Genomic DNA, 54697 nt, shown 5'->3' with positions numbered 1-54697 from the left:
ATGTATCAGGGCCTGTCGCGCGGTGATCTGCGGCAGATGGTGGACGATCTGCACAGCCTGATGATCGGGGTCGAGCCGGACCTTACGATCCTGATCGATATGGACCCGGCCCATGGGTTGAAACGCGCGCTCTCGCGCCAGACCGCCGAAGAGCGGTTCGAGGATTTTGGCGTCGAGTTGCAGGCCCAGATGCGCGCCGGTTTCCTTGATCTCGCCACGGAATTCAGCGACCGTTTCGTCGTGCTCGACGGTGGCCGCGAGATCGCGCCTGTCGCAGCCGATGTGGCGCAGACCGTGGCGGCCCGTTTGGGCTGATCTTCGCGCCCTGCCCGCTTCCCTTGGCGGTGAAACATGCTAGACCGATGCCATGACAGATGACGCCCCCCAGCCCGACCGTGTAGACGGCGCCCGCCACCCGCGCGACACGCCGAAATTGATCGGCCAAAGCGCGGCGGAGGCGGCGTTTCTGGACGCTTTCAACAGTGGCAAATTGCACCATGCCTGGATGCTGACCGGCCCGCGCGGGGTGGGCAAGGCGACATTGGCATGGCGGATCGCGCGGTTTCTCTTGGCCACGTCGGACCCCGATGATGGCGGCATGTTCGACATGCCCAGGGCCGAGACGCTCGACATCGACCCCGAACACCCGGTCGCGCGGCGGGTGGCGGCGGGGGCCGAGGCCGGGTTGAAATCCGTGACCCGCACGCTGAACCCCGACACCAAGAAGATGCGCAAGCAGATCGTGGTCGATGACATCCGCGCGTTGAACGGGTTTTTCCAGATGTCCTCTGCCGATGGGGGGCGCCGTGTGGTCATCATCGATGACGCGGATGAGATGAACCCCAATGCCGCCAATGCGCTGTTGAAGATGCTCGAAGAGCCGCCCGAACGCGCCATTCTGCTGCTCTTGAGCCACCAGCCGTCCAGCCTCTTGCCCACCATCCGCTCGCGCTGCCGCACCCTGCGGCTTGGCACGCTCGACGCCGCGCAAATGGCCGAGGCGCTGGCCGGGTCCGGGGTTGAGGTCGACGCCGATCCCGCCGCGCTGGCAGAGCTTTCGGGCGGGTCGGTCGGCGGGGCGCTGCGCCTGTCGCTGATGGGCGGGGTCCGCACCTATGCCGATCTGGTGGGGCTGCTGTCCTCGCTGCCGCAGATGGACCGGGGCCGCGCCATCAAACTGGCCGAAGCTGCCGCACAGCGCGGCGGCGAGGCCAAGCTCGACCTGCTTTTCACCCTGCTCGATCTGCTGCTGGTGCGTCTGGCCTGCACCGGCGCCACCGGCGCGCCGCCGGTGCAAGCCGCCTGCCCCGATGAGATCGCCGTGCTGCAACGTCTGTCCCCCAGCCCCGCGCAGGGGCGCGCTTGGGCCGATGCGGCGCAGCAGATATCCGACCGCGCCCGGCACGGGCTGGCGGTGAACCTTGACCCTGCCGCGCTGGTCCTAGATACCCTGCGGCAGATAGGCCAGACGGCGCCAAGATAGCCGAAAGGACAGTATGACCGACACGCCCCATATCACCGACAGCCATTGCCACCTCGACTTCGAGAGCCTGCGCGAAGACCTGCCCGGCGTCATCTCTCGCGCGGCTGAAGCGGGCGTCACGCGGATGGTAACGATCTGCACCCGGCTCAGGAACGAGCCCGCCGTGCGCGCCATTGCCGAGGCGCATGACCCGGTCTTCTATGCCGCCGGCACCCACCCGATGTCCGCCGCGGAAGAGCCGATGGCCTCGGTCGACGCATTGCTCGCCCTGACCCGCCACCCCAAGATGGTCGGCATTGGCGAGACCGGGCTTGATTACCACTACACCGCCGAGAGTGCGGCGGTGCAAAAGACCTCGCTGCGCATCCATATCGCGGCGGCGCGGGAAAGCGGCCTGCCGCTGATCATCCATGCCCGCGACGCCGATGAGGACATGGCCCGCATCCTGCGCGAAGAACATGCACAGGGCGCTTATGCCTGCGTCATGCATTGCTTCTCCTCCTCCGCCGATCTGGCCCGCGCCGCAGTTGATCTGGGCTTCTACCTGTCGATGTCGGGCATCACCGCCTTCCCCAAATCGCAGGCGCTGCGCGACATTTTCGCCGCCGCCCCGCTCGACCGTATTCTGGTGGAGACCGACGCCCCCTATCTCGCCCCGCCGCCGCATCGCGGCAAGCCGAATGAGCCCGCCTTTACCGCCCATACCGCCCGCCGCGCGGCAGAGACCTTTGGCCTCGACTACGCCGATTTCGCCGCCCGCACAGAGGCCAATTTCGAGCGGCTCTTTAGCAAAGCCGCCGGTTGGCAGGGCAAGAGCTAATGGCCGAGCTGCGCGTCACCATATTGGGCAGCGGCTCTTCGGGTGGCGTGCCCCGGCTGGGCGGCCATTGGGGCGCCTGCGACCCCAAGGAGCCGAAAAACAACCGGCGGCGCTGCTCGATCCTGGTGGAACGGGTGACCGAACAGGGCAGCACCACCGTTCTGATCGACACCTCCCCCGACATGCGCTGCCAATTGCTGGACGCGGGCGTCGGGCGGCTCGATGCGGTGATCTATACCCATTCCCACGCCGATCATGTGCATGGGTTGGATGATCTGCGGATGATCGTCATCAACATGCGCGCCCGGCTGCCGGTCTGGGCCGACGCCGCCACCCGCGATGCGCTGCTGGAGCGCTTCGGCTATGCTTTCGTGCAGCCCGAATGGTCGAGCTACCCGCCGATTTTGGACCTGCATGAGATCAATGGCGATGTGCAGATCGACGGACCCGGCGGCAGGCTCTGCTTTACGCCCTTCACCGTGGCCCATGGCAATATCGACGCGCTTGGCTTTCGCTTTGATGACGTGGTCTATCTGCCTGATGTCTCGGCCATTCCGGATCACAGCTGGCCGATGATGGAGGGGCTGCGCTGTTGGATCGTCGACGCGCTGCGCCGCGACCCGCATCCGACTCACAGCCATCTTGCGCAGACTTTGGACTGGATCAAACGGGCGCAGCCTGAGACCGCCGTGCTGACCAATATGCACAACGACCTTGATTACCGCACCCTCGCCGCCGAGGTGCCCGACCATATTCAACCCGCTTACGATGGGCTTACCCTGCATTTCCCGCTCTCCGACCCCCAATAGGCAGAGGGTGGCTTTTGCCCTGAGACGCCGCCCAAAGGCCCATTCCCCGTGCAAACCCTTTTAGATGTCATCCTGCCGGTTTTCCTTGTCATCGGCTTTGGCTATGTCGCGGCCTGGCGGGGGCTTTTTCCGGTCTCTGGCATCGATGGGGTGACGAAGTTCACCCAGAATTTCGCGATCCCCTGTCTGCTGTTCCAGGCCATTGCCAATATCGACCTTTCCAGCAGCTATGACCCCCGCCTGCTGATCAGCTTCTACGCCGGCGCAGGCCTTTGTTTCGCGCTTGGCATTCTTGGCGCGCGGCTGTTGTTTCGCCGCGATTGGGAAGACAGCGTCGCCATCGGCTTTTGCTGTCTGTTCTCCAACTCGATCCTGCTGGGCCTGCCGATCACCGAACGCGCCTATGGCAGTGACGCGCTGGCGGGGAACTTTGCCATCGTGTCTTTCCACGCGCCCTTTTGCTACGGGCTGGGGATCACGGTGATGGAGTTTGTGCGCAACCGCGGGCAATCGGGCCTGACGCTGCTGCGCAACATCAGCCGCGCGATGTTTCGCAATGCCATGGTGCTGGCGATCCTGGGCGGTTTTGCGGTGAACCTCAGCGGTCTGGCCCTTCCCGCTGCGGTGGAGGATGCGCTGTCGCTGATCGCCCGCGCCGCCCTGCCCGCGGCCCTTTTCGCGCTTGGCGGGGTGCTGCTGCAATATAGGCCCGAAGGCGATATGAAGGCGATCTTGATGGTGAGCGCCATCGCGCTGCTGCTGCATCCCGCGCTGGTCTGGGCCTTTGGCACCGCATTGGACCTGCGGCAGGATGCCTTCCGCTCGGGCGTGCTGACCGCGGCGATGGCGCCGGGGTTCAATACCTATATCTTTGCCAATATGTATGGCCGCGCCAAACGGGTGGCCGCAAGCTCGGTCTTGGTTGCGACAGGCAGTTCGATCCTGACCGTCTGGCTGTGGCTGGCCGTGCTGGGCTAGGGCAGCCCGGCGCGTCAGGGCAGCTTTGGCGCAAGGAATGTGCCGTCGAAACCGCGGCTGAAATCTGCTATCATTGCTCATGAAATGCTGAAACTTGCGGCGACCACCAAGAAAAGGATTGGTGCGCAGATGACCGCTCCACCGCCCCCGGGTGAAGATCACGCGCAGAAGGACATAGAGGACGCCCCCGGCTCCGGCGCGGCTTGGGGGTGGGTCTTTATCCTGTCTCCCTTGCCCTGGATTCTGCTGATCTGGTGGCTGCTTCGACCCGCCGCCGAGGTGGACAGACCGGAGGTTGAGCAGACCCAGCCCCCGCCGCCTGAGCAGGCTCTGGAAGAGGAATGACGCCGAACAACTATGCGGTGAATAAAGGTGGTGCGGGTGAAGGGACTCGAACCCCCACGCCTAAGGCGCCAGAACCTAAATCTGGTGCGTCTACCAATTCCGCCACACCCGCACTGTGCCTTGCAAGACACTGGGGCTGATTAGCAAAAGCCGCAGCCAGATGCGAGAGCAAAAAACACAGGACATTAACGTAATCTTCGCCTATGGTTTTCATACCTGAGGCAGGTACAACAGAAAGAGACGCCCATGAAACCGAATACGGTCGGGCGCGTTGGCGGCAAAGACCGCCATGCGGGCCAGTTTTCCCACTATGCCGCGCTTGATACCGGGCTGGTTCAAGGCGCCATTATATTGACGCTCGATGGCGAAATGCCGGTCGAATTTCTGTCTGTCGGGGACAGGCTCATCACCCGCGACAGTGGCATCGCCAAAATCCGCCATTTGCAACGCAGCACCCGCAGGGTGCGGCGCATCGCGCTGGCGGCGGGATCTTTGGGCCATACAAGGCCGGAACGCGACGCCACGTTGGCGGGCGACCAGATGCTGCTGCTGCGCGACTGGCGTGCGCGAGCGCTGTTTCATTCCGAACGGGCGCTGGTTGCGGCGCGCACATTGGTGGATGGCGAATTCATCACCGATCTGGGCGAGGTGGAGACCACATTGGTGCAGATTTTCTGCGATGGGCCGCATATTATCTACGCCGATGGGCTGGAACTGGGCACCGCCGACGCCGCCCGTGCCCGGGGCGACGTGCTGCACGCCGCCTAGATCCCAAGCTGCCGCAGAACCTGCGGCAGCAGCTCCGGCAGATCCTCGGCGATCAATCCCGGCCCATGCGCCCGCGCGGCCTCGGCGTGTAGATAGGTGGCAAGGGCCGCGGCCTCCGGGGGGGGGGCGATCCCCCGTGCCAAAAGACCGGTGATAAAGCCCGAAAGCACATCCCCTGCCCCGGCTGTCGCAAGCCAAGGGGTCGCCCGATCTTCGGTCGCGCGGTGGCGCAGGGTTCTGCCATCCGGGGCGGCGATGACGGTTTCCGGCCCTTTCAACAACAGCACGCAGTTCAAGCGCGCCGCCGCACGCTCTGCCGCTTCGGCCTTGGCATCTGCCCGGTCGTCCTTGGCCATTTCCGCCAGATCAGGCGCCAGCCGTGCGAACTCCCCGCCATGCGGGGTCAGGACCGCGCCGGGGTGCAATTTTGCCCGCAGCGCGTCGTCCTTTGCCAAGATCGTGATCGCATCGGCGTCCAGCACCAGCCGCGGCGCGGCCAAGGCGGCGGCGACCATGCTGTAGGCCCGATCCCCCAGCCCCAGGCCCGGCCCGAGGCAGAGCGCCGATATGCGGCGGTCCTTGAGCGCTTCGGTCAAAGCCGCCCCGTCGGGCACGCGCTGCAGCATCACGGCGGTGACCTGCATGGCGACCTCCAACTGCGCGGCGGGCGGCACGCCGAGGGTCACGGCCCCGGCGCCGATCCTCAGCGCCCCGCGCGCGGCCATGCGCGCAGCCCCGCTGCGCCCCGCACCGCCGCTGAGAACCAGCGCATGACCGTGATCGTATTTATGCCCCGGCCCCTTGCGCAGGGGCCTCAGGTCGAGGGTTTGCCGGGTGATCTCTGTGATATCCATAAGCCAGACCTAGTGATCCCGGCTGAAAGGTACAGGCTGATCCTTCCCAAGAGCCCCAAGTTTCACATCTGCCTCATTTTTACGCAGCCTGCGCAAAATATATACAAGCCTTGGAAAACTGAAACCTTGCCCCATCTTCCCACCTGCCCCGCGCTGGACGCCACCGCGGGTAAATGAGATGTCTAATCCAACGCCTAACCGCGCGCGTAATGTCAGGGGATGACCATGAAGAAGATCGAAGCCATCATTAAGCCTTTCAAACTGGACGAGGTCAAAGAGGCGCTTCAAGATGTGGGCGTGCAGGGCCTGAGCGTGATCGAGGTCAAAGGCTTTGGCCGCCAGAAAGGCCATACCGAACTTTACCGGGGCGCTGAATATGTTGTCGATTTCCTGCCCAAGGTGAAGGTCGAGGTGGTGCTCGACGATGATCAGGTCGATGCGGCCATCGAAGCCATCGTGGATGCCGCCAAGACCGAGAAGATTGGCGACGGTAAGATTTTCGTTTCCCCCGTTGAACAAACGATCCGCATCCGGACCGGTGAATCCGGCTCCGACGCGCTGTAACATCGGGCCAAGCGGCCTGATCAAAGACAAGACCCAAAAAGGACTAAAACGATGAACAATCAGGAATTCCTGAGCAAAGTTAAGGATGAAGGCATCGAATATGTCGACATCCGTTTCACCGACACCCGCGGCGCGCTGCAGCATGTCACCATCGTCGCCGATCTGGTGGACGAGGACTTCCTCGAAGAAGGGTTCATGTTCGACGGCTCCTCGATCGCCGGTTGGAAGAGCATCGAAGCCTCTGACATGAAGCTGATGCCCGACGTCAGCACCGCCTATATCGACCCCTTCTATGCCGAGACCACGATCTGCGTGCATTGCTCGATCGTCGAGCCCGACACCAATGAGCCCTATGAGCGCGACCCCCGTGGCACCGCGGAGAAGGCCGAAGCCTATCTGAAGTCAAGCGGCATCGGCGATCAGGCTTTCTTTGGCCCTGAGGCCGAGTTCTTTCTCTTTGACGATGTGAAATTCTGCAACAAAGTCAACAAAGTGTCCTACGAAGTTGATGCGTCTGACGGGTCCTGGAACACCGACACCGACTATGAGATGGGCAATATGGGTCACCGCCCGGGCCTCAAGGGCGGCTATTTCCCGGTCAACCCGGTGGATGAGGCGCAAGACCTGCGCGCCGAGATGCTCTCGACCATGAAACGCCTTGGCATGAAGGTGGACAAACACCACCATGAGGTCGGCTCCTGTCAGCACGAGCTGGGCCTGATCTTCTCCAGCCTGACCGCGCAGGCTGATGAGCAGCAGAAGTACAAATACGTCGTGCACAACGTCGCCCATGCCTATGGCAAGACCGCGACCTTCATGCCCAAGCCGATCTATGGCGACAACGGCTCTGGCATGCATGTCAATATGTCGATCTGGAAAGACAACAAGCCGCTTTTCGCGGGCGACAAATATGCGGACCTGAGCCAGGAGGCGCTGTGGTTCATCGGCGGCATCCTGAAGCACGCCAAATCGTTGAACGCCTTCACCAACCCCACGACCAACAGCTACAAGCGGCTGGTGCCGGGGTTTGAAGCGCCGGTTCTGCGGGCCTATTCCGCGCGCAACCGGTCGGGCTGTGTGCGTATCCCATGGACCGAAAGCCCCAAGGCCAAGCGTGTCGAGGCCCGTTTCCCCGATCCGGCGGCGAACCCCTATCTGGCGTTCTCGGCGCTGCTGATGGCCGGCCTTGACGGGATCAAGAACAAGATCGATCCGGGCGAGGCGATGGATAAGAACCTCTATGACCTGCCCGCCGAAGAGCTGGAAAGCATCCCCACCGTGGCCGGCTCGCTGCGCGAGGCGCTGGAAGAACTCTCGGGCGATATGGACTATCTCCTGGCCGGTGATGTCTTCACCCGCGATCAGGTCGAAGGCTATATCGCGCTGAAGATGGACGAGGTTGTCAAATACGAGACCACGCCGCATCCGGTCGAGTTCGGGATGTATTACAGCTGCTAAGCAGGCGCCCGTTTCGGGCTTCGCGATTGCTTCAACGAAAGGGCGTGGCTTGGGCCGCGCCCTTTTGCATTATTGTGGCGGCGCGGCGTGAAACTACGGAACAGGCGGCCCCGGTCAGCGTTTGCTCTGCGGGAGTACCGCAGATGGATCAAAATACAGGCGCGCTGACCGAGGTTATCGACGAGCTGAGAGACGCCTCCGAAAATCAGGACCGGGTCAAGGTTGGCCAGTTAATCGACGCGCTGGACGAACGCGGCTACGGCCCCGCGCTGGCGGTCCTGCCGCTGACCGAGCTGACCCCGGTGGGCGGAGTTCCGGGCTACCCGACCCTGCTGGCCCTGACCGTGGCCACCATCGTGATCCGGCTGTTGCTGGGCTATGAGCATTTCTGGTTGCCCGATTGGCTGCGGCGGCGCAAGCTCAAGTCCGACCATGTGATCAAGGCGGTGGAATGGTTAAAGCCGGTCTCGCATTGGGTTGACGGCAAGCTGCATAAGCGTTTGGCCCCGATTGCCGGGCGAATGGGCCAGCGGATCGCCTGTGTGGTGATCCTCGGCATCCTGCTGCTCGTGCCGCCGCTGGAATTTGTCCCCTTTGCCACCTCCGCCCCGATGATCGCCGTGTCGATCTTCGGGCTCGGGCTGCTTTACCGCGATGGGCTGCTGATGCTGCTGGGTTTTGCCGGCGCCGGGGTTGCGGTCTGGTTTGGCCTGTCGATGTATCTCGGTTCAGGGACGGGGTAGCGCGCCGGGCTGGCGCTCTGTTTTTCGCCCGATCATCCGGGGGTCACGGCGCTGCCATCAATTGGCCACATCGGGCCTGCAATCTCACCTCTGAACACACCCTTTTACCGCTCGGACCACCGCCCATGCCAAAATCGACCACCACATTCCATGACCGGGTCAAGCGGATCGAAAAGCGCGCCGCAAAGGCCGGGCGCAGGCGCCGCCGCGGCGCCCCGCCTCGGCTCGGCAACCTTTTGGTCTTGGCTGCTATGGGCATGTTGGTGGGTGGTGCGGCATTTGCCTGGGACGGCAATACATTGGCCGATGAATGGGCGCTGCCGGGGCTGGAATGGGCTTTGGCGCTGCTGCCCTAACCCCCCGGCGCGCGAGATTTCTGCGCCTTCCTGATAACTTCGTTTGAACCTTTGCCGAAGCGGGCTAACCTGTTCGCGGTACAGTAATGCAGAGGGTCAAAACCATGCTCAAAACAGTCTTTACCACCACCGCGGCCATCTGCGCCTTTGCAGCCGGTCCCGCGCTTGCCGCGCAATGTGGCAATACGGCCAATGGCTTCGATCAATGGAAGAGCGCTTTCGCGCAGGAAGCCCGCGCCGCAGGTGTTGGTCAACGGGGATTGAACGCGCTGGCAAACGCCCGCTATGCGAATGGGACGATCGCGGCCGACCGCAATCAGAAATCGTTTAAATACTCCTTGTCGAAATTCATGCAGGTGCGCGGGGCCGACACGATTGTCGCCCAGGGCCGCAAGCGCAAGGCCCGCAACCCCGGCTTCTATCAGTCGCTGGAACAGCGCTATGGCGTGCCGGCGGGGATCTTACTGGCGATCCATGGGATGGAGACCGGCTTTGGCGGTTTCATGGGCGACAGCTCTGTCGTGTCGGCCATCACCACCCTGGCCTATGACTGCCGGCGCTCCGACTTTTTCGTGCCCCATGCCATCGGCGCGCTGAAGCTGGTGGACCGGGGCGCCATCACCCCCAATACCAAGGGCGCGAAACATGGCGAGCTGGGCCATACCCAGTTCCTGCCGGGCAACGCGCTGCGCTACGGTGTGGATGGCAATGGTGATGGCCGCGTCGATTTCTACAGCGAAGCCGATGCGCTTGCTTCCACCGCCAATTTCCTGCGTCAGAAAGGCTGGCAACCCGGCGCGGGCTACCAGGAAGGCCAGCCCAATTTCCGCGTGATCCAGCAGTGGAACGCGGCCGGTGTCTATCAGAAAGCCATCGCGATCATGGCCTCGCGCATCGACGGCTAAATCGCGCGCGCGCGCCGGCAACCCGGCGCGCGCCTTCCTCTGGGCCGCGGCCCAATACGGCGGGTAGGGGCCAGAGAGGACCACCCTCCACCAACATCCCGCTGCGGCAGGCCACGCCGGCAAAACCTCCCCAAATACGCGTCTAAGCCCCCCTGCCCCGCGCCGCGCTGCCTTGGGGCGATATTCCCGGCTTTCCCTTCAAAAGAAACGGGTTCTCAGCCGGGGGCCATGCGCCAAGCTCGCTTGTTTGAAGGTTTATTTCCACTTTCGTCACCGCCTGCGGAACCGCCTGCACGGTCAATCGTTGGGTCGTAGAGAAAGCAATACCAATTCTGAACGGAGGGACCCATGCACGGAATTTTCTACCTCATCGGCCTGATCGTGGTCGTTCTCGCGATCCTGAGTCTCGTCTTTTGAAAAAGGAGGTTAACATGCCTGACAACACCACAACACCAAATGCGCAGAGCGGCTCGACGAAAGAGCAAGCAGGCGCCGCCAAGGACAAGGCCGCCGCAGCTGCAAGCAGTGCCGCTGAGACCGCAAAGACCCAAGCGCGCGACGTGGCCGATACCGTGTCCAATGAAGCGACAAACTATGCCTATCAGGCCCGGGATACGGCGGCTGATGAGGTAAAGGGCGTGGCTTCTGCATTGCGCACCGCCGCGGATGAGCTGCGCAGTGGCTCCCCGCAGGAACGCAGCTTTAGCCAATTGGCCGATGGTCTTGCCGATGTATCCGACTCGATGCGCGACAAGGATCTGGGCGAAATGGTCGATGACCTGAACGGCTTTGCCAAGCGCAATCCGATGGTCTTCCTCGGTGGGGCGGCCCTGCTGGGCTTCGTGGCCACCCGGTTTGCCAAAGCGTCGAGCGACAGCCCACGTGGCGGCTATGCCGGTGGCGGGACAGGCGTCGAATATGACGACGATGACCGGATGGACCGCCCGATGACCGGCACCGGCCCGCGCCCCGCGTCCAACGCGCCGAGCACCGCGCCAAGCCGCGCCACTGCCACCCCTGCTTCCCCTAGTGTCGTAACGGGAGAAAAATCATGAGCACCGAACATCCCGAAACCCAAAAATCCGCAGGGAGCCTGCTGAGCGAAGCACTCTCCCATGTGAGTTCGCTGATGCGCAAGGAGGTCGATCTGGCCCGCGCAGAGGTGAACGAAAATCTCAAACACGCTGGTGTTGCCATCGGCATGATCGTCGGCGCCGTGGTGGTTGCCTTGACCGCGCTGAACGTGCTGAGCGCCGCGCTGGTTGCCGCCCTGACCGAAGCGGGCATCCCCGCCGGTTGGTCCGCCGTGATCGTCGGCGTGCTGCTCGCGATCGTCGCCTATGTGATGATGAACAAAGGCACCAGCGACCTGAAACTCAGCAGCCTTGCGCCAAGCCGCACTGCAAAGAACGTCAAGCGCGACGCGCAGACCATGAAGGAGGTATACGATGACAAATGACTCCAGAAATCCGGAAGACCGAAACCCCGAAGAGATCGAACGCGAGATCGAGCGTGAGCGCGCGGGGCTTGCCGATACATTGGATGACCTGCAAGACCGTTTCTCCGTCGAAGGCATCGCGCGTCAGTTCTCGGACCAGTTCCGCGAGCATGGCGGCGAATGGGGCCGCTCGCTTTCCGACGCGGCCAAGCGCAACCCTGTCGCTCTGGCGCTGACCGGGGCCGGTCTGGCTTGGTTGATGTTCGGCAGCGGCAACACCCGCAGCAGCCGGGGCTATGAGGGTCTGGACCGTGACCGCGCGCATCCCACGCCGGTGCCGGTGACCAATACCGACCACCGCCCCGCCCTGCGCGACAGCCGCCGCTCCAATGCGCCAAGCAGCGCCTATGCGTCAAGCTATGGCTCCGAGCGCAGCGCGCAGGACCGTCTGCCCGCTTGGGCCCGCGATGTGCATCACGATGATGATGACGACAGCCGGGGCATGGGCGACCGTGCCCGCTCCGCCGCGAGCGGCGTCAAGGGCGCTGCGGGTTCGGCCGCAGGCAGTGTCAAAGGGGCCGCAGGCTCTGCTGCCGACCGCGCCCGCTCTGCGGGGTCTTCCGTGGCAAGCGGTGCCCGTCATACGCGGGACCGGATGTCGCGCGGGGCCAGCTCTGCGGTTGACAGCATGCGCCATACCGCCAGCGGCGCGGCGGGCAGCGTGCGGGAGGGCGCCAATGCGGCGACCGAACGCGCCCATGCGCTGCGCCAGCGTCTGTCAGAAGGCACCGAAAGCATGAGCGCCGAAGCACGTGAGCGGATCGTCATGGCCCGCGCCCGTGCCGTGGACGCTTGGAACGCCTCGGGCCGCTATGCCAGCCAGGGCCGCGACCGTGCGGTGGATATGTTCGAAGAGCATCCGCTGGTGGCAGGCGCGCTGGCGCTGGCCGTCGGGGCCGCCATCGGTGCCGCCCTACCCCGCAGCCGGACCGAAGATGCCTATCTCGGTGAGCACAGCGATGCGCTCTTCCATGAGGCCGAACGCATCTACGCCGAAGAGCGCGAGAAAATCGGCAAGGTTGCACAGGCCGCCAAGGAGGAAGCTGGCAAGGTCTTGCAAGAGACCAAGGAACAGGCCGACGCCGCCTCTGACGAGGAAACCGCGGCAGATGCAGCGGTGAAAAAGGCCAAGGAAAGCGGCCAGCGCGTTGCCGATGCGGCGAAAAGCGAGGCCGACAAGCAAAAAGTAGGCGACGTCAAAAGCTGACGTCCTTCCGGCCCGCCCCGACCTTGGGGCGGGCCGATCAATTTGAACCGATTGCTGAATTCAGAGGTTAGATTATGGCGCGTGGACGGGGTGCGGAAACGCCGACGGAAATACCGGCAAAGGGTTGGAAAGACATCCTTTTGCGGGTCAAGGACGAAATCGCCAAAGATCACGTCTCATTGGTCGCCGCCGGGGTGGCCTTTTACGCGCTTCTGGCGATCTTTCCCGCCGTCACCGCCCTGATGGCTCTGGCCGGTCTGGTCATGGAGCCCGAACAGGTCACCGCACAGCTTGACGCGCTCACCGATATGATCCCGGAAGAGGCCGCGACCATCATTCTCGATCAGGCTGTGGCGGTAACAGGTTCTGAACAAACCGGGCTTGGCTGGGCCTTTATCATCGGTCTGGCACTGGCGCTTTATTCCGCCTCCAAAGGGGTCGGCAGCCTCATGGAAGGGCTGAACGTCGCCTATGACGAAGATGAAACCCGCGGCTTTGTCAAAAGAATGGCCTGGACCCTAGGGCTGACCATCATGCTGATCGGCGTCTTGCTTCTGGGCATGGGGGCCACATTGGCGATCCCTGCCATTGTCGGCTTTTTCGCATTGCCCGGGGGGATCGAAACGCTGCTGTCCTACGGCAGCTGGGTCTTGCTGGCGGTGCTGACCATTCTGGCGCTTGCGGTATTGTACCGCTACGGGCCCGCGCGCGACAATGCGGAGTGGAAGTGGCTGACCCCCGGCTCCGTCATTGCCTGTATCATGTGGATCGTCGCCTCGGTCGGGTTCTCGATCTATGTCAGCAACTTTGGCAGCTATAACGAGAGCTTCGGCAGCATGGCGGGCGCGATCATCCTGCTGATGTGGCTCTGGATCTCGGCCTTTATCGTCTTGCTGGGGGCCGAGCTGAATTCCGAGATGGAAGCCCAGACCCGCGATGACACCACCGTCGGCCCGGACGAGCCGATGGGCCAGCGCGGCGCGGAAAAGGCCGATAACCTTGGCGAAGCGAAGGGCTGAGAGGGGGAAAAACCATGGCACCGCGCGCACTTTGGAAAGGTCAACTTCGCCTCTCGCTGGTTTCGATCCCGGTGGAGATTTTCTCGGCCACCAAGACCAGTTCGAAAGTGTCCTTCAGGCAAATACATAAACCGTCGGGCAAACGCGTGCGCTATGAAAAATCCGTCCCCGGCATCGGCCCGATCAAGGCCGAGGATATCGTCAAGGGCTATGAGGTGAACCGGGATGAATATATCCTGCTCGACCCCGAAGAAGTGGATCAGATCAAGCTTGAGACCAAAAAGACCTTTGAGCTGGTTCAATTCGTCGACGCCTGCGAAATCTCGCCGCTCTATTTCGACAAACCCTATTACATCACCGCCTCGGACGATCTGGCGCAGGATGCCTACCGGGTGGTGCGCGATGCGCTGCGCAGTGCGGGCAAAGTTGGGCTGGGTCAGGTCACGATGCGCGGCAAGGAATATCTCGCCTGCGTCAAACCCTGCGGCGATGGGCTGCTGATGGAGACCCTGCATTACGCCGATGAGCTGCGCGAGGCAGATGAGATATTCACCGATATCGAGGACGATGAGACCGACAAGGAGCTGCTGGAGGTCGCGACCTCGCTCATCGACCGCAAGACCGCGCCTTTCGACGCCAGCGCCTATAGCGACAAATACGCCGAAGCGATGCAGAAGCTCTTGGACGCCAAGGTGAAGAACAAAAAGACCCCCCGGGTGCAGACCGGCGAGGACGCCCCCGCCGAGGGGGAGAATGTCATTGATCTGATGAGCGCACTGAAAGAAAGCCTGAAAGAGGCCAAAGGCAGCAAAGCCAAGCCTGCCAAGAAGAAAGCGCCGCGCAAGAAAGCCTCGTGATGGCGAAAAACCCTGACAGGCTGGCCAGTTACAACGCCAAACGTGATTTCGACCACACCCAAGAACCGCGCGGGACACGCGCCGCCTCGGCGGGCTATAGTTTCGTTGTGCAGAAACATGCGGCCAGCCGGCTGCATTACGATTTCCGGCTCGAATGGGACGGGGTGCTGCTGAGCTGGGCCGTCACCAAAGGCCCCGCCCCGGCCCCGTCGGAAAAGCGTCTTGCCGTGCGGACCGAAGACCACCCGCTTGATTATGGCGGTTTTGAAGGCACGATCCCCAAGGGCCAATATGGGGGCGGCACGGTGATGCTTTGGGACCGCGGCACATGGATGCCACAGGGCGATGTGGACAAGGGGCTGAAGGACGGCAAGCTAAAGTTCACCCTGCAAGGCCATCACATGCAGGGCGGCTGGACGCTGGTGCGGATGCGCGGCCAGGGCAAGCGCGAGAACTGGCTGCTGATCAAGGAACGCGACGACTATGCGGATGACGATGCCGATGGGCTGACCAAAGGCACCGCCCGCTCCATCGAAAGCGGCCGCACGATGGAGGAGATCGCCGAGGATGCGCCCGCCAAGACGGTTCAGGACAGCCGCCCCAAGCGCAAGGGCAAAGCGCCCGCCTTCGTCAAACCGCAGCTTGCCACATTGGTCAGCGACGCGCCCCTCGGGAACGATTGGATGCATGAGACCAAGTTCGACGGCTACCGCTGTCTGGCGTCCTTGGGCAAAGGCGGTCTGCGGCTTTTCACCCGGTCCGGCAAGGACTGGACCGAGAAGTTCAGCGGATTGACCGGCGCTTTCGATGCCCTGCCCTGCGACGCGGCTTTGCTCGACGGGGAGGTCATGGCGGCGCGGGTCGAAGGCTCCGCGTTTTCATCCTTGCAAAAGGCGTTGAAGGAAGGCCATCCACTGGTTTTCTTCGCCTTCGACCTGCTGTCGCTCGACGGCACGGACTTCCGCGACCAGCCGCAACTGGAGCGCCGCGAACGGCTTGCCGCGCTGCTCTCTGGCGTCCCCCAGGGCGGTGCCCTGCGGCTGAGTGAACATGTGATCGGCCAGGGCGACAAGGTCTTTGAACAGGCCTGCAAGGCCGGGGCCGAGGGGATCATCAGCAAGCGGATCGACGCGCCCTATCGCGGGCGGCGCAGCAAGAGTTGGCTCAAGGTGAAATGCACCCGGCGGCAGGAGTTCGTCATCGTCGGCTACGCGCCCTCCGACAAGAAAGGGCGGCCCTTTGCCTCCCTGCTGCTGGGCAGCCATGAGGCGGGGGAACTGCGCTACAAGGGCCGTGTCGGCACCGGCTTTTCCGAAGCCACGATGGCAGAGCTCGCCAAGGCCATGACCGCCCGCAAAACACCCCCGGTGAAAAACGTGCCGCCCGATATCGCCCGCGATGCGAAATGGGTGCGCGCCGATCTGGTGGCCGAGATCGACTTCGCGGAGTTCACCAGCGATGGCATCATCCGCCATGGCAGTTTCCTTGGGCTGCGGCAGGACAAGGAAGCCGCCGAGGTCACGCTGGAGCAGCCGCAGGAGGCAGAGGAGGACGATATGGCAAGCGACAGCACCGTTGCCGGCGTGCGGATCAGCAACGCCGACCGCAAGGTCTTTCCCGACGCGGGCTGTACCAAAGGCGATGTGGCGCGGCATTATCAGCGCGTCGGCGACCGGATGATCGAACTGATGGGCCATCGCCCGCTGTCGCTGTTCCGCTGCCCTTCGGGGATCGACGGGCAGTGTTTCTTCCAAAAACACGACAGCGGCGGGATGCCCGAGGCGCTGTCGCGGGTGCAGATCGAGGAAAGCGATGGGAAGGCGGCGGATTACCTCTATAGCACGCGCCCCGAGGGGCTGATCGCGGCGGCGCAGATGGGCAGCCTTGAATATCACATCTGGGGCGCGCGGGTGGACCGGCTGGACCGGCCCGACCGGCTGGTCTTTGATCTTGACCCCGATGAGGGGCTGGACTGGCAGGATGTCCGCGCGGCGGCCTTTGAGGTGCGCGATGCGCTCGACGCGCTTGGCCTGCGTGCCGGCGCGATCGTGACCGGGGGCAAGGGCGTGCATGTCTGGCTGGCGCTGCGGCGGACGCGCAGCTGGGAGACGCTGAAGCTGTTTTCCAAGACCTTCGCCCATGTGATGGCGGCCCGCGCGCCAGAGCGCTACACCGCGACGATGTCCAAAGCCAAGCGCAAGGGCCGTGTCTTTATCGATTGGCTGCGCAATGAGCGGGGTGCCACGGCAATCGCGCCCTATTCCCTGCGCGCCCGCCCCGGTGCGCCGGTGGCAGTGCCGGTGACATGGGCGGAGTTGGAGAAACTGGACGCGCCCAACGGTTTTCAGATGAACGACATGGCGGCGCGGCTCAAGCAGCCCTGCCCGGCGCTGGCGGTACAGGATGATCTGCAATCGCTGACCGACGGGGTGATCGCGGCGCTGCAAGACTGGTCCGAAGACTAGGGGCTATTCAGCAGCAAGGCCAGAAAACCACGCCGCCAGCGCCTCGATGTCGTCGTCGTTCAAATCCTGCGCGGCTTTGCGCATCACTTTGGCGCGCTCCCCGCCGCCTCTCTGCCCCTCCCGCCAGAGCTTCAACTGCACTTCCAGATAGGCTTGGCTCTGCCCCGCGAGCAAGGGCGCGATCGGGGCATCGGCCCGCCGCCCCGGCCCGTGACAGGCGGTGCAGGCCGGCACGTCCCCGCTGCCATGCTGGGCCAGACGGGCGCCCGACGATTCCGCCTCTGGCGCGGGGTCAGCCTGCCGCTGCGGGGCTTTCGGTGAGCCATATTTCTGCGCCAAAGCCGCGATCTGGCTGTCGGACAGCTGCGCTGCGGCCTCCTGCATGATCCCGCTCGCCCGCTGCCCGCCCCTGTACTGGCGCAGCGCCTCGGCGATCTGGCCGGGGGTCAGCAGATCGAGCCGGGGAATATAGCTGTTGCGGCTTTTGCCCGCCTCACCGTGACATTGCGCACAGCGCGCCCGGCCGCGCCCCTCTCCGGTCAAGGCGATCTGCGCTTCGGCATCCGGCAGTGCGGTGAGATAGGCCACCACGGACCAGATCTCATCCCCGCGACCCGGCGCGGGCCAATGCGGCATGCCGGTCATCTTGACGCCTTCCTTGATGATCCAGAACAATTCCGGCGCCTCCCAGCCCGGGATCGCATCGGTGATATGGGGCGGCGGCGGCTCCATTGCGCGGGCGGTGGCGCTTTGGCTTTGCCCCGGCAGGGCATGGCAAAAGGCGCAGGCGGATTTGAAATGCAGCGCGCCAAGCGCCACACGGTCGGGGTGTGTGATATCGTCGGGCCGTTCTTCCGGCCCCGGCGCGCGCAGCCTGACGGATTGCTGAAAGGTCGTATGGAAGAGCCAGCGCACGCCCGGGAAATGCCCCTCGCCCGCCGAGACGTTATAGAGGCCGAAACCGACAATTGACGCCCCGATGATAGCCCCGCCAAGGGCCAAGGCGGCCAAGGTCTGAATCACCCGTTTCATGCCATATCCTCCCGCCGGTTCAACGCTGCTGCGACCAAGGCCAGCCCTGCGACAAGGTAGATCGGCGTGCCGATCCCGAGCATCAGCAAGCCGCCCAATTGCTGCGCGCCCAGATCCGCCGCGCGGCCACAGATATCTGCATATAGGTCCCGCGGGGCAAGGATGATCAGCGCGCCGAGCAGGGTCATATGCATGGAGGTGAGCAAGAGCCCTCCGGCCCCGGCCAGAGCATCGCCGCGCAGACAGCCGGCCCAGACCAGCAGCCCGGAAAGGGCAAAGCTGCCCTGTTCCAGGATCAGCCCCGGCCCGCTGCCATCGGCCCAGCCATGCAGCGCCGGCAGATGCCAGCCCCAGACCACGGCGAACTCCACCACCGCCCCCAGAAGCGGCGAGCGCGCGAAGGGCGCGGTGGCCCGGGGAAAGCCCAGCACCAGAAGCGGGGCCACCACGGCGACCAGCCCCATATGGCGCATCATGTGATGCGGGAAATCGGCCCCGAGCCAACGCCCCAGCGGCAACAGCCAGAGCACCGCCAAAAGCGCAAGGCCCAGATATCCGAGCCCCCGCGTCACGCGCAGCTTTCGATCAAGAGCGCGGGCAAGGCCACATAGAGCACCCCAATAAAGGAGATGCCGGCGAGCAGAAATGCCGCATGGCCCAGAAACTGATGCCGATCCTCGCTGGTGCCTGCGTCGTTCTCCCATTCCCGGTCGCGGCGCAGGTCCCATTGCCGCCAGGCTTGCAGCCCCAGCCAAAAGATCAGCGCCAGCGCCAGCAGCGTGCCAAGCCCGATGCCCAGGCGCAGCAGCGGCACCGCCTCCGCGGCCTTGGCGCAGACCAGCGCCGTTGCGCCGTAGCAGGCAAGAAAATGCAGCGCCCAGATCAGCGGGCCAAAGGTGATCCGCCAGAGGCTCAGGGCTTCGGCGCGAAACTCATGGGTGTCTTGTTCGTCGCGAATGTCGCTCATGTCAGCCACCCCGGCGCAAGCCCCAGCACGGCGGTTGTCACCAATGCCTTCACCGCCATGAAGTGCCAGTAGAGCGTCACATTGCGCAGATCGGCATCATGGCGCGGGGTGACTTTGCCAAAGAGGCTCCCGGCGAGGCAGTAGCCCTGCATCACCACCCCCGCGCCAAGATGAACCACCAGCCAGACCATCAGCGCCCAGAGGATCGCGGGATAGACATGGCTCGTCGGATCAAGCGCGCGCACCGCGGCCCAAGCCGCCACGCCAGCCGCGCAGGCCGCCAAAGGCGCCAACAGCAAAGCCAGCCGCGCCCAAGCCACCTGCCCGCGCGCATTGGCCTCGCGCGCCGCGACAGTGAGCGCCCAGGCGGTCAGCCCGGCTGCGGCGGCAAGGGCGACCCAGACCCCCACAGGATGCGCCGCGCCGTCGGGGGGAAAGTCGGGCCGCGCGGTCCAGTAAAAGAAGAATCCGAAGACCACGCTGGCAAAGGCCGTGGCATCGCCCAGCATGGTGATCCACATGCCCCACCAGCCGACCGACTGCGGCCCCGAGGCATAGGTCGGCAGGCGCAGGCCCAGCCCGGCCTCGCGCAGCTCGTCTTTCGGGGGCCGCGCGGTGCTGGTCCAGAGCCAATATATGATGCAGACGATGGCGAAAGCGGCGCAGATGATCGCCGGGGTATAGAGATGGAACGTCGGAAAAATAAACGCCCCGCCGGTGAAAATGGCCGCCAGAATGGTGATCCACGCCGGGCCGGTGACGGGCTGCACATGCACGGGTTTGGCGTCGATCACACTGGTCACGATGGTCTCGCGCTGGTGGTTTGGCGCGTCGGGCAGATAGTAGCGCCCCGCGTCCATACGGGCGAGCAGCTTGGGCTGGTCCCACAGCGGGTAGCGCGAGGTGACATAGGGCACCGAGCGCGCGCCCCATGCCTCTTCGGGGATGTCATGCGAGAACTCAAGCGTGCCCGCGCCCCAGGGGTTGCGGGCAATCTCTCCCTGCGCCTTTTTCGGGCGCAGCAGATCAAAGAGGAACACCGCAAAGCCGGCTGCCACGATGAAAGCGCCAAGGGTCGAGATCAGGTTCAGCCCCCCCCAGCCGGAACTCTCGGGATAGGTAAAGACCCGTCGCGGCATCCCCATCAACCCGGTTAGATGCATCGGCAGGAAGGTGATGTTGAAACCTGTGAAGGTCAGCCAGAACGCCCAGCGGCCCAATCGCGCGCTCAGTAGTTTTTTCGCGAAGAACGGGTAGAAGTAATAGACCCCCGCGATCAGCGGAAAGACCATGCCGCCAAAGAGCGTGTAATGCAGATGCGCCACGACGAAATAGGTGTCATGCACCTGCCAGTTAAAGGGCACGATGGCCAGCATCACCCCCGTCAGCCCGCCCGCCACAAAAATCGCCAGCGCCCCCGCGATCCAGAGCATCGGCAGCGTGAGTTTCACCCGCCCGACCATCAGCGTGGCGACGAAGGCGAAGATCTGGATGCCGGTGGGGATCACCACCGCCTCGGAGGCCGCCGAGAAGAAGCCAAGCGATATCTGCGGCAGCCCGGTGGTGAACATGTGATGCACCCAGAGCCCGAAGCTGAGAAACCCGGTGCCAACCGCGCTCAGCACGATCCAGGAATAGCCCACGATCGGGCGCTGCGCCACGGTGGGCACGATCATCGCCGCCACCGCGATGGAGGGCAGGAAGATGATATAGACTTCCGGATGGCCGAAGATCCAGAAGAGATGCTGCCAGAGGATCGGATCGCCCCCGCGGCTGGGGTCAAAGAAGGGCCAGTCGAAGGAGCGTTCCAGCTCAAACAGGAAATCGCCCGCGATCAGCGGCGGAAAGGCAAAGAGGATCATCCCGCCCACCACCAGCACATACCACGCATAGAGCGGCATGATGTTCACACGCATCCCCGGCGGGCGGCATTTGAGCGCGCCGACGATCAACTCGACGGCAGCGGCGATGGAGGCGACCTCGATGAAGCTGAGACCCAAGAGCCAGATGTCGGGGCCGATCCCCTCTTCCTTGGTGGCCAGCGGCGGATACATGAACCAGCCCGCCTTTGGCCCGGCGTCGAACAGCAGTGAGCCAAGCACAAAGATGCCGCCGATCAGGAAACACCAATAGCCATAGGCCGAGAGCCGCGGAAACGGCATGTCGCGCGCGCCGAGGAAGGCGGGCAGGATCAGGATCGAGATCGCCTCGAACATCGGCACGGCAAAGAGGAACATCATCGCCGAGCCATGCATGGTGAACAATTGGTTGAAGCGGTCCGCGTCGAGGAAGGCCATGTCCGGAAAGGCCAGTTGCACCCGCATCATCAGTGCCAGAAGCCCCGCGATCAGCATGAAGGCCAACGCCGTCAGCGAATACCAGACCCCGACTTCGGTATTGTTCACCGCCGTGACGTAGCGCCAGCCCTGCGGTGTCTTCCATGCCGCGCGCAGCTCGGCCGCGCCACGGTCCTGCTCGGCCTGCGGGACCGGCGCTGAAAGCATTACCTCACTCGGCGGATAGGGGCCTTGGGCCGTGGGCAGCGGCTGCGGTCGGGTCATGTCAGCCCTTTCAGATAGGCCGCAAGGGCGCGCAGGTCTTCGAGGCTCAGATGGTCATAGCCGGGCATGGCGACTTCGGGTTTGAGGGCTTCGGTATGGGCGATGAAGCGGCTGAGGTGGTCTTCGGTCATCTCCAATATCCCCGCGCCAAGGCTCTTGCGGCTGCCGACATGGGTGAGGTCCGGCCCCACCTGCCCCCGCGCCTGCGTCCCGCGCAGCGTATGGCAGCCACCGCAGCCTTCGCGGGCAAAGACTGCCGCGCCGCGGTAGGCTTCCCCGCTGGCAGGCGGGGCAGCGTCAGCGGCTTCGGCCTTAAGCCATGCGGCGAAGTCTTCGGGCGTCATCACCACAGTCTCAAAAGCCATCAGCGCATGGGAGGCACCGCAGAATTCGGCGCATTGCCCCCGGTACACTCCGGGTTTCTCGGGCTGGAACGACAGATAGGTCTCGCGCCCCGGGATCATATCGACCTTGCCGCCCAGCGCTGGCACCCAAAAGGCGTGGATCACCTTATGGGCATTCAGCACCAGCCCGGTCCGCCGCCCCACCGGCAGGCGCAGCTCATTGGCAGAGGTGATGCGGCGGCCATCGGGCAGTTCATAATCCACCCGCCACCACCATTGCTCGGCGGTGATATGCACCTTGAGCCCCGCCTCTGCCGCGCGCTGGGGGGCCATCATCGGCAGGCTATAGGCCAGCAGCGCCCCCAGCAGGACCACCGGAAAGATCACCCCGCCACCGATGATCAGCGCCTCGCCCCAGCGCCTTGGCATCTCACGCGGCTCAACCCGGGTGACATAGACAAAGATCGCGCCCAGCAGGACCCAGAGCAGCAGCGCGCCGCCGAACATGACCCAGATCAGCCCGAGCACATCCTGCGCATCGCGCCCGGCGGGGTTCAGCACCGATTGCCGCCCTTCGCAGGCCGCCAGGTGGCTGAGGGGCATCAGCAAGGCTGCGCGTCGCAGAATGTTCACGGCGGATCTCAGGCGCAAGGTTTCCTCACAGGGTTCGACCGGTTCGACGCCAGCCTGCCAGCTCGTGTGGAAACTAGTGCGTCATGCCCCCGCAGATAGCGCGCGACAAGCCCTTGGCGAGCTTGGATCTATTGCCCCAGTGCCTGCCCCAGATCGGCCCCCAGATCCTCGATATCCTCAATCCCGACCGAAAGGCGCAACAGCCCTTCGGGGATGCCGGTGTGCGGCTCGATCGTATGGCGATGCTCGACAAGGCTTTCGACGCCGCCAAGCGAGGTGGCGCGGTGGAAGAGTTGCAGCCGCCCCGTGGCCTTCAAAGCCGCCTCGGCCCCGCCTTTGACCACAAAGGACAACAGCCCGCCGTAGCCGCCTTGCATCTGCTGGCGGGCGAGATCATGGCCGAGATGGTCTGGCAACCCGGGATACATGACCTGCTCGACCTGCGGATGGTCCGACAGGAACTCCGCCAGCGCCATCGCATTGCGCGACATCTCTCGCATCCTCAGCGGCAGGGTGCGCATGCCACGGGTGAGCAGCCACGCCTCCATCGGGCCGATCACGGCCCCCGCCTCATTGCGGTCATCGCGGATCATCTGCCAGCGCGGCGCGTCGGGTGTCTTGGTCGCGAGCGAACCGGCCAGTACGTCGGAATGGCCGTTGATCCCCTTGGTCGCCGAATGCATGACGATATCCGCGCCAAAGCTGAGCGGCTGGCTCAGCACCGGGCTGGCGGCCGTGCTGTCGACCACGAGCGCCGCGCCCACCTCATGCGCGACCTCGGCGGTCGCGGCGATGTCGGTGATCCGCAGCCATGGGTTCGAGGGTGTCTCGATCAGGCAGAGGTCTGGCTTCTGCTCGCGGCAGACCGCGGTGAAGGCGTCAAGATCAGAGGCATCGACCTCATGCAGCGTGATCTGCCGCCGGCTGCAGAAATCGCGAATCCATTTCGTGGTGCCCCAGTAGATCTGACTCTGCACCAGCACATGCGCCCCGGTCGGCACGGTGCGAAAGACGGCGGCAATGGCGGCCATGCCCGAGGGGAAGATCAGCGTGTCCTCGGCCCCTTCCAGCGCCCCCAGCATCCGCTCCGCGACCCGCGTGTTCTCATTATGCGCGCGCAGATACATGTTGTCGGGGTTCACCAGCGCGTAATTCTCATCCCGCAGATAGGTGGTGGCAAATTGCACCGGCGGCACGACCCCGCCCGAGGCAGGATCAACGGCCCCGGCGGCTTGGGCGGCGATGGTGGCGGGGTGCAGTTTCGATTTGGGGGGCGTGGCCAAGGGCTCTCTCCGACTGATGTTTGTGCAAGTGGTATACAAAGCAATTAGCCGGGGCAAATGAGATCACCCCCCTGCGGTCCCGTCACGCTTGGGTGAGCGGCGGCGGGCGGCTCTTGATCCCAAGCCAGAACATGCCACCATGGCTGCAAAGATCTTGGAGCATCCTATGGCCACCGAACGCATCACCTTCCCCGGCCCCAAAGGCGCGGATCTGGCCGGTCGGCTGGACCTGCCCGAGGGGCCGCATCTGGCCACGGCACTTTTCGCCCATTGTTTTACCTGTGGCAAAGATGGCCACGCGGCACGGCGCATTGCGGCGCGTCTCGCGGCGATGGGCATTGCGGTGCTGCGGTTTGACTTTACCGGTCTGGGACAGTCCGAGGGTGCGTTTGAAGAGACCTCGTTTTCCTCCAATGTCGATGACCTCATCGCCGCCTGCGGGTATCTGCGCGGCCGGAACATGGCGCCCACGCTCTTGATCGGCCATTCGCTCGGTGGTGCGGCGGTGCTGAAAGCTGCGGCGCAACTGCCTGAGGTCCGGGCCGTGGCCACCCTTGGCGCGCCCTTCGATCCCGCGCATGTCACCCATAGTTTTGCCGAAAGCCTGCCCGAGATCAGCGCCAAGGGTCAGGCCGAAGTGAACCTTGGCGGGCGGCCCTTTACCGTGAGCCGCGCCTTTGTCGAAGATGTGCAGGGCGCAACGCTCGCCCCGGACATTGAAAAGCTCAAGGCGGCGCTTTTGGTCATGCATGCCCCGCGCGATGAGATTGTCAGCATCGACAATGCGGGGCAAATCTTCATCGCCGCCAGACACCCCAAGAGCTTTGTCACGCTGGATGATGCGGACCATCTGATCACCCGTGCCGGGGATGCCGAATATGCGGCAGAGATCATCGCGACATGGGCGGACCGCTACCTCGGCCTGAAATCCCCCGCCCCGCCCCCCGGCGCGCCAGAGGGTATCGTGCGGGTGAGCGAGGCCGATCCCGAAGGGTTCTTGCAGGACGTCAATGCCGGGCCGCATCATCACGCGCTGGCCGATGAGCCGCTGGCCTATGGCGGGACCAACCGCGGCATGTCGCCCTACGGGTTCCTCTCGGCCGGTCTCGGCGCTTGCACCTCGATGACGATCCGCATGTATGCGCGGCGCAAGGGCTGGCCGCTGGAAAGCGTGAGCGTGGATGTCTGCCACGACAAGGTCCACGCGCAGGATGCGGGGACCGGCGCGGCGGAGAAGGTCGATACCTGGCGGCGGCGTATCCGGCTGGAGGGGGACCTCAGCGCGGACCAGCGCACGCGGTTGTTGGAGATTGCAGATAAATGCCCGGTGCATCGGACCTTGGAGCGCAGTTCAACGGTGGTGACGGAACTGCTGTAGTTACGGTGACCTTACCACCCCAGCCCGGACTCAAGCCGCAGGCGCCGATTTAGCGAGGCTGGGCGTACCATCTCGAACCCACATTATGGCTGCACCATAAAGTGTCACGAGGCCACGTTTAGATCGCCAACCCACGGGCAGGCGCTGGCCCTCATCTCCCTCACCCCTCAGACTTGTCCTTAACCCCAAGTCAGTCTATGCCGCCCCTGACCCATCCTCTGTCCTAAAAAGGTGCGCGCATGATCCCCCGCTACTCCCGTCCCGATATGGTTGCCGTCTGGTCGCCGGAAACGAAATTCCGCATCTGGTACGAGATCGAGGCCCATGCCTGCGACGCCATGGCCGATCTGGGTGTGATCCCGCGCGAAAACGCCGAGGCCGTGTGGAAAGCCAAGGACGTGGAATTTGACGTCGCCCGCATTGACGAAATCGAAGCCGTCACCAAACATGACGTCATCGCCTTCCTCACCCATCTGGCCGAACATGTCGGCAGCGATGAGGCGCGTTTCGTACACCAAGGTATGACCTCCTCCGACGTGCTCGACACCTGTTTCAACGTGCAACTGACCCGCGCCGCCGATCTGCTGCTCGAAGGCATGGACAAGCTGCTCGCAGCGCTGAAGAAACGCGCGCTTGAGCATAAGGACACCGTCCGCGTGGGTCGCAGCCATGGCATCCACGCCGAGCCGACCACCATGGGCCTCACCTTCGCCCGCTTTTATGCCGAGATGGACCGGGGCCGCGCCCGCCTTGTCGCCGCGCGTGAGGAAATCGCCACCGGTGCGATCTCGGGCGCTGTCGGCACTTTCGCCAATATCGACCCGCGCGTCGAAGAGCATGTCTGCGCGCAACTGGGCCTCAACCCCGAGCCGATCTCGACCCAGGTGATCCCGCGCGACCGTCACGCGATGTTCTTTGCCACCTTGGGCGTCATCGCCAGCAGCATTGAGAATGTTGCGGTGGAAATCCGGCACATGCAGCGCACCGAAGTGCTGGAAGGGGCGGAATTTTTCTCCATGGGGCAGAAGGGCTCCTCGGCCATGCCGCATAAGAAGAACCCGGTGCTGACCGAGAACCTGACCGGGCTTGCCCGTCTGGTGCGGATGTCGGTGATCCCGGCGATGGAGAATGTGGCGCTTTGGCACGAACGCGACATCTCGCATTCCTCGGTCGAGCGCGGCATCGGCCCGGATGCCACCGTGACGCTGGACTTCGCCCTGCACCGTCTGGCGGGCGTCGTCGACAAGATGCTGATCTTCCCCGAGAACATGCTGGAGAACATGAACAAATTCCCCGGCCTCGTGATGAGCCAGCGGGTGCTTCTGGCCCTGACCCAAGCCGGCGTGAGCCGCGAGGATGCCTATTCCATGGTCCAGCGCAATGCCCTGAAAGTCTGGGAAGAACGCCTCGATTTCCGCGAATTGCTGCTGGCCGACGAAGAAGTCGTCGCGGCCCTTGGCGAAGACGGTGTGAACGAGAAATTCGACATGGGCTATCACACCAAACATGTCGACACGATCTTCAAACGCGTCTTTGGCGCGTGAGGTGCGGATCGTAACGCTTTGAGATTCGCGCGGGTGGGTGTATCCTGCCCGCGCCTGTCAAAGGAGCAAACGATATGAAACTCGCACTGACACTCAGCGCCCTCATGGCGCTTACGGCCCCCAGCCTCGCGCTTGCCAACGGCTGCAGTCACGACAGACAGGTCATGACCTGCGCGGATGGGATGACACTCGACATCAGCAGCGGCACCTGCGTGCCCGATGCAACAACCTGACCGGCTTGATTGAACCTACGGAACCCATGCGTGGTCAATAGGCCGATACAGCGCATTTGACCTTTTTCCTTCGGGTTGATTTCAAGCTTTGTTCACCTTTGCCTGTCACCTCTGCCCCAGGCGCAGAGAGTTGAGGGGGGCACGGATGAACGACATGATACCGATGGGCGGCTTCGCGCCGCTGGATGTGCTCGGTGCGCCCCCGCGCGCGCCGCTCAGCCGCAGGGCCAAAGCGGCGATCGTCGTGCGGCTCTTGCTGAACGAAGGCGCCGATCTGCCGATCGAAGACCTGCCAGAAGACCTCCAGATCAGCCTGACCCAGCAGATGGGTTCCATGCGCAGCGTGGACCGTGACACGCTGGGCGCTGTCGTCTCGGAATTTGCCGAGGAACTGGACAGTATCGGCCTGTCTTTCCCCAGTGGCATCGGCGCCGCGCTGGATGTGCTGGACGGTAAGATCAGCCGCCAGACCGCCGCGCGGCTGCGCAAGGAGGCGGGCGTGCGCATGGCCGGTGATCCTTGGGCGCGGATCGGCGCGCTGGAGCCGGAAAAACTGCTGCCGGTGCTGGAGAATGAAAGTGTCGAAGTGGCCGCCGTCCTGCTCTCCAAGCTCAAGGTCGCCACCGCCGCCGACCTGCTGGGCCGCCTGCCCGGCCCCCATGCGCGGCGCATCACCTATGCGGTGTCGCTGACCAGCGCCGTGACCCCGGACGCGGTGGATCGCATTGGCCTCTCGCTCGCCATGCAGCTCGACGACCAGCCGCAACGCGCCTTTGACAGTGACCCGGTCGAACGGGTCGGTGCGATCCTCAATTCCTCCACGACGCTCACCCGCGATGACCTGCTCGAAGGATTGGACGAGACCGATCAGGGCTTTGCCAATGCGGTGCGCAAGGCGATTTTCACCTTCGCCAATATCCCCGCCCGCATCGCCCCGCGCGACCTGCCGCGGGTGCTGCGCGAGATCGATCAGGCGCGTCTGGTGCTGGCGCTGGCCGGGGCCGAAGCGGCAGGCTACGCCGCCTCGCGCGATTTCATCCTTGAGAACATGTCCGCCCGTATGGCCGACCAACTGCGCGAGGAAATCGGCGAGGCGGGCAAGGTCAAAGCCGCAGAAGCCGAAGCGGCGATGTCGGAAATCGTCAGCGCGATCCGCGAGATGGAGGCGCGGGGCGACCTCATTCTGCTCAGCGAGGAAGTGGAGGAGGACGGCTAAGCCTTGCGCAGCCGGGCCGGCATGACTTGTTGCGCCCTCGGTAGCAGGCTATGTCAGACCGAATTCACAGCCTGTCAGAGCCCCCATGCCGGAACAAAAGCCCCAAGAACAGCCAGCCTCCCCCCTGGGCCGCCGCGCCCGGCACTATTTCGGCAATCTGCTGATTGTCGGCATCATTCGGCTGGCGCTGGCCTTGCCCTACCGCCTGCGGGTGCGTTTTGTCGGGGCGCTTGTGCAGCATGTGCTGGCCCCGTTGGCGGGCTATCGGCGGCGCGCCCTGGCGAACCTTGAGCATGTCTGGCCCGATATGCCCCAGTCCCGCCGGGCGGAGATTGCGACCCGTTGCCTGAACAATCTGGGCCGGTCCTTCATTGAAAACTACTCCTCGCAGGACTTCCCCGCCCGCATGGCCGAGGCCACGCCCCACGGGCCGGGCATGGCGGCTTTGGAAGCGGCGCGCGAGGCCGGGCGTCCTGTCATTCTGGTCACCGGCCATTTTGGCAATTACGAAGCCGTGCGCGCGGCTTTGGTGGCGCGGGGCTATGATATCGGCGGTCTGTACCGCGAGATGAAAAACCCTTATTTCAACGCGCATTACGTCAAAACGCTTGAGGCTTTCGGCGGTCCGGTGTTCCCGCAGGGGCGGCGCGGCACGGCCGGTTTCGTGCGGCATCTGAAACAGGGCGGACGGCTGGTGCTTCTGTTCGACCAGCATGTGATACGCGCCCCGATCCTCGACTTCATCGGCCAACCCGCCCGCACCGCCGTCTCGGCCGCGGAGCTGGCGCTGCGCTATGACGCGCTGTTGATCCCCTTCTACGGCATCCGGCAGGAGGATGGGATCAGTTTCGACGTGGTTGTCGAGGCCCCGGTGCCGCATAGCGACCCGTTGACCATGACACAGGCGTTGAACGACAGTCTGACCGCCCGCGTGGAAGAAAACCCCGAACAATGGTTCTGGGTGCACCGGCGCTGGCGCCCTCACGAGACCTGAGCCGCGTTACCTCAGCCGCGCCGCCGCCAGGATCGGCCCCGGCCCGCCCCCGGCTTCTTGCTCTTGGATCAAGACCACCACCGGGGCCTCGCCGGGCGCCTCCGCCTGCAGGGCCAGCGGTGTCGCGCCATCCCAACTGCCCAAGACGGTCCAGCCGTGGACGATATTGGCATGGGTCATCATCCGGCCCGCATTCTCGCCGCGGGTGACTTTGGTCTGTTCCTCGGGCGAATAGCGCAGCAGATGCACCGTGGCGGGGCCGACATCCGCGCCGAGCGGCTCTGCCCTGATCTGCAGCGCCGCGCCCGTCCGCGCAATTTCCAACGCCACGGTGGGCGCGGTCTGCGCATGTTGCTCGATCGCCTCCATCAGCTTCATCGGTTTGGCGCCCATGATGTCGGTCTGCCCCTGCACGATCAATTCGGGCGTGAACACACTGCGCCGCCCCCCCACGGCGGCATAGGCGCGCTGGCGCTCGGCATGGGCCGGATCGCCAAAAGGGTCTTTCCAACCGATATAATCCCAGTAATCCACATGCAGGGCCAGCGCGATGATATCGTCGCGCGGGGCAAGCTCGGCCAGCATCGCATCGGCTTCCGGGCAGGCCGAACAGCCCTGTGAGGTGAAAAGCTCAACCACCACGGGCCGGTCCAATTCCGCATGCAAAGGGGCCGCCAGAAGCGACAGGCCGGTCAGGAGAGGCAGCAACAAAGTCTTCATCAAATCTTAAACGCATCCGGTTTTTTACTGTGGCCAGAGGTTAGCCCTAGCCAAGGTGGAATGCCAATCAACCTTTGTTGAAACGGCGCGAGGCCGCCTTTCGCCCGATTGTGCTGCGGGGGCCGACAAAACCGCTTCAAAAACGGTACACAATGGTATACATGGCAGCCAGAACCAATTGGTAACAGTTGAACCGCCGCGCCCATAGTGGCATTGAGGCGTCAACTTCGCCACCCATCAACCCCCGAAGGGAGCCCGCCATGACGATCCAAGTCGGTCACGACAGTGCCAAGACCCGCAAGACGCTTTCTGTTGGCAGCCAGCAAGTCGCCTATTACTCGATCCCGGCCGCCGAAGCCGCGGGTCTGGGTGATTTCTCCAAACTGCCCGCCGCGCTAAAAGTCGTGCTGGAAAACATGCTGCGTTTTGAAGATGGCAAGACCGTCACGCAGGACGACATCAAGGCTTTCGCCGAATGGGCGACCAAGGGCGGCAAGAACCCCCGCGAAATCGCCTATCGCCCGGCCCGCGTGCTGATGCAGGATTTCACCGGCGTGCCTGCGGTGGTGGACCTTGCCGCGATGCGCGACGGTCTGGTGGCGCTTGGCGGTGATGCCGACAAGATCAACCCGCTCAACCCTGTCGATCTCGTGATCGACCACTCGGTGATGATCGACGAATTCGGCAACCCGCGCGCTTTCCAGATGAACGTGGACCGCGAATATGAGCGCAACATCGAGCGCTATACTTTCCTCAAATGGGGCCAGAAGGCGTTCAACAACTTCCGCGTTGTGCCGCCCGGCACCGGCATCTGCCACCAGGTGAACCTTGAGTATCTCAGCCAGACCGTCTGGACCGACAAGGACCAGAACGGCGAGGAAGTCGCCTATCCCGACACGCTGGTCGGCACCGACAGCCACACCACCATGGTCAACGGCGCAGCCGTTCTGGGCTGGGGCGTCGGCGGTATCGAGGCCGAAGCCGCGATGCTGGGCCAGCCGATTTCCATGCTGATCCCCGAGGTTGTGGGTTTTGAGCTCACCGGCCGTATGGTCGAAGGCACCACCGGCACCGACCTTGTGCTGAAGGTCGTGGAAATGCTGCGCGAGAAAGGCGTGGTTGGCAAATTCGTGGAATTCTACGGTGACGGGCTCGACAATCTGCCGCTGGCGGACCGCGCGACCATCGCCAACATGGCCCCAGAATATGGCGCCACCTGTGGTTTCTTCCCGATTGACGAGGAAACCCTGCGCTATCTGACCAACACCGGCCGCGACAAGGACCGCGTGGCGCTGGTGAAAGCCTATGCACAGGAAAACGGCATGTGGCGCGATGCGGATTATGCGCCGGTCTATACCGACACGCTGAAGCTCGACATGGGCAGCATCGTGCCGGCGATCTCGGGCCCGAAGCGCCCGCAGGATTACATCGCGCTGGACAAGGCCCACACCGCCTTTGCCGAATATGTCAAAGGCATCCGCGAGGGCAAAGACACTTCGGCCAATTCCGAAATCCGCTGGGAAGGCGAAGGCGGCCAACCCGAGCCGCAGCACATCCCCGGTGACGAAGGCCACCACGCCCGCGGCTATGTGCAGACCGAAGATGGTCATTACCAGTTGCACGACGGCTCCATCGTGATCGCCTCGATTACCTCCTGCACCAACACGTCGAACCCCTATGTGATGATCGGCGCGGGGCTCGTGGCCCGCAAGGCACGCGAGCTGGGCCTCACGCGCAAGCCCTGGGTCAAGACATCGCTGGCCCCCGGCTCGCAGGTCGTCTCGCATTATCTGGAGGCCGCGGGCCTGCAAGACGACCTCGACGCGATTGGCTTCAACCTCGTGGGCTATGGCTGCACCACCTGTATCGGCAACTCCGGCCCGCTGGAGCCCGAAATCAGCAAGGCGATCAACGATTATGATCTGATCGGCACCAGCGTCCTGTCGGGCAACCGCAACTTCGAGGGCCGGATCAGCCCCGATGTGCGCGCCAACTACCTCGCCTCCCCGCCGCTCGTGGTGGCCTATGCGCTGGTCGGTGACATGAACCACGACCTGACGAACAGCCCGCTGGGTCAGGACAAGAACGGCAATGACGTCTACCTGAAGGACATCTGGCCCTCCACGCAGGAGATCGCCGATCTGGTTGAGAAGACCGTGACGCGCGAAGCCTTCCAGGACAAATACGCCGATGTCTTCAAGGGCGACGAAAAGTGGCAGTCGGTCGAGACGCCGGACAGCAAGACCTATGACTGGCCACCGCAGTCGACCTATGTGCAGAACCCGCCCTACTTCCAGGGCATGTCGCCCGAGCCGGGGACGATCTCCAACATCGAAGGCGCGAAAGTGCTGGCGATGCTGGGCGACATGATCACCACCGACCACATCTCGCCGGCGGGCTCCTTCAAGGAAACCACGCCTGCGGGTCAGTACCTGATCGAGCGTCAGGTGCCGGTGCGTGAGTTCAACTCCTATGGCTCGCGTCGGGGCAACCACGAAGTCATGATGCGCGGCACCTTCGCCAATATCCGCATCAAGAACGAGATGCTGGACGGGGTCGAAGGCGGCTATACCAAAGGCCCCGATGGTCAGCAGACCTCGATCTTTGACGCCGCCATGGCGCATCAGGAGAACGGCACCCCGCTGGTGATCTTTGGTGGTGAACAGTATGGCGCGGGCTCCTCGCGTGACTGGGCCGCTAAGGGCACCGCGCTCTTGGGCGTGAAGGCCGTGATCGCCGAGAGCTTTGAGCGTATCCACCGCTCCAACCTCGTCGGCATGGGCGTCATTCCGTTCGAGTTCACCGGCGGCGACACCCGCAAGACGCTGGGCCTGACCGGGGACGAGAGCGTCTCGATCAAGGGTCTCGACACCATCAAGCCGCTGCAAGAGGTGCCCTGCACGATCACCATGGCCGATGGCAGCACCAAGGAGATCACCCTGAAGTGCCGCATCGATACCGCGATTGAGATCGAATACATTGAGCACGGCGGCGTGCTGCACTATGTGCTGCGCAACCTGGCGAAATCCGCCTAAAGCGGCGAACGTCCGTCGAAAGATTACGAAAGGGCGGCCAGACCATGGCCGCCCTTTTTGCATCTGCCCCCCCCCGCCGCGGCCTGCGGGAACCTGTTCAGCCGCCGAAGTGTTCCCCCCGCAAGAGCCGCTTGGACCGGCCAACCATTGCCGAGGGACCACAGCGCATGATCTTCCAAATCCTCATAGGGCTCATGGGCGCGATGCTCCTGATCTTCGTGCTGCTCGATTTCCTCTATACCGCCATCGGCGCCGCACCGGTGCCCCCCCTGTCCCAGAATGTGGCGCGGGTGATCTGGCGCCTGTTCACCCGCCTGATGCCCGCTGGCAATGCGCGGCACCGGCTCTCCGGCCCGGTGGTCATGGCCGGCATCGCTTTCACCTGGATCACCCTCGTCTCGCTCGGTTGGACCATGATCTTTCAGATATCCGACACCGCCGTGGTGATCAGCGAAACCGAAGCCCCGGCGGGCTTTGCACGGGATTTTGCCTTTGTCGGTCACCTGCTGTCGACGCTGGGCGGCGGGCCCTTGGAGACCGAAAGCCCGGTCTGGCTGATCCTCTCGGTGCTGGCCGGGGTCACCGGGATGGTGATCCTGACCCTCTCGGTCAGCTTCGTGCTCTCCACCACCACCACCGTGGCACAGGGGCGCGGCCTGCTCACCAAAGCCTCGATGTGCGAGGCTGGCAGTGACGAGATGACCAATGTCACCCTGCCCGCCCTTGCCGATCTGGTTGCCAATCTCAACGCCATGCAATTCGCGCTCTACTACAGCGCCGAAGACCCTGCGCGCCGCCTGCCCGCGAGGCTTGTCGATCTGGCCCGCCGTGTGGCGCCCTACCCCGAGCAGATCCGCCGCCTGCGCATCGCGCTGGCCCCCCTGCCGGGCTTTCACGCGCCCGAGGGCAAAACCCTCGATGCGCTGAGCGATGACGCCTTTATCGCGCGGCTAGATGCCTGGGCGCAGCGCTATACGGTCTGACGGTTTGGGCTTGTTCTGGAACCACCCGCGGGCCCGGGGGATTGGTCCGGGACCCTACAGATGAAAGGACAATCCATGGCGACCAAAATCCTGGTACTCTTCTACTCGACCTATGGCACGAACCACGGCATCGCCCTAGAGGCGGCGGAAGCGGCCGAAAAGGCCGGCGCCGAGGTCCGCCTGCGCCGCTGTGCCGAGACCGCGCCGCGTGAAGTTGTCGACAGTCAGGACGCATGGCGCGAGCAGCTTGAAAAGATGAAGGACATTCCCGAAGCCACGCCGGATGACATGGAATGGGCCGATGGCTACTTCATCTCGGTCCCCACCCGCTTTGGCGTCCCGGCCAGCCAGTTCCGCGCCTTTGTCGACACGCTGGGGCCGAAATGGCAGTCCGGCGCGCTGGCGAATAAGGCGATCACCGCCACCACCTCGGCCCAGAACCCCCATGGCGGGCAGGAAACGACGATCCAGTCGATCTATGTCACCGCGATGCACTGGGGCGCGATCATCGTGGCACCAGGCTATGCCGATGGCGTGAAGTTTGAGGACGGCGGCAACCCTTACGGCTATTCCTGCCAGCCCGGCCCGCTGGATGAGCTGGGCAAGAAATCGGTCGCCTTTCAGGCCAGACGTCTGGTCGATTTTGCCGGCAAGATCAGCGGTTAAGCGCCTCTTCCAGCGCGGGCAAGAACCGCTGCTCATAGTCGCTGCCCACCAGCGGCCCGGCAAAGCGGAACAGCACCGTCCCGTCCCCGCCGACGATGAAAGTCTCGGGCGGGGCGGTCACCCCCCAGTCAATCGCCACCCGGCCCTGCGGGTCGAACCCGACCCCGGCAAAGGGGCTTTTCTCGTCTTCGAGATAGCGCGTGGCATTGCCCTCGGTATCCTTGAAGTTCACGCCGATGATGTTCATCCCATCGGCCTGCAATTCCAAGAGCTGCGGATGTTCCGCCCGGCAGGGCGGGCACCAGCTGGCCCAGAAGTTCACCAAGGAGACCTCACCGCCCCGCAGCATGTCATCCGTGGCCTGTGGAAAGCCCGGCAGCGCGGCCTCGGGCATCGCGGGGGCGGGTTTCTCCACCAGCATCGAGGGCAGCCCCTCGGGGTCTTCGCGGTACATGCCCACGGCAGCAAGGATCACGAAAGCCGCAAAAATCGCCGGCGGCGCGATCATCATGGGGGAAAGTTTAGCCACGGCGTTTCACCTCCGCTTCTGTTTCTTCCAAGGCCCGGCGGGCGGCCCGACCGCGCCAGAGCGTCACCAGCAGCAACCCGGCCAAAAGCAGCAGGGACAGCGCATAGGCCGAAAGCACCTCGCCCGCGTATTTCCCAAGTTCCGGCATCACGCCCCCCTGTTCATCCGCGCCCGCAGCGCCGAGGTGCGGCGCAGGCGAATTTCGGTTCCGGTGCGGTAGACCACCAGCGCCAGAAACAGCAGCCCAAAGCCCAGCATCGCCAGCACCAGCGGATAAAAGAACACATCCGCCACGCTGCGGTTGCCGGTGGCCACGGGGATTGAGGTGCCCTGATGCAACCCCTGGTTCCAGAACTGCACCGCATAGCGCGACAGCACCGCAAAGACCGATCCGACAAGGCAGAGCACCGAGGTCAGGTCCGCCGCCGTGTCCGGGTCTTCGACCGCCTGCCAGAGCGCGATATAGCCAAGGTAGAACAGGAACAGGATCAGAAACGACGTCAGCCGCGGGTCCCAGGCCCACCATGTGCCCCACATCGGCTGGCCCCAGATCGCGCCGGTCAGCAGCGCAATCAGCGTCATCACCAGCCCCACCGGGGCCGCCGCCTTGGCCGCCAGCGCGCTGACATGGTGCCGCCGGATCAGCCAGATCAAGGAGGCCACCAGCATCATGAACCAGGCGTTGATCGCCATCAGCGCCGCTGGCACATGCAGATAGATGATCTTGACCGTGCTGCCCTGGCGCGCATCATCGGGGGTGCCGAAAAAGCCCCAGATCAATCCCACAACAGTAAAGACCGCCGCCAGCGCCCAGAGCGCAGGCTGCACCCGCGCCGACAGCGCGAGGAATTTGACCGGATTTGCATATTGCCAAAGGGACATGGGGATTACCTACCGCGCAGATGAAGGCTGCTCAATGCACAAAATTGTTGGGTCACCGCAAGCCCATCCGCAGCACCACCGCCGCAGCAAAGGGCATCAAGGCCACCACGGCCAAGGTCAGCCCGGCGAGCATCAAAAGCGGCGTCGAAGGGTCCAGCCCCGCGCTGCCCCGCCGCGCCACCTCAGCCCCGAAAATCAGCGTCGGGATGTAAAGCGGCAGGACCAGAAGCGACAAGAGCAGCCCGCCGCGTTTGATCCCCACCGTCAGCGCCGCGCCGAACATGCCGATGACCGACAGCGCCGGGGTGCCAAGCGCCAGCGAGGTCAAGAGCCACAGATGCCCCGGCGCCGCAAGTTGCAACATCAGGCCAAGGAAAGGGGCCGCCAGCACCAGCGGCAGGCCGGTGGTGAGCCAATGCGCCAGCGCCTTGATCGCCAGCGCCCCCTCCAGCGGCAGCGGCGCGGTCAGCAGCAGTTCCAGCGAGCCATCTTCGAGATCCAGCGCCAGGAGCCGGTCGAGCGACAGCAGACAGGCCAGAAGCGCCCCGAGCCAGAGCACGCCGGGGGCAATCGCCTCCAGCAGCGCGGCTTCCGGCCCGACGCTGAAGGGCACCAGCATGGTCACGATCAGGAAAAAGGCGAGCCCGAGGCCAAAGCCCCCGCCCGCCCGCAGCGCCAGCCGCAAATCGCGCAGCAACAGCGCCTTCACAGAAAGACCGCGTCGCTTGCGCCAAGCTCCGCCTCCGGTGCCGCGCAATAGGCGCTGATGTCGAGCACCCGCGCCGCGATCCCCAGATCGATATGGGTGGCCATCAGCGCCGCTCCCCCGGCCGCCAGATGCCCCCGCAGCACCGCGCCGAACAGGGCCACCGCCTGTGCGTCGAGCGAGACCGTGGGCTCATCCAGCACCCAGATGGGCCGCCCGGTGACCAAGAGCCGCGAGAGCCCGAGCCGGCGCTTTTGCCCGGCCGAAAGGGTCGCGGCCAGCCGGTCCGCCAAATCCTCCAGCGCATAGCCCTTGAGCGCGGGCGAAATATCAGACTTGCCAAAGACCTGCGCCCAGAAGGTCAGGTTCTCCCGCACCGTCAGCATGGCCTTTAACCCATCCGCATGGGCCGCATAGGCGATGCGGTCCTCGGCCCCGTCAATCCGCCCCGAGAGCGGCGGCTGAAGCCCTGCGATTGCGCGCAGCAATGTCGTCTTGCCCGCCCCATTCGGGCCACGCAGCACCAGCGCTTCGCCGGGGGCCAGGGTAAAGGACACCCCCGCCAGCACCGGCACACCGCCACGCGCGACGCTCAGATCGCTGACCTGCAAGGCGGCGCCCATTGCGCTCTCAGACCGGCAATAGGGCCAGCGCGATGCGCCGCCCCTCGCTCAGCAGGATGTTATAGGTGCGGCAGGCGGCGGGGGAGGACATCACCTCGACCCCCAGACCGGCCTCTTCCAATGTGTCGCGCAGATCGTCGGGGATATGCGCGACCTCCGCCCCGGTGCCGAGAAAGACCACATCGACCTTGCCCACCAGCGCCAGTACCGGCGCCGGATCGGCCAGACCGCCCCAGCCGGTGATCCCCTCGGGGCCAATGACCTGCGGGCCTTCGATGACCTCACCGCCGACGCGAAAGAAACCGGGGCCATAGCCGTCAATCGGCTTGGCATCGGTATAGGTGATTTCGTTCAAACGCATATCATGTCCTTTCCGCGAAAAAGCGACGGGGCCAGCCTAGCGCAGAGCGGTCTGGGGAAACAGGGGGCGCCGCGCTGGCCCCCGTTGCGGGGGGCCAACACCTGTCCGTCAGGCGTCGATATTTGCGAACTGCGTGCCTGCTCCCGCGTCGGGCTTCGACCAGTCGCGCTTGACGCCAAGGAAAAGCACCACGTTCTTTGCCACATAGACCGAGGAATATGTCCCCACGACAACACCCCAGGTGATGGCGAAAACAAAGGCCCGGATCACGTCACCGCCAAGGATCAGCAGCGCGATCAGCGCCAGCAGCGTGGTGCCGGAGGTCATCAGGGTCCGGCTCAGCGTCTCATTCACCGAAAGGTTCATCACCTCACGCAGGGGCCGCTTTTTGTATTTGCGCAGATTCTCCCGCAGACGGTCAAAGATCACAACCGTGTCGTTGATCGAATAGCCGATGATGGTCAGGATCGCCGCCACCACCGGCAGATCAAAGCGGATCTGCAGGAGCGAGAACAGCCCGATGGTCAGCACCACGTCATGGAACAGCGCCACCACGGCCCCGACCGAGAATTGCCATTCAAAGCGCAGCCAGATGTAGATCAGAATCGCCGCCAGCGCCCCGCCGACCGCCAGAAAAGCGGTCTGGATCAGCTCGCCCGAGACCTTTGGCCCGACGGACTCAACGGAGGTGAACTTGATGTCCGGCGAGACCTGCTGCAAGGCCGTCTGGATCGTCTTGATCGTGTCGGTGGTGGCCGCTTCCTGCCCCTCTTGCGCCTGAACCCGGATCATCGCCACATGCTGATCCTCGCGAAAGCCGGGGTCAAAGACCTCGGAGATGGTGACATCGCCCAGTTCCAGCGGGCTCAGCGCATCGCGGTAAGCGCCCACGTCCACCGCCTGCGCGGCTTCGGTGCGCAGCGTGGTGCCGCCGCGGAAGTCGATGCCAAAGTTCAGCCCCATCACGCCCCAGACGATCAGCGACAGGATCATCGCCACCACGGAGGCGCCAAAGGTGATCTTGGCATAGCCAAAGAAATCGAAGTTCGTATTGTCGGGTACCAGCTTCAGTCGCATGTCAAACCTCGATTGTCTTGGGACGGCGGCGTTCAAACCAGATCACCACCAGCAAGCGGGTGACGAAATAGGCGGTGAAGACCGATGTGACGATGCCCAGCCCCAATGTCACGGCAAAGCCGCGCACCGGGCCGGAGCCTAGGGCAAAGAGGATGACCGCCACGATGAAAGTGGTGATATTGGCATCCAGAATGGCACTCAGCGCCCGCTCATAGCCCAGCGAGATCGCCCGCGCCGCGCCCTTGGCATTGCGCTGCTCTTCGCGGATACGCTCGAAAATCAGCACATTGGCGTCCACCGCCATGCCGACGGTCAGCACGATGCCCGCAATGCCCGGCAGGGTCAGCGTGGCGCCGATGAGGCTCAAAAGGCCAAAGATCAGCCCGACGTTGATGATCAGCGCGATATTGGCGAAGAAGCCGAACAGCCCGTAAGACGCCCACATGAAGAAGAGCACGGCGGTGAAGGCCACCGCGGTGGCAATCTTGCCCGCGTCGATGCTGTCCTGGCCCAGTTCCGGCCCGATGGTGCGTTCTTCGACAAAGCTCAGCCCCGCAGGCAAGGCACCGGCGCGCAGCAAGACTGCGAGATTGGTGCTTTCCTCCACGGTGAACCGCCCGGTGATGATGCCCGAGCCGCCGGGGATATGGCTTTGGATGGTGGGGGCGCTGATGACCTCGTCATCCAGCACGATGGCAAAGGGCGCGCCGATGTTCTCGGCGGTGTAGTCGCCGAACTTGCGCGCGCCATTGGTATCAAAGCGGAAGGAGACGGCCGGCGCGCCGTTCTGGTCAAAGCTGGGCTGCGCGTCGACAAGCTGCTCGCCGGTCACGACGGGGGCGGTCTCGATGGTGTAGAAGACACCCTCTTGATCCGCCGCCGGCAGGATCGCATTGCCGATGCCGGGGTTGTCGTTTTCATTCGAGCCCCGGTTCACCACCGGGTTAAAGGTCAGCTGCGCGGTGGTGCCGATGATCGCTTTCAACTCGGCGGCAGAACCGATGCCCGGCACCTGGATCAAAATCCGGTCCGCCCCCTGCCGCTGGATTGTCGGTTCGCGGGTGCCGACCTCGTCGATCCGGCGGCGCACGATTTCAAGGCTCTGCTGCATGGTGCGCTCATCCGTCGCCCGCTTTTCAGCCTCCGACAGGGTGATGGTGATGACACCATTGGCCCCGCTGACATTGATGTCGCTGCCGCCTGCCCCGGTCACGGTGGTGACCGGACGGGCCAGACCGCGGGTGATCTCCAAGGCTTCGGCCATCTTGTCCGGATCGTTCAACCGCACCCGCAATTCACCCGCCGGCGCCTCTTCGCGCCGCACCGGCGTCAGGCTGCGCAGCGCATCGCGGACTTCGGGCCATTGCGCCTCCATCCGGCTTTCGTAGACATCGGCCAATTGCACCTCGGCCAGCAGATGCGCACCGCCGCGCAAATCGAGGCCAAGGTTCACCAGCCCCGAGGGCATCCAATCGGGCCAGAGCGCGCGCTGCGCTTCAAGCTCGGGCGTGCTGCCCTGCACTTCGATCGCCGCGACCGCATCATTGTGCTGCTCGACAGGGGTGTAAAACGCATTGGGCAGCGCCAGCCAAAGTCCCGCCAGACAGGTCAGGACAATGGCAATCCGCTTCCACAGATCAATCTGAAGCATGGTTCCGCCTTTGGGTTGCGGCCTCGGGGGAGGGTTTATTTCGCGGGTTCGGTCTTGGACACGACGGTCGCGATGGTGGCCTGCACGACGCGGACTTTCACGCCCTCGGCGATTTCGACCTCAAGCTCGCCATCGTCCTTGACCTTGGCGACCTTGCCGATGATCCCGCCCTGGGTCACGACCTGATCGCCCCGGCGCAGGCCAGCCACCATGGCCTGATGTTCTTTCGCCTTCTTCTGCTGCGGGCGGATGAGCAGAAAATACATGATCGCGAAGATCAGGATCAGCGGCACGAATTGCTGGATGCCTTCCATGGGGGTCGTCCTTTTCGATGGGTATTGGGCCGCCTGAGGGGCCTTGAGAATTTGGCCAGAACCTATGCGCGGTGGCAGCGGGGTGCAAGGTGGAAAGCCTATGGGATATGCGCCCGCGCCTGAGCCCGATCGCCGCAGGGTTGCGGCCCCTACCGCCGCGCAGCACTTTAAGGCATAACGCAGCCGAACCGACTCACCTGATCCCGAGGACAGACCATGCACGACATCCGCGCCATCCGCGATAATCCCGAAGGTTTCGACGCCGCCCTCGCCCGCCGGGGCGAAGCCGCGATGTCCGAGGCCGTGCTGTCGCTTGATGCCGCACGTCGCGCCAAGATCGCGGCGGCCGAGACCGCAAAGGCCGAGCAGAACAAGGCCAGCAAGGAAGTTGGCGCCGCCAAGGCCAAGGGCGATGAGGCCGAGTTCGAGCGGCTGCGGGCCTTGGTCAGCGACAAGAAAGCCGAAGTCGCCGCGATGAACGCCGAGGCGCAGGAGCTTGATGCGCAGCTCAACGACATGCTCGCCCGCATCCCCAACAACCCGGCCGACGACGTGCCCCAAGGGGCCAGCGAGGAGGAGAACGTCGAGGTGAAGGTCTGGGGCGAAAAGCCCAGCTTTGAATTCACCCCGGTCGAGCATTACGAGATCAAGGGCGTCAAACCCAATATGGATTTCGAGACCGCCGCCAAGACCTCTGGCGCGCGCTTTGTCATGCTGAAAGGCGCCGTGGCGCGGGTGCATCGGGCCTTGGCGCAGTTCATGGTCGACACCCATGTCGATGAAAACGGGCTGACCGAAGTCAACTCGCCCGTGCTGGTGCGCGATGAGGCGATGTATGGCACGGATAAACTGCCGAAATTCGGCGATGACAGCTATCAGACCACCAATGGCTGGTGGCTGGTGCCGACCTCCGAAGTGCCGCTGACCTATTCGGTGGCCGGCGACACATTGGAGCAAAGCGCCCTGCCGATCCGCCTGACCGCCCATACGCTCTGCTTCCGCTCCGAAGCCGGCAGCGCGGGGCGGGACACCTCGGGCATGTTGCGCCAGCACCAGTTTGAAAAGGTCGAGATGGTCTCGATCACCCATCCCGATGACAGCGACGCCGAACAGCAGCGTATGGTGGGCTGTGCCGAGGGGATCCTGGAAAAGCTGGGCGTGCCCTACCGCACCGTGATCCTCTGCACCGGCGACATGGGTTTTGGCGCGCGCCGTACCTATGACATCGAGGCTTGGGTGCCGGGGCAGGATTGCTACCGCGAGATTTCCTCGGTCTCGACCACCGGGGATTTTCAGGCGCGGCGCATGAATGCGCGGTTCAAGCCCGAAGGTGGTGGCAAGCCGCAGTTCGTGCATACACTGAATGGCTCGGGTCTGGCGGTCGGGCGCTGCCTGATCGCGGTGCTGGAGAATGGCCAGCAGGCGGATGGGTCGGTGGAGCTGCCCGAGGCGCTGGCGCCCTATCTCGGCGGGAAGACGACCCTGACCGCCGAGGGTGTGCTCGCCTAACGCTGAGGCACCGACCCAGCCCGGAATCAAGCCGCATGCGCCGGGCCATCGCCTGCCCGTCCGTCACGCCAGAGGCGTGCCAGAATATGCCCGGCGTAGCTTTGCTGCGACCGGGCGGGCGACGGCCCTCGGTTGCCGTGGCCAGCGTGCGCTCTAGGATTAGCTGTACCGCAACAGCTCATCCCGCGAGGCCCCCGCTTGCCCAAATCATCCCGCACCCTGATCGCCGTGCTTGCCTTGCTGCTCAGCATCGCCTTCGCGATCTCGCCCTTCTTTGTCCCCAGTTTCTCGGGCTTTGACCCCAACCAATTCCCGATCCCGCAAGAAAACCCGCCCGCGCAGCCCGCAGGCTATGCCTTTTCGATCTGGGGGCTGATCTATCTGTGGCTGATCCTCGGCCTCGCTTACGGCCTGCTGCGCGCGCCGCGCGATGCCCAGTGGCATGACATGCGCGTGCCGCTTTGCCTGTCGCTCGCCGTGGGCACAACATGGCTCGCCGTGGCCACCATGAGCCCGGTCTGGGCCGCAGTGCTGATCTGGATCATGCTGATCACCGCGCTCATCGCCCTTTTCCTCGCCCCGGTCGAAGACCCGCTCTGGGCCGCCGCCCCGGTCGGGCTCTACGCGGGCTGGCTCTCTGCCGCCGCCTGCGTCTCGCTGGCGCTGCTGGCGGCGGGCTATGGCTATCTGGAAGGGCAGACCGCGGCGCTGGTCTTTGTCGGGCTGGCGATTGCCGTCGGGCTGACGGTGCAGACCGCCCTGGGCCGCGTGCCAACCTATGGCATCGCAGTGATCTGGGGGCTGGTCGGGGTGGTCGTCACCAATTGGGACACCACGCCGATCGTCGCCTATCTGGCGCTCGGGGGCAGCGTCGCCTTGGCGCTGCCCACCCTTTGGGCGTTTCGACGGGGCTAGGCCCGCCGATCAGTCTTTGCGGCGCCCGGCGGTGTGTTTGCGCAGCTTCGACGGGGCGGCCTTTTTGCGGTTCTTATAGGGGTTCGCGTCCGACTGGCCGCGCATCCACAGGCGGATCGGCGTGCCGGGCATGTCGAAATCCAGACGCAACCCATTGACCAGATAGCGCGAATAACTATCCGGCACCTTGTCGGGATGGCTGCACATCACCACGAAGCCCGGCGGGCGGGTCTTGGCTTGGGTCATATAGCGCAGCTTGATCCGCTTGCCCTGTGGCGCGGGGGGCGGATGCGCCTCCATCATGCCCGAGAGCCAGCGGTTCAGCTGTGCGGTGGTGACCCGGCGGTTCCATGTCTCATAGGCCCGCATGATCGCGGCTTGCAGACGGTCAAGCCCCCTGCCCGTCTTGGCCGAAACGGTGATCAGCGGCGCGCCGCGCAGCTGTGGCAGCAGCCGCTCAAAGCTTTCCTTGAGATCGCGCAGTTTCTCCTGACGGTTCTCTTCGATGTCCCATTTGTTCACGGCAACAACCACCGCCCGGCCTTCGCGTTCGGCCAGATCGGCAATGCGCAGGTCCTGCTGCTCGAACGGAATCTCGGCATCGAGCAGGACCACCACGACCTCGGCAAATTTCACCGCGCGCAGACCATCGCTGACGCTGAGCTTTTCGAGCTTCTCCTGCACCTTGGCCTTTTTGCGCATCCCGGCGGTGTCAAAAATCCGCATCGGCACCGGCTCACCATCCGGCCCGGCCCATTCGGTCATTAGCGAGATCGCATCGCGGGTGATCCCGGCCTCTGGCCCGGTGAGCAAACGGTCCTCGCCCAGAATCTGGTTGATCAGCGTCGATTTGCCCGCATTGGGCCGGCCCACCACGGCGACCTGCAGCGGTTTGGCGCGGGTCGGCATCGGGATGGCTTCGGCCTCAAGGTCGGCGTCATCCTCGGGCAGGTCGACATCGGTCTCGGGCGCGTCCTGCGTGGCGCGTTCGGCATATTCATCGGCCAGCGGCATCAGCGCGGTGTAAAGATCGGTCAGCCCCTCGCCATGTTCGGCGGACATGCGAATGGGCTCACCCAGCCCCAGCGAATAGGCTTCGATCATCCCGGCGTCGGCGGCTTTGCCCTCGGCCTTGTTGCCCGCCAGAATCACATGCGCGGATTTCTTGCGCAGGATTTCGGCAAAGACCATGTCCGAGGGCGTCACGCCGACGCGGGCGTCGATCATGAAAAGGCAGATGTCGGCCATATCGACCGCGCGTTCGGTCAGGCGGCGCATCCGGCCTTGCAGGCTGTCGTCGGTGACCTCTTCCAGCCCCGCCGTGTCGATCACGGTAAAGCGCAGGTCGGCGAGTTTCGCCGCGCCTTCGCGCAGATCGCGTGTCACGCCGGGTTGGTCGTCGACCAGCGCAAGGCGTTTGCCGACAAGACGGTTGAACAGCGTGGATTTGCCGACATTCGGGCGGCCCACGATGGCAAGGGTAAAGGACATAATTCAGGCTCCGGGCCCCGGTTGGGCCAGTTCAGACACGCGCCTTAGCCTATTTGCGGCCTAACGGAAAGCGTGCAATTGCCCCTTGGTGGAGACGACGTAGAGCGTGCCGCCCGCCACGACGGGGGCGGTGGTCGCCCCGCCGGGGATTTCAGTGGTGCCCGTCAGCCCGCCATTGGTGGGGTCAAAGCTGCGCAAGACACCGTCGTTGGAGGCCACGATGACGCGCCCCCCGGCGATGATCGGGCCGTAATGCGCCACCACTTCGGACTGTTTTTTCGGCTTGTCCTTGACGAAATTCGGCAGCGGCGTGCCCCAGATGCGCCGCCCCGTGCTAGCGTCGAGCCGCACGAGTTCATTCAGGTCAGTCACCGCAAAGACAGAATCGCCCGCCGGCCAGACCGGGCCAATCGCGCCATCCCGCGCGACCCATTTGCGGTCCCCGCTGTTGACGTCGAGCGCCGCCAGACGGCCCGAGAAATTGCCCACATACACCGTATCGCCCGAGACCACCGGCCCGCTGGTGACATCGGCCACAAAGCTCATCGCCCGGCCCGGACGACGGCCCAGAACCGAGCTCGACCAGCGCGCCAAGCCACCCTTGCGGAAGGTCGCCTGGACCTCGCCCGAGCCGAAGGCAAAGATTGCGAGGTCATCGGTCACGGCAGGCGCGGGTGCGCCCAGAACATTGCTGATGTTGGGGGTGCCTTGGGTCTGCCACTGGATGCGCCCGTCGGATTTGCGCAGTGCCCAGCCGGTGTCGTCCCCGGCGGTCAGATAGACCAGATCGCCCGCCACGGTCGGCGTGCCGGAGCCGGTGGCATTGAGGTCTTGGGTCCAGCGGAGGCCGCCGGTGGTCACGTCCAGCGCGGCCAGCACACCAAAGCCCACGGAGACATAAAGCGTGTCGCCCGCCACGGCCAAGCCGCCGCCCGTGGCCTGCCCCGGATGGTCAGAGGCGGGGGTGAGGTCGCGGGTCCAAAGCGTTTGGCCCGAAGTCGATGTGGCGGTGACCTGCGCGCCGGCATCGAGCGTAAAGACCCGCCCGCCTGCGACAACGGGGTCTGCCGTGATCCGCAATTTGCGGCTGTCGCCCGCCCCGATCTCGGCGCTCCAGACAGGTTGCAGTGCGGTGCGCAGCGCGGGGTGGCCGACGCGGGTGGCGGCGGTGCCGATGCTATGGGTCCAGCTGGCGTTGTTGACGGTGCCGCCCAGGGCAATCGCACGGCTGCTGTTCGGCGGCACCGGGCCGCTGACCGTGTCGCCCAAGGTCGCCTCCGCAGGGCCGGGGTTTTGCAAGACAGAGCGGATGTCTTCACGTTTGCCGGGCAGATAGACCTGTTCTTCGGCGCAGGCGCCCAGCAACAGCGCGGCGCCGATGGCCCCCGCGACGCTCAACCCCCGCAGACCCGGCCTGCCGGAATCGGTTTTGCGATGCTTCGTCATGGACCTGCTCACTTTCTGTCTTCCTAACCCTTCACGCCTGCCCCGCGGCTGAGCCGTCGCCCGCCGGGCGCCCTATCACTCGCCCAGTGGCGCAGAGGCTTCAAAAGTGGCCTCCGCCCCCGCGGCGTCAAGGGCCGGTTCCTCACCCAGGGCCACAATCACCTGAAGGGCGCGTTGTTGCAAGGCCGGGCTGGTTTCTGCATCAGAAAGAATGGATTGATAGCGCGCGATGGCCTTTTCAGGAGCGCCTTCGCTGATGTCGATCAGGGCCAGTTGCTCTTCGGCCAGGAGCCGCAGCGGGGCGCCGGGCTGGGCCAGCGCCTCAAGCGCCTGCCGCCGCTCTGTCACGGGGGTGCTCTTGCCCTGAAGGGTCACGGCCTTGAACTGCGCCATCTGGCGGTAGATCGGGGCCACATCCCCGTCGAGCGCCACCGCGTCCAATTGCTCCACCGCCGCGTCGATCTCTCCGGCCTCGGCCAGCGCATCGGCGCGCATGAAGTTCAGCACCGCCTGCGCGCCGGGCGCTTCGGCGGGGACCGTGCTCAGGGCTTCGGCGCGGTCCTTGCTGGCGTCTGATTCAAGCGCCGCCAACATGGCGTCGCCCAGGGCTTCGGCCTCGGCACGTTCTTTGGATTTGGCGTATTCGTTCCAGGCGGCGGCCCCGACAATGAGCACCACGGCCAATATCGCGATCCAGCCATAGCGGCGCAGATAGCCATAAAGCCGGTCGCGGCGGACCTCTTCGTTCACTTCGTCAATAAAACTGTCGGTATCGCTCATCGCGCCCTGCCCCCGGCTTGGTTTTGCCCCTCTTATCGCGCGTGGGCTGCCAAGCCAAGACCCTGCGAACGGCGGCGCCGGGAACCGAAAGGGCAAGGGCTTTCAGCGCGAGCCCGTCGGGAGAGATGCCGCGCCAAGGCAGAAGTCGCCGCGCGGCTTGGCGCGGCGGGGTTTCGCCCTAGCTCTGGCAGAGGTTTTGAAAGAGGAAATCCGCCATGATGAAAGCAATGATCGTCGCCGCTGGTGTCACGCTGGCCGCCGCCCCCGTCTGGGCGCAGGAACTGGTCGCCAAAATGTCCCCGCATGACGTGGCCACCACGATGGACCGGCTGGAAAACGCTGTCGAAGCGGCGGGGGCCGAGGTCTTTGCCCGCGTCGATCACGCCGCCGGGGCCGAGCAAGCCGAGATGGAATTGCGCCCGACGCAGCTGCTGATCTTTGGCAACCCCAAGCTCGGCACCCCCGCGATGCAGGACGCCCAGACCGTGGGGCTGGACCTGCCGATGCGGGTCTTGGTCTATGCCGATGACCAGGGTGCCGTGCATCTGACCTATGAGGCGCCCGAAAAACTGGTCACCGCCCATGGTCTGCCCGAAGACGCCGGGTATATCGAAAAGATGACCGAAGCGCTGGACAATCTGACCGCCAAGGCGATCGGCGAAGAGTGATCCTGCGCCCCCGCCCGGCCCTCAGGGTTTGGGCGGGGTGTTCTGCGCCTTGATCAAGGTTTCCAGATCATTCAGCCGCGCCAGCACCTCATCGCGGTAATTGTCGGTCTTTTCGTTGCTTTCCTCATGATGCGCGTCCTGCATCGAGTTCACGATCAGGCCCACAAGCAGGTTCACCACCGCGAATGTGGTGACCACGATGAAGGGCACAAAGAACATCCAGGCATAGGGGTAGACCTCCATCACCGGGCGCACGATGCCCATGGACCAGGATTCCAATGTCATGATCTGGAACAGCGAATAGCCGGACCGGCCCAGGGTGCCGAACCACTCGGGAAAGACGCCGCCGAAAAGCTTGGTCGCCATGACCGAGCCGATATAGAAAATCACCCCCATCAGCAAAAACACCGAGCCCATGCCGGGCAGCGCGTTGACCAGCCCCTCGACCACCCGGCGCAGGGAGGGGGCGACCGAGACCACCCGCAAGAGCCGAAGGATGCGCAGGGCGCGCAGCACGCTAAGGCTTTGGGTGGCCGGAATGAGGGAGATGCCGACGATCACGAAGTCGAAGAGATTCCAGCCGCTGCGGAAAAATTGCACGCCCCGGCCATAGAGTTTCAGCGCGATCTCCACCACGAAAATGGCCAGACAGATCCGGTCAAGCACAAGGATCAGCGGCCCGGCCTGCGCCATCACCGCGTCCGAGGTTTCCAGTCCCAGGATCACCGCGTTGAACAGGATCACGGCGAGGATGAAATTCTGCACGGCCGTGCTTTCGACGATACGCGCGACGCGGCGGCGGGCGGAGGTTTGGGCGGTGGGGCTAAGATCGGTCATGGGCGTAGATATCATGTGCCAAGGGCCGCCGCGCAAGAGCAGAACGACGCGCTTTCTGCATCGGCGGCATTGCCCGCCGCCGCGCCAAAGCGGGCGGCAGCGGCGGAGGGCTTTAGCTATCCTCTTCCTCAGCCTGCTGGCGCTGCCAGAGCTGCGCATAGCGCCCCCCCTGCGCCAGCAGCACCTCATGGCTGCCCTGTTCGATGATCTCGCCTTTTTCAAGCACCACGATGCGATCCGCCTCGGCGATGGTCGAGAGCCGGTGCGCGATAGTGATCACGGTCCGTCCCTGCCCCGCGCGGCGCAGCGCGTCCTGGATTTCATATTCGGTTTCACTGTCCAGCGCGCTGGTCGCCTCGTCCAGCAGCAGGATCGGCGGGTCTTTCAGCAGGGTGCGGGCGATGCCGACGCGCTGTTTCTCGCCGCCCGACAGTTTCAACCCGCGTTCGCCCACGGTGGTGTCATAGCCCTGCGGCAGCGCCATGATGAAATCGTGAATCTGCGCGGAACGGGCCGCGTTTTCGATCTCTTCCTGCGTGGCGCCATCGCGGCCATAGGCGATGTTATAGCCGATGGTGTCATTGAACAGCACCGTGTCCTGCGGCACCACACCTATGGCCAGATGCAGCGAATGCTGGGTCACATCGCGCACGTCCTGCCCGTCGATCTTGAGCGCGCCGCCCGCCACATCATAGAAGCGGAAGAGCAACCGCCCGATGGTCGATTTGCCCGAGCCAGTGGAGCCGACAATGGCCACCGTCTCCCCCGGTCGCGCCTCCAGCGAGATGCCCTTGAGGATCTCGCGGTCGGTGTCATAGGCAAAGCGCACATTCTCCAGCGCGACATGGCCGCCGGTGACCTTGAGGTCGGGGGCGTTGGGCTTGTCGTCAATCTCGGCCGGTTGTTCGAGCAGGCCGAACATCTGCCCCATATCGACCAGCGCCTGCCGAATCTCGCGGTAGACGGTGCCCAGAAAGTTCAGCGGGACGGTCAGCTGGATCATGTAAGAGTTCACCATGACGAAATCGCCGACACTCAACTCGCCGTTCTGCACGCCGATCGCGGCCATGACCATGACCCCCACCAGCCCGGCGGTGATGATCAGTGCCTGACCGAAGTTAAGCATCGCCAGCGATTGGTTGGTCTTGATCGCCGCATCCTCGTAATCGGCCATCGCCGCGTCATAGCGCGCCGCCTCGCGGCCCTCGGCGCCGAAATATTTCACGGTCTCATAGTTCAGCAGACTGTCGATCGCCTTTTGGTTGGCGTCGGTGTCGCTGTCATTCATCTTGCGGCGCAGGCGCACACGCCATTCGGTCACGGCAAAGGTGAACCAGACGTAGATCGCGATGGTCACCGCCACCACGGCCAGATACCAGATGTCGAACAGCACGGCGAGGATGATGCCGACCAGGATCAGCTCAAGAATCAGCGGGCCGATGGAGAACAGCAAGAAGCGCAGCAGGAAGTCGACACCTTTGACCCCGCGTTCGATGATCCGGCTCAGCCCGCCGGTTTTGCGCGTGATGTGATAGCGCATCGACAGTTTGTGGATGTGCTGAAAGGTCTCCAGCGCCAGCATCCGCAGCGCGCGCTGGCCGACCCGGGCAAAGACCGCATCGCGCAGCTGTTGAAAGCCCACACCCATCAGCCGCGCCATGCCGTAGGCCACCGTCAGCCCCACCGCGCCAAGTGCGAGCATCGGCGTGCCCTCGCCCGCCAGCGCATCCACCGCGTCACGGTAAAAGAACGGCGTCGCCACGATCACCAGTTTCGACAGCAAGAGCGCCAGCAAGGCCCAGATCACCCGGCGTTTGACCCAGGGCATGTCCTTGGGCCAGAGATAGGGCGCGACCTTGCGCAGCACCAGAAAACCCGACTGCCGCTCGGCGGCGTCGATCATCTCGGCCTCGGTCGGGATGCGGTCGGGCTTGGGCGTCTTCGCGGCGCGCCGGTTGCGGCCCTCGGGAACGGCGGGGTGGTCTGTATCGGCTGGCATGTGACTTCCTAATGTGGTTCCCGGCTACATAGGCCAGCTGCCCGCCTGTGGCCAGTGGGCGGCCCTGCGCAGCCGCTCTGCGCCGGGCGCGTGGGTCACTCTGCCGGGGTGGTTTCCGGCAGGTCGAACACCTGTCCCGGGTAGATCAGATCGGGGTCGCGGATATTGTCGCTATTGGCCTCAAAGACCTTCACATAGAGAAACGGATCACCGTAGCGCGCGCGGGAGATGGCCCAGAGCGTGTCGCCCTTTTGCACCGTGACCACACCCAAAGGCCCGGTCAGCCCCGCCGAGGCTTCGGCCAATGTCTGAGGGGATTCGCGCTTGAAGGGGGTCTCGACCCGGCTTGTCACCTCTCCGGCCTGCGAAAGCTCATCGACGCGCAGGGTGTAGATGCCTTCGTCCACATCGGGCAGATCACCGCGCCAGCGGCCCTGCTGGTCGACCGGCAGGCTGATGATCGCGTCATTATTGAGGTAGACCCGCACCTCGCGGGTGTCAGGCTGCGCCCGGCCCGCCAGTTGCACGTCCCCCTGATCGGAATAGCCGATGGTATCGAGCGCCACATTGGTCATCACCTGCGGCGGTGCGGTGTCGAGCCGCTCGACCCCCTCGGCGGTGGATTTCAGCACCGCGACAGGGGCGGTTGCCGGCGCTGGCGGTTTGCGCGGCGCGGTCGTGGCCGCCGCGTCGGGGCTGGCTTCTGCGGTGGTCGTTTCAGCGGCGGTCGGCGCCGGGGCCGCCGGGGCGCTTGGGATATCGCTGGCGATGTCCGGGGCCGGGGCGGTTGTGGCTTCGCTGCCCTGCGGCGCAGGGCTCTCGAGGGTGTTTTCGGGAGCGGCGGCCAAGGCGTCATCCGCCGGGGGCCGGGATGCGGGGGGTCGGGGCGCGGGGGTTGCCATGGTGTCGGCGACACCAGTGCTATCTGCGGGAGCCTCCTGCGGGGCATCGGCGACAGACTCTGCCTCAGCCCTTTGGTCCCCCTCCGCCAGTCCCGTTCCTGCCAGCGGCGTAGCGTCGCGCACGGTGCTCTCGGTGGCTGCGTCTTCGGCAACCGCGTCGGGGTCGCCGGCTGGCGCAGCTGCGCCTATCGACGGCGCGTCTTCTTCCAAGACGGGGGGCGCTGCGGACGCCACCTCTGCGCTGTCCGCCTGCGCCAAAGCTGTGGCCTCATCCAACCCCGGCGCGGCAGGGTCTGCTGGCGTTTCTGCCGGGAGTTCCTCCACCTCTGCCGTTGCCTCCCGCTGATCGGGCGCTGCCTCTTCTGCGGCCTCCCTCTGCGCGATCAGGGCATTCTCGACAGGCTCCTGCGCTTCTTCCGCCGGGGTCGCCGCGTCAGCTGCGGCATCCGCCGCCGCCCTCGCATCGCTCAGCGCAGCGGCGTCCTGCCCCTCCTCTGGGGCATCCGTCTCGCGCGCTTCCGGCCTAGCATCCGCCTCCGCGACACCCTCCGCCTCTGCCAAGGCGACAGGTGCTGCAATCGGGGCAAGGATGATTTCTTCAGCCGAGACAATCTGCCTGTCACCGTCCCCGCTCATCAAGGTCAGCACATGACCCGCCCCATCGGGGGGGATCATCGCCAATGTCGCGAATTTGCCTGCCCCATCCGCCGTGGCGCGGACCAGTTCCTCGCCGTCCTTCAACACCGTGACAACACTGCCGGGCGCGGCGCGGCCCGCGATGACGGTCATCCCGTCCGGATCGCGCCGCACCTCGTCAAAGGCGGGTGCGCGCTCGGTTTCCGTGGCTGGGGGTTCAGCGACTTGGGATTCCGCGGCTGGGGGTTCCGCCGTTTCGGGGTCAACCGCTTTCGGCTCTGTCGCGGCGGTGCCCTCGGGGCCGATGGAGGCCCCCTGCACCGCATCCGGGCTCAGCGTCGCAGTCTCCGAACCAATCTCCGAGCCAGTGTTTTCGCGCGGCGGCTGCACCGTCGCCTGCTGATTTACCGTGTCGGAACTGTCGCGCTTGCCGCCAAGCCAGAGTCCAAGCGCCAGCAGCCCCGCCGCGGCGGCCCCTGCCGCCATCGCCGTCTTGCCGCCCGCCCGGCCCATTCCCTTGAACATCGCATCATTCCCTCTGGTTGAGCCTTTTTAGCAAGCAGGCTAACAGGGGTCAAAAGCGCAAAGTGATCCGCGTCGATTTATTCCAGAACCCTCAGGAGCTTACCATGGTCCAACACTCCGTCTGCGTCTACTGCGGCTCGCGTCCGGGCGATGACCCGCGTTTTACCAAAGACGCCGAAGCCCTGGGGCGCGGAATAGCCGATGCCGGGATGCGCCTGGTCTATGGCGCGGGCGATGTGGGGCTGATGGGCAGCGTGGCCCGCGCAGCACAGGAGGCGGGCGGCGAGACCTTTGGCGTCATCCCGGCGCATCTTGTGGCATGGGAGGTCGGCAAGACCGACCTCACCCGCTATATCGTGACCGAGACGATGCATGAGCGCAAAAAGGTGATGTTCATGAACTGCGATGCCGTGGCCGTGCTGCCGGGCGGCGCAGGGTCGCTGGATGAGCTTTTCGAGGTGCTGACATGGCGCCAGCTCGGCCTGCATGAAAAGCCAGTTTTGCTTGTTAATACAGACGGTTACTGGGAACCCTTCATGTCGCTTCTGCAGCATGTGGTTGACCGCGGCTTTGCCGAGGCAACGCTGCTCGACTATGTGACCGTGGTGGCCGATGCCGAGGCCGCCCTGACCGCTTTGCGCCGGGCTTTGTCCTGACGAAAGGTGGTCACGGAATAGAAGGCCAAGGCGCTCCAGATCAGCGCGAAAGCCTGCACGTGCCAGCCGGTGAAGGGCTCTTGAAACAGCACCACCGCGCAGAAGAATTGCAGGGTCGGATTGAGATAGCTGAGCAGCCCTGCGGTCGCCATTGACAGGCGCCGGGCCGCGTAGCTGAACAGGATCAACGGTGTCGCGGTGATCGGCCCCGCGAGGATCAGCAGCGCACTGTCTTGCAGCGACGCGCCAAAGGCGCCTGCCCCGCTGTTGCTCGTTTGCCACAGGACAAGCAGCGCCGCGGGCGAAAGCAGCAAGACCTCGGCGGTGACCGAGACCACCGGCCCCACCGCCATTCGTTTCTTGGCAAGCCCGTAAAGCCCGAAGGAGGCGGCCAGCGCGAGGGCGAGCCAGGGCGCGGTGCCCAGCCCATAGGTCAGAAGCGAGACCGCCACGGTGACCAGAAAAACCGCGAAGAGCTGCACCCGGTTCAGCCGTTCCCCATAGACCAGACGGCCCAGCAGGACAGAGACCAAGGGGAAGATGTAATAGCCCAAAGCCGCCTCTGTCGCCTGCCCCGATTGCACCGCCCAGATGAAGAGATACCAATTCGTCGCGATCACCAGCGCAGCCAAAAGAAGCAGCCCAAAGGCCCGCGGGCCGGCCATCGCGCTCAGGATCAGCCGCAGCCGCCCCTGCACCCCCAGCACCAAGGCGAAAAACGCCAGTGACCAAAGCGTTCGATGCGCCAAGACCTCGGCGGGGGGCACATGGGCCAGCAATTTGTAGAAAATAGGCGACAGCCCCCAAATGCAACAGGCCGCAATCATCGCGGCGAAACCTTTGGTGGTGTCGGTCATGGGAAATCCTTGGCGCGGTTCGTTGCTTTCCTTGTGAAGGCAATCAATTCCCGCGCCAAGGGAAAAATCAGGCGTCGGCGAGTTCGCCTGCGACGATCTTTTCGATCTCGTCAATCGGGTGGTTGGTCAGGGTCTTGGGGATTTCCCCGACGACCTTCTCCTGCACCTCTTTGTGCAGATCGCTGCGCAGATCCCCGAGCACCGAGGGCGGGGCGACGAGCACGAGACGGTCATAGCGTCCCTTATGCGCCAGCTTATACAGGATGTCCGACAGATCCTTGGCAAAGCGCTCCTTGCCCAACTCATGCCAATCCGTATCGTCAAAGGCCGACCGGTGGCCGCTGGGGCCATCGCTCATCCGGCCGGGCCGGTTCGCCGCCTGCTCGCCGCTGGGCGGGTTTTCCTGCTCTTCCTTGCGTACGACCTGAAGATAGGGATCTTCGCCGTCGGTATGGTTCTGCAGGAAGAGGGCTTTCTCGCCATCTGCGATCAGGACCCATGTGTCTTGGCTGAGTTTTGTCATGAAGGCTCTCCGTGGTTGCGTTTGTCTTCGCCGGTCACCCGGGTCACGCCGTCTTCGCCCTTTTCCGCACGGCGCATCGCGTCCTGGGTGCC

At 64.4% G+C, this 54697-nt stretch carries 56 protein-coding genes and 1 tRNA gene (2 of these 57 running past the window's edge); 30 read left to right on the top strand and 27 right to left on the bottom strand.

Translation table 11 applies throughout. The annotated features are described in order from the left end of the window. From tmk to AB4M76_RS07840, 6 genes are all read left to right on the top strand, one after another. Positions 1 to 315: the 3' portion of a dTMP kinase gene (gene tmk / locus AB4M76_RS07865; RefSeq protein ID WP_368441260.1), read on the top strand. It extends 330 nt beyond the left edge of the window; 315 of the gene's 645 nt are visible here — the last part of the coding sequence; the start codon falls outside the window, past its left edge; the stop codon is at positions 313 to 315. 52 nt (positions 316 to 367) lie between these two features. Further along, entirely contained in the window at positions 368 to 1483 is a 1116-nt protein-coding gene (locus AB4M76_RS07860) for a DNA polymerase III subunit delta' (protein WP_368441259.1), read from the top strand. 13 nt (positions 1484 to 1496) lie between these two features. Continuing rightward, complete coding sequence (locus AB4M76_RS07855) at positions 1497 to 2303, top strand: TatD family hydrolase (protein ID WP_368441258.1); 807 nt, start codon at positions 1497 to 1499, stop codon at positions 2301 to 2303. After that, on the top strand, positions 2303 to 3112 hold the full coding sequence (locus tag AB4M76_RS07850; protein ID WP_368441257.1) for an MBL fold metallo-hydrolase: 810 nt from the start codon (positions 2303 to 2305) through the stop codon (positions 3110 to 3112). Before AB4M76_RS07855 ends, AB4M76_RS07850 begins: the two co-directional genes overlap by 1 nt. Before the next feature lie 48 nt (positions 3113 to 3160). After that, the gene (locus AB4M76_RS07845) at positions 3161 to 4090 is read left to right on the top strand and encodes an AEC family transporter (RefSeq protein WP_368441256.1); all 930 of its coding nucleotides are present in this window, start codon (positions 3161 to 3163) and stop codon (positions 4088 to 4090) included. A 129-nt stretch (positions 4091 to 4219) separates the two neighbouring features. Continuing rightward, positions 4220 to 4435: a hypothetical protein gene (locus AB4M76_RS07840; protein WP_368441255.1), complete on the top strand. Its 216-nt coding sequence runs from the start codon at positions 4220 to 4222 to the stop codon at positions 4433 to 4435. Positions 4436 to 4463: 28 nt separating this feature from the next. Here AB4M76_RS07840 and AB4M76_RS07835 read toward each other — a convergent pair. Then, positions 4464 to 4547, bottom strand: a tRNA-Leu gene (locus AB4M76_RS07835). Positions 4548 to 4681: 134 nt separating this feature from the next. On the opposite strand from AB4M76_RS07835, the gene AB4M76_RS07830 reads away from it, so the two are divergent. Next, the gene (locus tag AB4M76_RS07830; protein ID WP_368441254.1) at positions 4682 to 5203 is read left to right on the top strand and encodes a Hint domain-containing protein; all 522 of its coding nucleotides are present in this window, start codon (positions 4682 to 4684) and stop codon (positions 5201 to 5203) included. Here the strand turns inward: AB4M76_RS07830 and AB4M76_RS07825 are convergent. Further along, positions 5200 to 6057 (bottom strand): NAD(P)H-hydrate dehydratase, encoded by an 858-nt coding sequence (locus AB4M76_RS07825; protein ID WP_368441253.1) that lies wholly within the window; start codon positions 6055 to 6057, stop codon positions 5200 to 5202. The genes AB4M76_RS07830 and AB4M76_RS07825 overlap by 4 nt on opposite strands. A 225-nt stretch (positions 6058 to 6282) precedes the next feature. On the opposite strand from AB4M76_RS07825, the gene AB4M76_RS07820 reads away from it, so the two are divergent. The 11 genes from AB4M76_RS07820 (at position 6283) to ligD (ending at position 17129) form a co-directional block, all read left to right on the top strand. After that, a complete protein-coding gene (locus AB4M76_RS07820; protein WP_067266338.1) occupies positions 6283 to 6621 on the top strand; it encodes a P-II family nitrogen regulator in 339 nt (112 codons plus the stop codon). Between the two features lie 51 nt (positions 6622 to 6672). Continuing rightward, on the top strand, positions 6673 to 8079 hold the full coding sequence (gene glnA / locus AB4M76_RS07815; protein WP_368441252.1) for a type I glutamate--ammonia ligase: 1407 nt from the start codon (positions 6673 to 6675) through the stop codon (positions 8077 to 8079). Positions 8080 to 8222: 143 nt separating this feature from the next. Continuing rightward, the gene (locus AB4M76_RS07810) at positions 8223 to 8822 is read left to right on the top strand and encodes an exopolysaccharide biosynthesis protein (protein ID WP_368441250.1); all 600 of its coding nucleotides are present in this window, start codon (positions 8223 to 8225) and stop codon (positions 8820 to 8822) included. Between the two features lie 125 nt (positions 8823 to 8947). Next, complete coding sequence (locus tag AB4M76_RS07805) at positions 8948 to 9178, top strand: hypothetical protein (RefSeq protein ID WP_368441249.1); 231 nt, start codon at positions 8948 to 8950, stop codon at positions 9176 to 9178. A 104-nt stretch (positions 9179 to 9282) separates the two neighbouring features. Next, a complete protein-coding gene (locus AB4M76_RS07800; RefSeq protein ID WP_368441248.1) occupies positions 9283 to 10083 on the top strand; it encodes a lytic transglycosylase domain-containing protein in 801 nt (266 codons plus the stop codon). A gap of 431 nt (positions 10084 to 10514) precedes the next feature. Beyond that, positions 10515 to 11138, top strand: coding sequence for a hypothetical protein (locus tag AB4M76_RS07795; protein WP_368441247.1), 624 nt, complete (start codon positions 10515 to 10517; stop codon positions 11136 to 11138). Next, entirely contained in the window at positions 11135 to 11542 is a 408-nt protein-coding gene (locus AB4M76_RS07790) for a phage holin family protein (RefSeq protein ID WP_368441245.1), read from the top strand. Before AB4M76_RS07795 ends, AB4M76_RS07790 begins: the two co-directional genes overlap by 4 nt. Next, positions 11532 to 12788 (top strand): DUF3618 domain-containing protein, encoded by a 1257-nt coding sequence (locus AB4M76_RS07785; RefSeq protein WP_368441244.1) that lies wholly within the window; start codon positions 11532 to 11534, stop codon positions 12786 to 12788. Before AB4M76_RS07790 ends, AB4M76_RS07785 begins: the two co-directional genes overlap by 11 nt. A 74-nt stretch (positions 12789 to 12862) precedes the next feature. Next, positions 12863 to 13807: a YihY/virulence factor BrkB family protein gene (locus tag AB4M76_RS07780; RefSeq protein ID WP_368441242.1), complete on the top strand. Its 945-nt coding sequence runs from the start codon at positions 12863 to 12865 to the stop codon at positions 13805 to 13807. A gap of 14 nt (positions 13808 to 13821) precedes the next feature. After that, positions 13822 to 14664, top strand: a complete 843-nt coding sequence (locus tag AB4M76_RS07775) for a Ku protein (RefSeq protein WP_368441240.1) — start codon at positions 13822 to 13824, stop codon at positions 14662 to 14664. Beyond that, positions 14664 to 17129: a DNA ligase D gene (gene ligD, locus AB4M76_RS07770; protein ID WP_368441239.1), complete on the top strand. Its 2466-nt coding sequence runs from the start codon at positions 14664 to 14666 to the stop codon at positions 17127 to 17129. Before AB4M76_RS07775 ends, ligD begins: the two co-directional genes overlap by 1 nt. 3 nt (positions 17130 to 17132) lie before the next feature. On the opposite strand, the gene AB4M76_RS07765 is transcribed toward ligD, so the two are convergent. The 6 genes from AB4M76_RS07765 to AB4M76_RS07740 form a co-directional block, all read right to left on the bottom strand. Further along, the gene (locus tag AB4M76_RS07765; protein WP_368441238.1) at positions 17133 to 18161 is read right to left on the bottom strand and encodes a c-type cytochrome; all 1029 of its coding nucleotides are present in this window, start codon (positions 18159 to 18161) and stop codon (positions 17133 to 17135) included. Then, positions 18158 to 18733 (bottom strand): cytochrome c oxidase assembly protein, encoded by a 576-nt coding sequence (locus AB4M76_RS07760; RefSeq protein ID WP_368441236.1) that lies wholly within the window; start codon positions 18731 to 18733, stop codon positions 18158 to 18160. Before AB4M76_RS07760 ends, AB4M76_RS07765 begins: the two co-directional genes overlap by 4 nt. After that, the gene (locus AB4M76_RS07755) at positions 18730 to 19128 is read right to left on the bottom strand and encodes a hypothetical protein (protein WP_368441234.1); all 399 of its coding nucleotides are present in this window, start codon (positions 19126 to 19128) and stop codon (positions 18730 to 18732) included. Before AB4M76_RS07755 ends, AB4M76_RS07760 begins: the two co-directional genes overlap by 4 nt. Further along, entirely contained in the window at positions 19125 to 21689 is a 2565-nt protein-coding gene (gene ctaD / locus AB4M76_RS07750) for a cytochrome c oxidase subunit I (protein WP_368441233.1), read from the bottom strand. Before ctaD ends, AB4M76_RS07755 begins: the two co-directional genes overlap by 4 nt. Beyond that, positions 21686 to 22636 carry a cytochrome c oxidase subunit II gene (coxB, locus tag AB4M76_RS07745; RefSeq protein ID WP_368441232.1) on the bottom strand — a complete coding sequence of 317 codons (951 nt, stop codon included), beginning with the start codon at positions 22634 to 22636 and terminating at the stop codon, positions 21686 to 21688. Before coxB ends, ctaD begins: the two co-directional genes overlap by 4 nt. A gap of 158 nt (positions 22637 to 22794) precedes the next feature. Next, entirely contained in the window at positions 22795 to 23949 is a 1155-nt protein-coding gene (locus AB4M76_RS07740; RefSeq protein WP_368441230.1) for a PLP-dependent aspartate aminotransferase family protein, read from the bottom strand. Between the two features lie 166 nt (positions 23950 to 24115). Between AB4M76_RS07740 and AB4M76_RS07735 the strand changes: the two genes are divergently transcribed. The 5 genes from AB4M76_RS07735 (at position 24116) to AB4M76_RS07715 (ending at position 29314) form a co-directional block, all read left to right on the top strand. Continuing rightward, a complete protein-coding gene (locus tag AB4M76_RS07735; RefSeq protein ID WP_368441229.1) occupies positions 24116 to 25327 on the top strand; it encodes an alpha/beta fold hydrolase in 1212 nt (403 codons plus the stop codon). A gap of 239 nt (positions 25328 to 25566) precedes the next feature. Continuing rightward, positions 25567 to 26871, top strand: a complete 1305-nt coding sequence (purB, locus tag AB4M76_RS07730) for an adenylosuccinate lyase (protein ID WP_368441228.1) — start codon at positions 25567 to 25569, stop codon at positions 26869 to 26871. Between the two features lie 74 nt (positions 26872 to 26945). Further along, complete coding sequence (locus AB4M76_RS07725) at positions 26946 to 27104, top strand: hypothetical protein (RefSeq protein ID WP_368441226.1); 159 nt, start codon at positions 26946 to 26948, stop codon at positions 27102 to 27104. 154 nt (positions 27105 to 27258) lie between these two features. Then, the gene (locus AB4M76_RS07720) at positions 27259 to 28320 is read left to right on the top strand and encodes a flagellar motor switch protein FliG (RefSeq protein ID WP_368442401.1); all 1062 of its coding nucleotides are present in this window, start codon (positions 27259 to 27261) and stop codon (positions 28318 to 28320) included. Between the two features lie 85 nt (positions 28321 to 28405). Next, complete coding sequence (locus AB4M76_RS07715; RefSeq protein WP_368441224.1) at positions 28406 to 29314, top strand: lysophospholipid acyltransferase family protein; 909 nt, start codon at positions 28406 to 28408, stop codon at positions 29312 to 29314. 6 nt (positions 29315 to 29320) lie between these two features. Here the strand turns inward: AB4M76_RS07715 and AB4M76_RS07710 are convergent, their stop codons facing one another. Beyond that, positions 29321 to 30034 carry a DUF1223 domain-containing protein gene (locus tag AB4M76_RS07710; RefSeq protein ID WP_368441222.1) on the bottom strand — a complete coding sequence of 238 codons (714 nt, stop codon included), beginning with the start codon at positions 30032 to 30034 and terminating at the stop codon, positions 29321 to 29323. A gap of 260 nt (positions 30035 to 30294) precedes the next feature. On the opposite strand from AB4M76_RS07710, the gene acnA reads away from it, so the two are divergent. From acnA to AB4M76_RS07695, 3 genes are all read left to right on the top strand, one after another. Then, positions 30295 to 33069 carry an aconitate hydratase AcnA gene (gene acnA, locus AB4M76_RS07705; RefSeq protein WP_368441220.1) on the top strand — a complete coding sequence of 925 codons (2775 nt, stop codon included), beginning with the start codon at positions 30295 to 30297 and terminating at the stop codon, positions 33067 to 33069. 167 nt (positions 33070 to 33236) lie between these two features. Next, positions 33237 to 34052 carry a hypothetical protein gene (locus tag AB4M76_RS07700; RefSeq protein ID WP_368441218.1) on the top strand — a complete coding sequence of 272 codons (816 nt, stop codon included), beginning with the start codon at positions 33237 to 33239 and terminating at the stop codon, positions 34050 to 34052. A gap of 75 nt (positions 34053 to 34127) precedes the next feature. Further along, positions 34128 to 34718 carry an NAD(P)H-dependent oxidoreductase gene (locus AB4M76_RS07695; protein ID WP_368441216.1) on the top strand — a complete coding sequence of 197 codons (591 nt, stop codon included), beginning with the start codon at positions 34128 to 34130 and terminating at the stop codon, positions 34716 to 34718. Here AB4M76_RS07695 and AB4M76_RS07690 read toward each other — a convergent pair. From AB4M76_RS07690 to yajC, 9 genes are all read right to left on the bottom strand, one after another. Then, positions 34708 to 35226: a DsbE family thiol:disulfide interchange protein gene (locus AB4M76_RS07690; protein WP_368442400.1), complete on the bottom strand. Its 519-nt coding sequence runs from the start codon at positions 35224 to 35226 to the stop codon at positions 34708 to 34710. The genes AB4M76_RS07695 and AB4M76_RS07690 overlap by 11 nt on opposite strands. A 13-nt stretch (positions 35227 to 35239) precedes the next feature. Beyond that, on the bottom strand, positions 35240 to 35395 hold the full coding sequence (gene ccmD, locus AB4M76_RS07685; RefSeq protein ID WP_368441214.1) for a heme exporter protein CcmD: 156 nt from the start codon (positions 35393 to 35395) through the stop codon (positions 35240 to 35242). Next, the gene (ccmC, locus tag AB4M76_RS07680; protein WP_368441212.1) at positions 35395 to 36129 is read right to left on the bottom strand and encodes a heme ABC transporter permease CcmC; all 735 of its coding nucleotides are present in this window, start codon (positions 36127 to 36129) and stop codon (positions 35395 to 35397) included. Before ccmC ends, ccmD begins: the two co-directional genes overlap by 1 nt. A gap of 52 nt (positions 36130 to 36181) precedes the next feature. Continuing rightward, positions 36182 to 36838 (bottom strand): heme exporter protein CcmB, encoded by a 657-nt coding sequence (ccmB, locus tag AB4M76_RS07675; protein ID WP_368441210.1) that lies wholly within the window; start codon positions 36836 to 36838, stop codon positions 36182 to 36184. Further along, complete coding sequence (gene ccmA, locus AB4M76_RS07670; RefSeq protein WP_368441208.1) at positions 36835 to 37458, bottom strand: heme ABC exporter ATP-binding protein CcmA; 624 nt, start codon at positions 37456 to 37458, stop codon at positions 36835 to 36837. Before ccmA ends, ccmB begins: the two co-directional genes overlap by 4 nt. Before the next feature lie 7 nt (positions 37459 to 37465). Then, positions 37466 to 37819 (bottom strand): Mth938-like domain-containing protein, encoded by a 354-nt coding sequence (locus AB4M76_RS07665; protein WP_368441206.1) that lies wholly within the window; start codon positions 37817 to 37819, stop codon positions 37466 to 37468. Positions 37820 to 37927: 108 nt separating this feature from the next. Further along, the gene (gene secF / locus AB4M76_RS07660) at positions 37928 to 38896 is read right to left on the bottom strand and encodes a protein translocase subunit SecF (RefSeq protein WP_368441204.1); all 969 of its coding nucleotides are present in this window, start codon (positions 38894 to 38896) and stop codon (positions 37928 to 37930) included. Position 38897: 1 nt separating this feature from the next. Next, positions 38898 to 40547, bottom strand: a complete 1650-nt coding sequence (gene secD / locus AB4M76_RS07655; protein ID WP_368441203.1) for a protein translocase subunit SecD — start codon at positions 40545 to 40547, stop codon at positions 38898 to 38900. A gap of 35 nt (positions 40548 to 40582) precedes the next feature. After that, positions 40583 to 40861, bottom strand: a complete 279-nt coding sequence (gene yajC, locus AB4M76_RS07650; RefSeq protein WP_368441202.1) for a preprotein translocase subunit YajC — start codon at positions 40859 to 40861, stop codon at positions 40583 to 40585. Between the two features lie 216 nt (positions 40862 to 41077). On the opposite strand from yajC, the gene serS reads away from it, so the two are divergent. Beyond that, positions 41078 to 42370, top strand: coding sequence for a serine--tRNA ligase (gene serS / locus AB4M76_RS07645; RefSeq protein ID WP_368441201.1), 1293 nt, complete (start codon positions 41078 to 41080; stop codon positions 42368 to 42370). 198 nt (positions 42371 to 42568) lie between these two features. After that, positions 42569 to 43285 (top strand): hypothetical protein, encoded by a 717-nt coding sequence (locus AB4M76_RS07640; RefSeq protein ID WP_368441200.1) that lies wholly within the window; start codon positions 42569 to 42571, stop codon positions 43283 to 43285. A 9-nt stretch (positions 43286 to 43294) separates the two neighbouring features. On the opposite strand, the gene der is transcribed toward AB4M76_RS07640, so the two are convergent. From der to AB4M76_RS07625, 3 genes are all read right to left on the bottom strand, one after another. After that, positions 43295 to 44776: a ribosome biogenesis GTPase Der gene (gene der / locus AB4M76_RS07635; protein WP_368441198.1), complete on the bottom strand. Its 1482-nt coding sequence runs from the start codon at positions 44774 to 44776 to the stop codon at positions 43295 to 43297. A gap of 60 nt (positions 44777 to 44836) precedes the next feature. Then, positions 44837 to 46222: a PQQ-binding-like beta-propeller repeat protein gene (locus tag AB4M76_RS07630; protein WP_368441197.1), complete on the bottom strand. Its 1386-nt coding sequence runs from the start codon at positions 46220 to 46222 to the stop codon at positions 44837 to 44839. A gap of 75 nt (positions 46223 to 46297) precedes the next feature. After that, on the bottom strand, positions 46298 to 47002 hold the full coding sequence (locus AB4M76_RS07625) for a hypothetical protein (protein ID WP_368441196.1): 705 nt from the start codon (positions 47000 to 47002) through the stop codon (positions 46298 to 46300). 215 nt (positions 47003 to 47217) lie between these two features. Here AB4M76_RS07625 and AB4M76_RS07620 point away from each other — a divergent pair, with 215 nt between their 5' ends. Beyond that, on the top strand, positions 47218 to 47670 hold the full coding sequence (locus tag AB4M76_RS07620) for a DUF302 domain-containing protein (RefSeq protein ID WP_368441195.1): 453 nt from the start codon (positions 47218 to 47220) through the stop codon (positions 47668 to 47670). A 21-nt stretch (positions 47671 to 47691) separates the two neighbouring features. On the opposite strand, the gene AB4M76_RS07615 is transcribed toward AB4M76_RS07620, so the two are convergent. The 3 genes from AB4M76_RS07615 to AB4M76_RS07605 all read right to left on the bottom strand — a co-directional run bounded on the left by AB4M76_RS07615 (position 47692) and on the right by AB4M76_RS07605 (position 52569). Then, positions 47692 to 48507 carry an ion transporter gene (locus AB4M76_RS07615; protein WP_368441194.1) on the bottom strand — a complete coding sequence of 272 codons (816 nt, stop codon included), beginning with the start codon at positions 48505 to 48507 and terminating at the stop codon, positions 47692 to 47694. A 112-nt stretch (positions 48508 to 48619) separates the two neighbouring features. Continuing rightward, the gene (locus AB4M76_RS07610) at positions 48620 to 50410 is read right to left on the bottom strand and encodes an ABC transporter ATP-binding protein/permease (RefSeq protein WP_368442399.1); all 1791 of its coding nucleotides are present in this window, start codon (positions 50408 to 50410) and stop codon (positions 48620 to 48622) included. A 191-nt stretch (positions 50411 to 50601) separates the two neighbouring features. Next, positions 50602 to 52569 (bottom strand): LysM peptidoglycan-binding domain-containing protein, encoded by a 1968-nt coding sequence (locus tag AB4M76_RS07605; protein ID WP_368441193.1) that lies wholly within the window; start codon positions 52567 to 52569, stop codon positions 50602 to 50604. A 104-nt stretch (positions 52570 to 52673) separates the two neighbouring features. On the opposite strand from AB4M76_RS07605, the gene AB4M76_RS07600 reads away from it, so the two are divergent. Beyond that, positions 52674 to 53225 carry a TIGR00730 family Rossman fold protein gene (locus tag AB4M76_RS07600; protein WP_368441191.1) on the top strand — a complete coding sequence of 184 codons (552 nt, stop codon included), beginning with the start codon at positions 52674 to 52676 and terminating at the stop codon, positions 53223 to 53225. On the opposite strand, the gene rarD is transcribed toward AB4M76_RS07600, so the two are convergent. The 3 genes from rarD to AB4M76_RS07585 form a co-directional block, all read right to left on the bottom strand. Beyond that, positions 53162 to 54082 (bottom strand): EamA family transporter RarD, encoded by a 921-nt coding sequence (gene rarD, locus AB4M76_RS07595; RefSeq protein WP_368441190.1) that lies wholly within the window; start codon positions 54080 to 54082, stop codon positions 53162 to 53164. The two genes, AB4M76_RS07600 and rarD, sit on opposite strands and share 64 nt — an antisense overlap. A gap of 67 nt (positions 54083 to 54149) precedes the next feature. After that, positions 54150 to 54605 (bottom strand): host attachment family protein, encoded by a 456-nt coding sequence (locus AB4M76_RS07590; protein ID WP_368441188.1) that lies wholly within the window; start codon positions 54603 to 54605, stop codon positions 54150 to 54152. After that, positions 54602 to 54697, bottom strand: the end of a protein-coding gene (locus AB4M76_RS07585) for a hypothetical protein (RefSeq protein WP_368441187.1). Its footprint extends 114 nt past the window's final position; 96 of the gene's 210 nt are visible here — the last part of the coding sequence; its start codon lies off the right edge, out of view; its stop codon occupies positions 54602 to 54604. The genes AB4M76_RS07590 and AB4M76_RS07585 overlap by 4 nt, the downstream gene beginning before the upstream one ends.

Source organism: Sulfitobacter sp. PS-8MA (genome assembly GCF_040933935.1).
In the GTDB taxonomy this organism is placed as follows: domain Bacteria; phylum Pseudomonadota; class Alphaproteobacteria; order Rhodobacterales; family Rhodobacteraceae; genus Sulfitobacter.
Note: the sequence above shows the minus strand (reverse complement) of the source record. Positions and strands in the feature narration are given on the sequence as shown.

What these genes read in the sequence shown, in the direction of transcription:
- AB4M76_RS07860 (WP_368441259.1), top strand. Translation starts at nt 368, where the DNA reads ATGACAGATGACGCCCCCCAGCCCGACCGTGTAGACGGCGCCCGCCAC.
- AB4M76_RS07855 (WP_368441258.1), top strand. Translation starts at nt 1,497, where the DNA reads ATGACCGACACGCCCCATATCACCGACAGCCATTGCCACCTCGACTTC.
- AB4M76_RS07850 (WP_368441257.1), top strand. Translation starts at nt 2,303, where the DNA reads ATGGCCGAGCTGCGCGTCACCATATTGGGCAGCGGCTCTTCGGGTGGC.
- AB4M76_RS07840 (WP_368441255.1), top strand. Translation starts at nt 4,220, where the DNA reads ATGACCGCTCCACCGCCCCCGGGTGAAGATCACGCGCAGAAGGACATA.
- AB4M76_RS07830 (WP_368441254.1), top strand. Translation starts at nt 4,682, where the DNA reads ATGAAACCGAATACGGTCGGGCGCGTTGGCGGCAAAGACCGCCATGCG.
- AB4M76_RS07825 (WP_368441253.1), bottom strand. Translation starts at nt 6,057, where the DNA reads ATGGATATCACAGAGATCACCCGGCAAACCCTCGACCTGAGGCCCCTG.
- AB4M76_RS07820 (WP_067266338.1), top strand. Translation starts at nt 6,283, where the DNA reads ATGAAGAAGATCGAAGCCATCATTAAGCCTTTCAAACTGGACGAGGTC.
- glnA (WP_368441252.1), top strand. Translation starts at nt 6,673, where the DNA reads ATGAACAATCAGGAATTCCTGAGCAAAGTTAAGGATGAAGGCATCGAA.
- AB4M76_RS07810 (WP_368441250.1), top strand. Translation starts at nt 8,223, where the DNA reads ATGGATCAAAATACAGGCGCGCTGACCGAGGTTATCGACGAGCTGAGA.
- AB4M76_RS07805 (WP_368441249.1), top strand. Translation starts at nt 8,948, where the DNA reads ATGCCAAAATCGACCACCACATTCCATGACCGGGTCAAGCGGATCGAA.
- AB4M76_RS07800 (WP_368441248.1), top strand. Translation starts at nt 9,283, where the DNA reads ATGCTCAAAACAGTCTTTACCACCACCGCGGCCATCTGCGCCTTTGCA.
- AB4M76_RS07795 (WP_368441247.1), top strand. Translation starts at nt 10,515, where the DNA reads ATGCCTGACAACACCACAACACCAAATGCGCAGAGCGGCTCGACGAAA.
- AB4M76_RS07790 (WP_368441245.1), top strand. Translation starts at nt 11,135, where the DNA reads ATGAGCACCGAACATCCCGAAACCCAAAAATCCGCAGGGAGCCTGCTG.
- AB4M76_RS07785 (WP_368441244.1), top strand. Translation starts at nt 11,532, where the DNA reads ATGACAAATGACTCCAGAAATCCGGAAGACCGAAACCCCGAAGAGATC.
- AB4M76_RS07780 (WP_368441242.1), top strand. Translation starts at nt 12,863, where the DNA reads ATGGCGCGTGGACGGGGTGCGGAAACGCCGACGGAAATACCGGCAAAG.
- AB4M76_RS07775 (WP_368441240.1), top strand. Translation starts at nt 13,822, where the DNA reads ATGGCACCGCGCGCACTTTGGAAAGGTCAACTTCGCCTCTCGCTGGTT.
- ligD (WP_368441239.1), top strand. Translation starts at nt 14,664, where the DNA reads ATGGCGAAAAACCCTGACAGGCTGGCCAGTTACAACGCCAAACGTGAT.
- AB4M76_RS07765 (WP_368441238.1), bottom strand. Translation starts at nt 18,161, where the DNA reads ATGAAACGGGTGATTCAGACCTTGGCCGCCTTGGCCCTTGGCGGGGCT.
- AB4M76_RS07755 (WP_368441234.1), bottom strand. Translation starts at nt 19,128, where the DNA reads ATGAGCGACATTCGCGACGAACAAGACACCCATGAGTTTCGCGCCGAA.
- ctaD (WP_368441233.1), bottom strand. Translation starts at nt 21,689, where the DNA reads ATGACCCGACCGCAGCCGCTGCCCACGGCCCAAGGCCCCTATCCGCCG.
- coxB (WP_368441232.1), bottom strand. Translation starts at nt 22,636, where the DNA reads ATGCCCCTCAGCCACCTGGCGGCCTGCGAAGGGCGGCAATCGGTGCTG.
- AB4M76_RS07735 (WP_368441229.1), top strand. Translation starts at nt 24,116, where the DNA reads ATGGCCACCGAACGCATCACCTTCCCCGGCCCCAAAGGCGCGGATCTG.
- purB (WP_368441228.1), top strand. Translation starts at nt 25,567, where the DNA reads ATGATCCCCCGCTACTCCCGTCCCGATATGGTTGCCGTCTGGTCGCCG.
- AB4M76_RS07725 (WP_368441226.1), top strand. Translation starts at nt 26,946, where the DNA reads ATGAAACTCGCACTGACACTCAGCGCCCTCATGGCGCTTACGGCCCCC.
- AB4M76_RS07720 (WP_368442401.1), top strand. Translation starts at nt 27,259, where the DNA reads ATGATACCGATGGGCGGCTTCGCGCCGCTGGATGTGCTCGGTGCGCCC.
- AB4M76_RS07715 (WP_368441224.1), top strand. Translation starts at nt 28,406, where the DNA reads ATGCCGGAACAAAAGCCCCAAGAACAGCCAGCCTCCCCCCTGGGCCGC.
- AB4M76_RS07710 (WP_368441222.1), bottom strand. Translation starts at nt 30,034, where the DNA reads ATGAAGACTTTGTTGCTGCCTCTCCTGACCGGCCTGTCGCTTCTGGCG.
- acnA (WP_368441220.1), top strand. Translation starts at nt 30,295, where the DNA reads ATGACGATCCAAGTCGGTCACGACAGTGCCAAGACCCGCAAGACGCTT.
- AB4M76_RS07700 (WP_368441218.1), top strand. Translation starts at nt 33,237, where the DNA reads ATGATCTTCCAAATCCTCATAGGGCTCATGGGCGCGATGCTCCTGATC.
- AB4M76_RS07695 (WP_368441216.1), top strand. Translation starts at nt 34,128, where the DNA reads ATGGCGACCAAAATCCTGGTACTCTTCTACTCGACCTATGGCACGAAC.
- AB4M76_RS07690 (WP_368442400.1), bottom strand. Translation starts at nt 35,226, where the DNA reads ATGATCGCGCCGCCGGCGATTTTTGCGGCTTTCGTGATCCTTGCTGCC.
- ccmD (WP_368441214.1), bottom strand. Translation starts at nt 35,395, where the DNA reads ATGCCGGAACTTGGGAAATACGCGGGCGAGGTGCTTTCGGCCTATGCG.
- ccmC (WP_368441212.1), bottom strand. Translation starts at nt 36,129, where the DNA reads ATGTCCCTTTGGCAATATGCAAATCCGGTCAAATTCCTCGCGCTGTCG.
- ccmA (WP_368441208.1), bottom strand. Translation starts at nt 37,458, where the DNA reads ATGGGCGCCGCCTTGCAGGTCAGCGATCTGAGCGTCGCGCGTGGCGGT.
- AB4M76_RS07665 (WP_368441206.1), bottom strand. Translation starts at nt 37,819, where the DNA reads ATGCGTTTGAACGAAATCACCTATACCGATGCCAAGCCGATTGACGGC.
- secF (WP_368441204.1), bottom strand. Translation starts at nt 38,896, where the DNA reads ATGCGACTGAAGCTGGTACCCGACAATACGAACTTCGATTTCTTTGGC.
- secD (WP_368441203.1), bottom strand. Translation starts at nt 40,547, where the DNA reads ATGCTTCAGATTGATCTGTGGAAGCGGATTGCCATTGTCCTGACCTGT.
- yajC (WP_368441202.1), bottom strand. Translation starts at nt 40,861, where the DNA reads ATGGAAGGCATCCAGCAATTCGTGCCGCTGATCCTGATCTTCGCGATC.
- serS (WP_368441201.1), top strand. Translation starts at nt 41,078, where the DNA reads ATGCACGACATCCGCGCCATCCGCGATAATCCCGAAGGTTTCGACGCC.
- der (WP_368441198.1), bottom strand. Translation starts at nt 44,776, where the DNA reads ATGTCCTTTACCCTTGCCATCGTGGGCCGCCCGAATGTCGGCAAATCC.
- AB4M76_RS07630 (WP_368441197.1), bottom strand. Translation starts at nt 46,222, where the DNA reads ATGACGAAGCATCGCAAAACCGATTCCGGCAGGCCGGGTCTGCGGGGG.
- AB4M76_RS07625 (WP_368441196.1), bottom strand. Translation starts at nt 47,002, where the DNA reads ATGAGCGATACCGACAGTTTTATTGACGAAGTGAACGAAGAGGTCCGC.
- AB4M76_RS07620 (WP_368441195.1), top strand. Translation starts at nt 47,218, where the DNA reads ATGATGAAAGCAATGATCGTCGCCGCTGGTGTCACGCTGGCCGCCGCC.
- AB4M76_RS07615 (WP_368441194.1), bottom strand. Translation starts at nt 48,507, where the DNA reads ATGACCGATCTTAGCCCCACCGCCCAAACCTCCGCCCGCCGCCGCGTC.
- AB4M76_RS07610 (WP_368442399.1), bottom strand. Translation starts at nt 50,410, where the DNA reads ATGATCGACGCCGCCGAGCGGCAGTCGGGTTTTCTGGTGCTGCGCAAG.
- AB4M76_RS07605 (WP_368441193.1), bottom strand. Translation starts at nt 52,569, where the DNA reads ATGTTCAAGGGAATGGGCCGGGCGGGCGGCAAGACGGCGATGGCGGCA.
- AB4M76_RS07600 (WP_368441191.1), top strand. Translation starts at nt 52,674, where the DNA reads ATGGTCCAACACTCCGTCTGCGTCTACTGCGGCTCGCGTCCGGGCGAT.
- rarD (WP_368441190.1), bottom strand. Translation starts at nt 54,082, where the DNA reads ATGACCGACACCACCAAAGGTTTCGCCGCGATGATTGCGGCCTGTTGC.
- AB4M76_RS07590 (WP_368441188.1), bottom strand. Translation starts at nt 54,605, where the DNA reads ATGACAAAACTCAGCCAAGACACATGGGTCCTGATCGCAGATGGCGAG.